General features: G+C 59.3%; 39 protein-coding genes. 19 read left to right on the forward strand and 20 right to left on the reverse strand.

Annotated elements, in window-relative coordinates:
• On the forward strand, window positions 1-1,402 hold a 1,402-nt coding region (locus VEG30_10145; GenBank protein HXZ80278.1), incomplete at its 5' end, for a class I tRNA ligase family protein.
• A 213-nt stretch (window positions 1,403-1,615) separates the two neighbouring features.
• On the forward strand, window positions 1,616-2,494 hold the full coding sequence (gene nadC / locus VEG30_10150; GenBank protein HXZ80279.1) for a carboxylating nicotinate-nucleotide diphosphorylase: 879 nt from the start codon (window positions 1,616-1,618) through the stop codon (window positions 2,492-2,494).
• Between the two features lie 37 nt (window positions 2,495-2,531).
• Here nadC and VEG30_10155 read toward each other — a convergent pair whose 3' ends face one another.
• Window positions 2,532-3,071, reverse strand: a complete 540-nt coding sequence (locus VEG30_10155) for a DUF1579 family protein (GenBank protein ID HXZ80280.1) — start codon at window positions 3,069-3,071, stop codon at window positions 2,532-2,534.
• Window positions 3,072-3,212: 141 nt separating this feature from the next.
• Here VEG30_10155 and VEG30_10160 point away from each other — a divergent pair, with 141 nt between their 5' ends.
• Together VEG30_10160 and VEG30_10165 are read left to right on the forward strand one after the other, a co-directional pair.
• Window positions 3,213-4,334, forward strand: coding sequence for a biotin--[acetyl-CoA-carboxylase] ligase (locus tag VEG30_10160; GenBank protein HXZ80281.1), 1,122 nt, complete (start codon window positions 3,213-3,215; stop codon window positions 4,332-4,334).
• Window positions 4,335-4,340: 6 nt separating this feature from the next.
• Window positions 4,341-5,159 carry a type III pantothenate kinase gene (locus tag VEG30_10165; GenBank protein HXZ80282.1) on the forward strand — a complete coding sequence of 273 codons (819 nt, stop codon included), beginning with the start codon at window positions 4,341-4,343 and terminating at the stop codon, window positions 5,157-5,159.
• Between the two features lie 44 nt (window positions 5,160-5,203).
• Here VEG30_10165 and VEG30_10170 read toward each other — a convergent pair whose 3' ends face one another.
• The 4 genes from VEG30_10170 to VEG30_10185 all read right to left on the reverse strand — a co-directional run bounded on the left by VEG30_10170 (window position 5,204) and on the right by VEG30_10185 (window position 9,289).
• Window positions 5,204-6,376 (reverse strand): class I SAM-dependent rRNA methyltransferase, encoded by a 1,173-nt coding sequence (locus tag VEG30_10170; protein HXZ80283.1) that lies wholly within the window; start codon window positions 6,374-6,376, stop codon window positions 5,204-5,206.
• A gap of 23 nt (window positions 6,377-6,399) precedes the next feature.
• The gene (locus VEG30_10175; protein HXZ80284.1) at window positions 6,400-7,404 is read right to left on the reverse strand and encodes a tetratricopeptide repeat protein; all 1,005 of its coding nucleotides are present in this window, start codon (window positions 7,402-7,404) and stop codon (window positions 6,400-6,402) included.
• Window positions 7,405-7,487: 83 nt separating this feature from the next.
• Window positions 7,488-8,495 (reverse strand): tetratricopeptide repeat protein, encoded by a 1,008-nt coding sequence (locus VEG30_10180; protein HXZ80285.1) that lies wholly within the window; start codon window positions 8,493-8,495, stop codon window positions 7,488-7,490.
• 17 nt (window positions 8,496-8,512) lie between these two features.
• Window positions 8,513-9,289 (reverse strand): C4-type zinc ribbon domain-containing protein, encoded by a 777-nt coding sequence (locus VEG30_10185; protein HXZ80286.1) that lies wholly within the window; start codon window positions 9,287-9,289, stop codon window positions 8,513-8,515.
• Window positions 9,290-9,608: 319 nt separating this feature from the next.
• On the opposite strand from VEG30_10185, the gene VEG30_10190 reads away from it, so the two are divergent.
• Window positions 9,609-11,894, forward strand: a complete 2,286-nt coding sequence (locus tag VEG30_10190; GenBank protein HXZ80287.1) for a S9 family peptidase — start codon at window positions 9,609-9,611, stop codon at window positions 11,892-11,894.
• Window positions 11,891-12,850, forward strand: a complete 960-nt coding sequence (locus VEG30_10195; GenBank protein HXZ80288.1) for an NAD(P)-dependent oxidoreductase — start codon at window positions 11,891-11,893, stop codon at window positions 12,848-12,850. Before VEG30_10190 ends, VEG30_10195 begins: the two co-directional genes overlap by 4 nt.
• Window positions 12,851-12,996: 146 nt before the next feature.
• Here the strand turns inward: VEG30_10195 and aceA are convergent, their stop codons facing one another.
• Window positions 12,997-14,409 (reverse strand): isocitrate lyase, encoded by a 1,413-nt coding sequence (gene aceA, locus VEG30_10200; protein ID HXZ80289.1) that lies wholly within the window; start codon window positions 14,407-14,409, stop codon window positions 12,997-12,999.
• A 261-nt stretch (window positions 14,410-14,670) separates the two neighbouring features.
• Between aceA and VEG30_10205 the strand changes: the two genes are divergently transcribed.
• The 3 genes from VEG30_10205 (at window position 14,671) to VEG30_10215 (ending at window position 18,595) form a co-directional block, all read left to right on the forward strand.
• Window positions 14,671-15,480: an IclR family transcriptional regulator gene (locus VEG30_10205; protein HXZ80290.1), complete on the forward strand. Its 810-nt coding sequence runs from the start codon at window positions 14,671-14,673 to the stop codon at window positions 15,478-15,480.
• Between the two features lie 170 nt (window positions 15,481-15,650).
• A complete protein-coding gene (locus VEG30_10210; protein HXZ80291.1) occupies window positions 15,651-16,367 on the forward strand; it encodes a lipid-binding SYLF domain-containing protein in 717 nt (238 codons plus the stop codon).
• Window positions 16,368-16,732: 365 nt separating this feature from the next.
• Entirely contained in the window at window positions 16,733-18,595 is a 1,863-nt protein-coding gene (locus tag VEG30_10215) for a sodium:solute symporter family protein (GenBank protein HXZ80292.1), read from the forward strand.
• 144 nt (window positions 18,596-18,739) lie between these two features.
• Here VEG30_10215 and VEG30_10220 read toward each other — a convergent pair whose 3' ends face one another.
• Window positions 18,740-19,267, reverse strand: coding sequence for a response regulator (locus VEG30_10220; protein ID HXZ80293.1), 528 nt, complete (start codon window positions 19,265-19,267; stop codon window positions 18,740-18,742).
• 440 nt (window positions 19,268-19,707) lie between these two features.
• Here VEG30_10220 and VEG30_10225 point away from each other — a divergent pair, with 440 nt between their 5' ends.
• On the forward strand, window positions 19,708-20,277 hold the full coding sequence (locus VEG30_10225) for a DUF6580 family putative transport protein (protein HXZ80294.1): 570 nt from the start codon (window positions 19,708-19,710) through the stop codon (window positions 20,275-20,277).
• Window positions 20,278-20,527: 250 nt separating this feature from the next.
• Here VEG30_10225 and VEG30_10230 read toward each other — a convergent pair whose 3' ends face one another.
• From VEG30_10230 to queC, 7 genes are all read right to left on the reverse strand, one after another.
• On the reverse strand, window positions 20,528-21,175 hold the full coding sequence (locus VEG30_10230) for a VTT domain-containing protein (GenBank protein ID HXZ80295.1): 648 nt from the start codon (window positions 21,173-21,175) through the stop codon (window positions 20,528-20,530).
• 134 nt (window positions 21,176-21,309) lie between these two features.
• The gene (locus tag VEG30_10235; protein ID HXZ80296.1) at window positions 21,310-21,864 is read right to left on the reverse strand and encodes a MogA/MoaB family molybdenum cofactor biosynthesis protein; all 555 of its coding nucleotides are present in this window, start codon (window positions 21,862-21,864) and stop codon (window positions 21,310-21,312) included.
• A complete protein-coding gene (locus VEG30_10240; protein ID HXZ80297.1) occupies window positions 21,824-22,570 on the reverse strand; it encodes a DUF4388 domain-containing protein in 747 nt (248 codons plus the stop codon). The genes VEG30_10235 and VEG30_10240 overlap by 41 nt, the downstream gene beginning before the upstream one ends.
• 12 nt (window positions 22,571-22,582) lie before the next feature.
• Window positions 22,583-23,059: a cyclic pyranopterin monophosphate synthase MoaC gene (gene moaC / locus VEG30_10245; protein HXZ80298.1), complete on the reverse strand. Its 477-nt coding sequence runs from the start codon at window positions 23,057-23,059 to the stop codon at window positions 22,583-22,585.
• Between the two features lie 9 nt (window positions 23,060-23,068).
• Window positions 23,069-24,337: a gephyrin-like molybdotransferase Glp gene (gene glp / locus VEG30_10250; GenBank protein ID HXZ80299.1), complete on the reverse strand. Its 1,269-nt coding sequence runs from the start codon at window positions 24,335-24,337 to the stop codon at window positions 23,069-23,071.
• A 161-nt stretch (window positions 24,338-24,498) separates the two neighbouring features.
• On the reverse strand, window positions 24,499-25,575 hold the full coding sequence (locus tag VEG30_10255; protein ID HXZ80300.1) for a tetratricopeptide repeat protein: 1,077 nt from the start codon (window positions 25,573-25,575) through the stop codon (window positions 24,499-24,501).
• Between the two features lie 66 nt (window positions 25,576-25,641).
• A complete protein-coding gene (gene queC / locus VEG30_10260) occupies window positions 25,642-26,376 on the reverse strand; it encodes a 7-cyano-7-deazaguanine synthase QueC (protein ID HXZ80301.1) in 735 nt (244 codons plus the stop codon).
• Between the two features lie 179 nt (window positions 26,377-26,555).
• On the opposite strand from queC, the gene VEG30_10265 reads away from it, so the two are divergent.
• Window positions 26,556-27,236 (forward strand): radical SAM protein, encoded by a 681-nt coding sequence (locus VEG30_10265; protein HXZ80302.1) that lies wholly within the window; start codon window positions 26,556-26,558, stop codon window positions 27,234-27,236.
• Between the two features lie 65 nt (window positions 27,237-27,301).
• Here the strand turns inward: VEG30_10265 and queD are convergent, their stop codons facing one another.
• The 4 genes from queD to VEG30_10285 all read right to left on the reverse strand — a co-directional run bounded on the left by queD (window position 27,302) and on the right by VEG30_10285 (window position 32,784).
• A complete protein-coding gene (gene queD, locus VEG30_10270) occupies window positions 27,302-27,679 on the reverse strand; it encodes a 6-carboxytetrahydropterin synthase QueD (protein HXZ80303.1) in 378 nt (125 codons plus the stop codon).
• A 177-nt stretch (window positions 27,680-27,856) separates the two neighbouring features.
• Window positions 27,857-29,383: a S53 family peptidase gene (locus VEG30_10275; GenBank protein HXZ80304.1), complete on the reverse strand. Its 1,527-nt coding sequence runs from the start codon at window positions 29,381-29,383 to the stop codon at window positions 27,857-27,859.
• 432 nt (window positions 29,384-29,815) lie between these two features.
• The gene (locus tag VEG30_10280; GenBank protein HXZ80305.1) at window positions 29,816-31,843 is read right to left on the reverse strand and encodes an ATP-dependent DNA helicase; all 2,028 of its coding nucleotides are present in this window, start codon (window positions 31,841-31,843) and stop codon (window positions 29,816-29,818) included.
• A gap of 452 nt (window positions 31,844-32,295) precedes the next feature.
• Window positions 32,296-32,784 (reverse strand): hypothetical protein, encoded by a 489-nt coding sequence (locus VEG30_10285; protein HXZ80306.1) that lies wholly within the window; start codon window positions 32,782-32,784, stop codon window positions 32,296-32,298.
• 72 nt (window positions 32,785-32,856) lie between these two features.
• Here VEG30_10285 and der point away from each other — a divergent pair, with 72 nt between their 5' ends.
• Both der and selD read left to right on the forward strand, forming a co-directional pair.
• Window positions 32,857-34,362 carry a ribosome biogenesis GTPase Der gene (gene der, locus VEG30_10290; GenBank protein HXZ80307.1) on the forward strand — a complete coding sequence of 502 codons (1,506 nt, stop codon included), beginning with the start codon at window positions 32,857-32,859 and terminating at the stop codon, window positions 34,360-34,362.
• A gap of 153 nt (window positions 34,363-34,515) precedes the next feature.
• Window positions 34,516-35,586, forward strand: coding sequence for a selenide, water dikinase SelD (gene selD / locus VEG30_10295; protein HXZ80308.1), 1,071 nt, complete (start codon window positions 34,516-34,518; stop codon window positions 35,584-35,586).
• Between the two features lie 104 nt (window positions 35,587-35,690).
• On the opposite strand, the gene VEG30_10300 is transcribed toward selD, so the two are convergent.
• Window positions 35,691-36,677 (reverse strand): diacylglycerol kinase family protein, encoded by a 987-nt coding sequence (locus tag VEG30_10300; GenBank protein HXZ80309.1) that lies wholly within the window; start codon window positions 36,675-36,677, stop codon window positions 35,691-35,693.
• 156 nt (window positions 36,678-36,833) lie between these two features.
• Here VEG30_10300 and VEG30_10305 point away from each other — a divergent pair, with 156 nt between their 5' ends.
• Window positions 36,834-37,205: an MmcQ/YjbR family DNA-binding protein gene (locus VEG30_10305; GenBank protein ID HXZ80310.1), complete on the forward strand. Its 372-nt coding sequence runs from the start codon at window positions 36,834-36,836 to the stop codon at window positions 37,203-37,205.
• A 24-nt stretch (window positions 37,206-37,229) separates the two neighbouring features.
• On the opposite strand, the gene VEG30_10310 is transcribed toward VEG30_10305, so the two are convergent.
• Window positions 37,230-37,730, reverse strand: a complete 501-nt coding sequence (locus VEG30_10310; protein ID HXZ80311.1) for a DUF3592 domain-containing protein — start codon at window positions 37,728-37,730, stop codon at window positions 37,230-37,232.
• A gap of 162 nt (window positions 37,731-37,892) precedes the next feature.
• Here VEG30_10310 and ligA point away from each other — a divergent pair, with 162 nt between their 5' ends.
• From ligA to VEG30_10335, 5 genes are all read left to right on the forward strand, one after another.
• Window positions 37,893-39,905, forward strand: a complete 2,013-nt coding sequence (ligA, locus tag VEG30_10315) for an NAD-dependent DNA ligase LigA (protein HXZ80312.1) — start codon at window positions 37,893-37,895, stop codon at window positions 39,903-39,905.
• A gap of 42 nt (window positions 39,906-39,947) precedes the next feature.
• Window positions 39,948-40,442, forward strand: coding sequence for a hypothetical protein (locus tag VEG30_10320; protein HXZ80313.1), 495 nt, complete (start codon window positions 39,948-39,950; stop codon window positions 40,440-40,442).
• A 186-nt stretch (window positions 40,443-40,628) separates the two neighbouring features.
• Complete coding sequence (gene cobO / locus VEG30_10325; GenBank protein HXZ80314.1) at window positions 40,629-41,165, forward strand: cob(I)yrinic acid a,c-diamide adenosyltransferase; 537 nt, start codon at window positions 40,629-40,631, stop codon at window positions 41,163-41,165.
• A 119-nt stretch (window positions 41,166-41,284) separates the two neighbouring features.
• Window positions 41,285-42,142 (forward strand): acetyl-CoA carboxylase, carboxyltransferase subunit beta, encoded by an 858-nt coding sequence (gene accD, locus VEG30_10330; GenBank protein ID HXZ80315.1) that lies wholly within the window; start codon window positions 41,285-41,287, stop codon window positions 42,140-42,142.
• A 74-nt stretch (window positions 42,143-42,216) separates the two neighbouring features.
• Window positions 42,217-43,578 carry a folylpolyglutamate synthase/dihydrofolate synthase family protein gene (locus tag VEG30_10335; GenBank protein ID HXZ80316.1) on the forward strand — a complete coding sequence of 454 codons (1,362 nt, stop codon included), beginning with the start codon at window positions 42,217-42,219 and terminating at the stop codon, window positions 43,576-43,578.
• Window positions 43,579-43,808: the final 230 nt, after the last annotated feature.

Here is a 43,808-nt window from a genome sequence, read left to right on the forward strand (position 1 = left end):
GTTTTCGTCGGCGCTGCTGCCCTTCACCACGCTGGGATGGCCGAAGGCGACGCGCGACCTGGAGGTCTTTTACCCGACGTCGTTGCTGATCACGGGATTCGACATTCTGTTCTTCTGGGTGGCGCGCATGATCATGATGGGGTGCCACTTCATGATGCCGCCGCATCGGCCGGTCGAGCTGCCGCGGGATGGAGAGGGGCTGAGCGAGGAAGATCTCGAGCTGCGTGAATCGGCGCCGTTCCGCGAGGTTTATATCCACGCGCTGGTGCGGGACGCCGAGCGGCAGAAGATGTCGAAGACCAAGGGGAACGTGCTCGATCCCATCCACGTGATCGAGAAATACGGAACGGACGCAACGCGCTTCACGCTGGCGGCGATGGCTTCGCCGGGAACGGATATTGCGTTCAACCCCGACCGCACCGAGGGCTATCGCGCATTTGCCAACAAGATCTGGAACGCGGCGCGGTTCATGTTCATGAACATGGACAAGCTGGGGATTGTGGGGTGGAGCACATCCGCGGCGGAGGGCGGGCTTGCGAGTTTCCCCGCCAACACGCTGGAAGATCGCTGGATTTTGTCACGGCTGAACCGCGTGGCGGGAGAGATGAACGACGCGCTGGCGGCGTACCGATTCCACGAGGCCGCGAACGGGATCTACAGCTTTTTCTGGGGCGAGTTCTGCGACTGGTATCTGGAACTGATCAAGCCGCGGCTGAACTCTGAAGATCAGGCGACGGCGTGCCAGGCATGCAGCAACTTTATTGTTGTGCTGGAGAGCGCGCTGCGGCTGCTGGCGCCGTTCATGCCGTTTATTACAGAGGAAATCTGGCATGCGCTGTATGGTGGCAAGCCGTCGGTGAAGTCGATTGCGCTGGCGGCGTATCCGGAGGCGGATGCGGCGCAGATGGATGAAGCCGCCGAGACGGAAATGGCGATCCTGCAGGACCTGATCGTGAGTGTGCGCAATCTGCGGGCCGAGCTTAAGATCGAGCAGAAGACAAAGATTCCCATCGAGGTGCATGCGGGCGCGGAGGTTCGCGCGCTGGTGGAGGCAAATACCGGAGCAGTCGAACGCCTTGCTGGCGTCGAAGGAATTCGCTTTGTCGATCATTCGCTGGCCAAACAGGCGGGGGCGCGGAGCACGGCGCGGTTTGACGTCAGGGTGGTGTACGAGAAGAAGATTGATGTTGCGGCTGAGCGGGATCGTCTGAGCAAGGAGTTGGAGAAGACAGAAAAGGAGCTGGCCAACGCGGAGCGGCAGCTTGCGAATGAGGCGTTCCTGGCGAAGGCTCCGGCGAAGGTGATCGAAGGGCTGAGGAGCAGGGCGGAGGAGTTGAGGGTGCTGAGGGAGAAAATAAGATCAGCTCTGCGTGAATTGGGTAAGGAGGGCTCTGCGGCATAACTGAATCCCACCCTTCGCTCAGGGTGGGGCACCCAGCTTGTTTCCCACCCTTCGCCAAAAACGGGCGAAAGGGTGGGCCACCCAAAGGGTTTTGTTGAAGAAGTAGCTGGCGAGCAACGCTCGCCCTGAACGGACGAGGACGTCCGTTCCCACGTGAGTAGTGGGAGTTGTCGCAACTGGACAGGCAGGATTCCCTGTGCTGCACGAATTTGTATGGATTGGACGAGCCGGCGCATCACGGCGATTCTGGAGAATGCGTTGCTGGAGGACAAGGCGACGCAGGATGCGACCACTGCCGTCTCCATCGAGCCGCAGCAGTTGGGGCTAGGGCGGATCATGGTCCGGCAGGATTGCGTGCTGGCGGGCCTGGGCGCGGTCTCGCGCATTCTTGATGTCTACGCCAATCTCGATCACAACGTAGTGGGGCATGCGGAGGTCATCAGCCATCCGGAGGTCTTCGACGGGGTGCGTCTGCACAAAGGGCAGGTAGTAGCTACCATTCGCCACAATGCGCGCGTGATTCTCTCCTGCGAGCGCGTGATTCTGAATCTGCTGCAGCGGTTGAGCGGCATCGCTAGCATGACGCGTCATTTTGTGGACGCGGTCAGCGGGACGAAAGCCAAGATCCTGGATACGCGCAAGACGGTAATGGGGCTGCGAGTGCTGGATAAGTATGCGGTGCGCTGCGGAGGCGGGCAGAATCACCGTCTGGATCTTTCGGATGGGATCCTGATCAAGAACAATCACATTGCGCTGGCGGGCGGCATTGTGCCGGCGCTGGAGCGGGCGCGACGTAATCGGCGAGGGGTCCAGGTGATCGAGATTGAGGTAAGGAATTTGTCGGAGCTGGAGCAGGCATTGCAGCACGGCGCCGAGGCTATCCTGCTCGACAACATGCCGCCGGAGGAGGTGCGGTTGGCGGTGGACCGGGTCTCGCATCATTCCCGGCGTTTGCCGCTGGAGTGCTCGGGTGGGATCACGCTGGAAAATGTTCGCGCCTACGCCGAGACCGGAATCGACTTCATTTCTGTGGGTGCTCTGACCCACTCTCCGCAGGCGGTGGACATGAATCTGCGGGTGCAGCCGGTGTAGCGGGGGGGAACCTCCGTCAAAGCGAAGGTTGAGCGGATTATTTTCGCTGGTAGTGGATCGGCCACAGGACTTTCCAGTTCTTTCCCCGATCCGACGACATTTCCCAGCTCCAGTCGAGTGAGTTGGGGGTAATGTTGGTCCAGACCATGCGCTGCAGAATTTTTTCGCCGTTCTTGCCGGTGGTCTGGCGGCTCAGGATCATCTTGCTGCCCTTCATTTCGCCAACAAAATCGAGGTAGCTGCCCTGATCGTCGACCCAGATCTGCTGCCACTTCTGTTGTTTGGGACTGAAAGTGGAGAAGCTCATTCCCCGCATTGGATTGGAACCGCCGCCTGTGAAATTCTCCAGGATTACACAGTCTCCAAGCACGCGAGTGATGGTGTTGGTGCCATTTTCGGCGCCCTTGCCGTCAGGGGAAGGCCAGGTGAGATTCCATTCTCCGATCCAGAAGTCGAATTGCCGCCACTCGGTGCCGGAACAGGGCGGCGCAGATGACGCCTGGGTTCCCGCCTGGAATGCGAGAGCAGGCACGCTCAACGCGAGAAGGATTATCGTGCCGAACAAGCTGGGTTTCATGAGGAAGCTCTCAGAATAGACGGAGTTTTATCACAATTGGGTGCGAGAGGGAGCAATAAGGGTGATGAATTGCCATATTGCGGAATCGGAGGGCAACGCGTGAGGTGGAAAGTGTAAGTTGCAAACTAACGCACTACCAGATTGCGCGAATGGGCGGGGAATGTCGATAATCGGCAAATCACCAAGTCAGCGACAAAGCGCCGCAGTTCCCGCAATCCATCTGCGAAACGAGGCATACCACAACTCGGGTCTGGGGAGAGCGATTCGCCACTCACCGACTGCCGCCTGGGAAAGATCATCACGGTATTGAGCGGCTACCCCACGCTTGTGATCAGCGGAACCAAGCTGGCGCAGGAGATCGGAACCAGCCGCTCGGAAGTGTGGCGGTTGATCCAGCAGCTGCGCATGCTGGGAGTGGAAATCGAGGGGCATCCGGCAGCCGGTTATCAATTGAAGAAGGTTCCCGATCTGCCACTGCCTGAGATTCTGGCGCCGATGGTGCGGGGTACGATTTTTGCTGATCATCTGCTGCATGTGTACCGGATCGGGTCGACTAATGTCGCGGCAATGCGCGCGGCGGGGGAAGGCGCACCCGAGGGAACTGCATTTGTGGCCGAACATCAGACGATGGGCCGGGGACGCAGCGGCCACTCGTGGGAATCGCCGCCATCGAGTGGAATTTATCTTTCCGCGATTCTGCGTCCAGCGCTGGCTCCGGCAGACGTCCTGGCGCTCTCCCTAGCTTTAGGTCTGGCGGTGGCAGCCGCAGTGGAGGAAGTGGCGAAGGTGAGAGCGGACCTGCGCTGGCCGAACGATCTACTGCTGGGCGGCAAGAAGTTTTGCGGCATCCTGATCGAGCTGAACGCCGAGGTCACCCGTGTGCAGTATGCCGTAGTTGGAATCGGGATCAACGTCAACCAGCAGCAGTTTCCATCAGAGTTGCAGGATATCGCGACGTCGTTGCGAATCGAGACTGGGCGAAGCTGGTCGCGGGTGGAGCTTACAGCGGCTTTGCTAAAATCGCTGCACCGGGAATACAGCAGGCTGATTCAGAGTGATCGAGGGGCGGTACGCGATTCGATTTTGCGGCGCTTCGAGCAACATTCCAGCTATGCACGCGGGAAGCGCGTGTATGTAGAGGAGAATGGCGGCTACGAAGGTGTAACCGCCGGACTCGACGATCGCGGTTTTCTACGCGTGGAGACGCCAGGTGGCACGCGCACGGTTTTGTCGGGTGGAGTACGCGCGATTCCCGGTAATTGATTTCTCATGCTTCTTGTCCTGGATGTCGGCAACACCAACACGGTGCTCGGAGTTTTTGACCAATCCGAGCAGGGCGGACGTTACGACCGCATTGTGGCGCACTGGCGCGTGGGCACGCTGAAAACGCAGACGGTCGACGAGTACGGGGTGCTGTTCCGCAATCTGTTCGCCACGGCGGGGCTGGATGTGGGACCGCTGCGCGGGATCGTGATCTCCTCGGTGGTTCCGCCACTCAACTCTACATTGCATGAGGTTTGCGAGAAGTACTTTCACGTGCAGCCGCTATTCGTAGAGCCGGGAGTGAAGACCGGCATGCCGCTGCTGATGGACAACCCGCAGGAGGTGGGCGCCGATCGCGTGGTCAACAGCGTGGCTGCGTACGAGAAGTTCGGCGGTCCGTGCGTGGCAGTGGATTTCGGCACGGCGACGACCTTCGACGCGGTCTCGGCAAAGGGAGAATACCTGGGCGGCATAATCGCTCCGGGGATTGGCATCTCGGCGGAGGCGCTATTCGAGCACACGGCGCGCTTGCCGCGGGTGGACATCCGGCGGCCCAACCGCATAATCGGCACCAACACGGTCAGCGCCATGCAGTCGGGGTTGTTCTATGGCTATCTCGGCCTGGTGGACGGAATCCTGGAGCGCGTGCTGGCGGAACTGGGACCGGAAACCAAGGTGGTGGCCACCGGGGGACTGGCTCCCCTGATCGGAGACCATTCGCGTTTCATCAAACATGTGGACGATCTGCTCACACTCGAGGGACTGCGAATCATATGGGAGCGGAATCCGGGGCCGGCAAAGAAGCGGGCGGCGCGGCAGGGATGATAAGGCGAGTCGAGCAGGATGATGACACCGTCCTCTGACCCGGGTTAGCTTGCAAATTGAAGGATCAGACACTTCAGATAGTTGGTTTCGGGAACCTGCAACAGGATCGGGTGATCCCGGGCCTGGTTGCGTTTTTCCAGGACGCGGGGAGAGCGGCGAGCGTCGGCTGCGGCTGAGCGCAGCATTTCCACGAAGTCGTACTCTCCCACGTGGTGAGAACAGGTGCAGGTGAGCAGAATTCCTCCCGGGCGCAGCATCTTCATGGCGCGAAGATTCAATTCCTTATAGCCGCGCAGAGCATTGGGCAGGTCACGTCGCGTCTTGGCGAACGCTGGCGGATCCAGAATGATGGTGTCGTATGGTGTGCGGGCGGCGGCGTAATCCTTGAGGAGGTCGAAGGCGTTGGCTTCGATCCACTCGATCTCCGGGCGATCATTTTTTGAGCGGTTCAACTGCTCGTTGCGTTCGGCGGCCTCCAGGGCGGGGCGGGAGCTGTCCACCGCAGTGACTCTGGCGCAGTGCGACGCAAGGTGGAGCGCAAATCCGCCCTGATGGGTGAACACGTCCAGGGCGTCGCCGAAAGCGTACTGCGCGGCGGCAGCGTAGTTCTCGCGCTGGTCGAGGAAGGCGCCGGTTTTCTGACCCTGCATGCCGTCGTAATGAAACTGGACACCGTTCATGCGGATGATGGTCGAGGTTTTGTCGCCGAGAAGCAGGCCGGTCTGTCGCGGAGGCAATTGTTCGAGCTCACGGATGCGATCGTCCACACGCTCGAGAATGGCAGCGGGTTTGAGTTCGTCGAGCAGAGTGGCGATCAGCGCTTCTTGTATCGTGTCACGATCTGTTGCCTGGGTGAGGAATTGCAGGGCGAGAATATCGTTGTAGCGGTCGGCAATGATTCCGGGCAGTTGATCGGCCTCGCCGTAGATCAGCCGGTAAGCATCGGAGTTCTCGACAAGCCGGCGGCGCAGGCGCACTGCCGCTTTGACGCGCTCCTTGACTAAAGTCGGGACATCCGGGTGCGGCCGGGATCCAGTCCAGATCATGCGTAAGGCAATCTGAGAGGAACTGCTGTAGAAGGCGGAGCCGATGACGTTGCCAGTCGGGTCCGCTACCTCGACAAGCGAGCCGGGAGGAAATTCAAGCCGGGAGGGCAGGTCGGAGCGGTACACCCAGACGTGACCCTGGCGCAGCCGGGAGGCCGCGCGCTGGCTCACGGTTACGATCGGAATTTCGGCCGCTACTGCGCTTGTGCCTGCAGCTTGGCCAATAGTTGCCGCACTGCGGGGGCGCGTGGACTGTCGGGGCTTTCTTTCAGGTATATTTCAAACTCCACTGCCGCTTCTTTCGGCTCACGCTGGGCCATGAGTATATTGCCGGCAATCAAGTGCACTTCGGAATAGCGTTCGTGAGGCATGAGGTGCACTCGTCGCGCGGTCGCCAAGGCCTCATCATAGTTTTTGCCCATATAAAGCGCACGCGCCAACAAAGCCAGGGCTTCCACGTTGCTGGGATCGACAGCGAGAGCTTTGTTAAGCTGGGCAGTAGCGTCGCTTGAGTTCTGGTCGTTGAGTGCGAGACGAGCCAGATTGATATATCCCGGCACGAAGCGTTCGTCGAGGCTGATGGATTTCTCAAAATTCGATTTGGCCTGGTCTTTCTGCGCCTGCTTCATCGCGACAACGCCGAGGTTGTTGTAAGCGCGGGCATACTGGGGATAAATCTCGATCGCCTTCTGAAATCGGATGGACGCAGTCTTCAGATCTTCCTTTGCAAAAGCATCGTTACCCTTATCCAGCTCGGACTTGGCGGCAGGCGGAGCGTTGAGATCAGACAGGGAGACGATAGGTTGCTGATGGGGAGCGGGCGCAGCCTCGGCGGCGGCTGCCGGTGTCTTGACCGCGACGTGCACATATTCGGTGTGTTCGCCCTCGCCGGTTTGAATGTTAAACAGGTCTGTGGTCACGGTGTCGATAGAATTGCCCGAGATGCGGATCTTGTAATTCCCCGAGCCGACATCGTGAAAGGTGGCGGTGCCGTCAAAAGCGGAGAAGGTCTCCGACATCGGTACGCCGCCGGCATTGAGGAGCTGGACCCGAAGATGCTCTTCGGAAACTTGCCTGTCAGTTTGAGAGGAAATGCGGATGACCAGGTCGGATCCAGCTTGCGATCCGGGCCGACCGCGCTGGCCGAACAGAGGAGCGGCTAAGAGCAGAAGTGAAAGCAGGAACAGGTGCCGTCGCATGGTGCCTCCAACGCAGTGGCTGCCTTGGTTCGAAGTTCCGTTTATCGCTTGCGGTACGCCCCGCGGGGCGGCTGCAAGATCGGCTATTGAGCCTGGGCCTGCATTTTCGCCAGAGCTTGCCTCACCTGGGAAGCGCGCGGGCTGTCTGGATACTCCTGCAGGTAAGTCTCATACTCGGCGATCGCTTCCGGTTCATGATGCTGAAGCACGAGCACGTCGGCCGCCACCAGGTGGACATCGGCATATCCCTGATGCGGGATGCTGTGGGCCTTGCGGGCGGTAGCGAGGGCTTGATCCAGATCCTGGTTCATGAGTTGCACACTAGCCAACAACGACAACGCTTCCAGATTGTTGGGAGCGATAGCCAGCGCTTTGTTGAGCAACACCGTGGCGTCGGGAAAATTCTTGTCGGCAACCGCCAGGCGCGCCAGATTGATATAGCCGGGAGCAAAATGGTCATTTACGCTGACCGATTTCTGAAAGGCGTCTTTCGCCTGGATAGGGTCGCCCATCTTCATCAGGGTAACGCCGAGGTTGTAATAAGCTTGCGAATATTGCGGGTAAATGGCGACAGCTTTTTGGAAGCGCTCAACCGCTTTGTTGAGATCCCCTTTAGTGAAGGCCTCCATCCCCTTATCCATTTCGTTCCTGGCTTTGGGAGGGACATTCAACTCGGCCGCAGAGATGGTCGGGCCGCCAGAAGTTGGACTGGCCTGCGCCCTTTGATCACCCCGCGGAGCTCTAAGATTCACATGGACCACTTCGCGATGCATGCCTTCGCCCGGCATGATCGCGAAGACATCTGAAGTCGTGGTCTCGATCGCGGTGCCGCTGACCCGCACGCGGTAGGAGCCGGGATTCATACCATGGAACAGCGCGAAGCCCTCGCCGCCGGTGCTGGCGGTATCAATGGGGACGCCATCGACAGAGGTCAACTCAACCTGCACTGCATTTTCGATGGAACGATCATTGGCAGTGACGACCTGAATGCGGACTTCCGCGGGCCGGCTCACATTGGGGGGCGCGCCACGTTGGGCCCAGGAGAAGACGGAGCAGGCGATGAGGGTAAGGGTAAACAGAGATGCGCGCATGATCCACCTCCCCGAAGCTAGTGAGCGGGAAGATTGTTGCTGACCGGCTTTTCTGCTACTGCACCCTGCTCACTCACCGCTTCCGGCTCGTGCGAGGGGTCATAAAAGAGGATGCGATTACAGGAATCACAAGTTAGCAAGTGTTGATTGCTCTGCACGTCGTTGTAGATCTGGGGCCGCAACATCACCTGGCATGCAGAGCAGCGATGATTGATGGCTTCGGCGATGGCACTACCGCGGAGTTTGAGAACGCGATCGTAGTGGCGCAGAGCATCGGAGTCGGTAGCCGAACGCAGGCTCTCCCGTTGCGCTTTAAAATCGGCCAGCAGCTTTTCGTCTTCTGCGGTGCGGGCGCGGGCTTCGGTTTTTTCCTTTTCGATGGCCGCGGTGTGGGTGCGCAACTCGCCTTCGGTCTGCTTGACGATGCGCTCTTTGTCTTCGGCATCGAGCATGATTTCCAGGATTTTGTCTTCGAAGTTGCGAATCTGCTGCTCGGAAAACTCGACTTCGTGGGTCAGAGCTTTATATTCCTGGTTGGTCTTCACGGCGAGCTGCTGCTCGCGATACTTGGAAATTTTCTGCTGGAGAGATTGAATTTCGCCTTCGTATTTGCGGCGGGCTTGCTCGTCGGCCTTGAGAACTCCTTTAGCAGCCTCCATGCGCTCGCGAGAGGATCGCAGTTTCTCTTCGATGGCCGCTACGCGCTTAGGCAACGAGGCAATCTCGGCGGTGAGGCGCGCGATTTCCCGGTCAACTTTTTGCAGTTCAATCAGATTCTGCAGGTCAGAATTCATGGAGGGCCAGGTGCGGAGATTGTAACACGCATGGTGAACGCTTCGGGTTGGGCAGCAGGAACATGCAACATGTAAGTGATTTGGGATCAATGTGATGCTTCGGGTCGTGTGGACTTCGGGCGGGCTGGGAGGAAGCAGGAGGCGGTGTCAGAGGCTGTCGAAGGCTGCAGACACGAGTGTCCGGGCCACACGCGTGTCCAAGCCACACCTTCTTGTTGATAACACGCGGACAGGAGTGTCCAGGTCACCGAGTGTCGCGCCATATGGCAGTGTAGACTCTTATGTTTCCCCTCACCCTTGCTGAAGTCTAGGAGCCTGAATGAAACCTCCGCTGGTTCTGCTAGGCCTGTTGTGCCTGATCTCATGCGCAGTCCCCGGCCAAGAAGCCTGGGCACAGAGTCCCGCGACCGAACTCACAATTGAAGCCATCTTCGCGGAAGGAGGGATCACGGGACGAACTCCGGAGACGCTGGAATGGAGTCCGGATGGCAAGAAGATCTCGTTCGTGCAAAGGGATGCTTCCGGCGAACATGGCGAATTGTGGTACGTGGACGCGGCGAATGGGCAGAAAGCAGTGCTGGTGGGAGAAACCAAACTTGCTTCGCTGGCGCCGCCGGCAACCAAAATCGCCGATGAGCGGCAGAAGGAGTGGGCCACGCGATATGCGGTGGCGGCCTATCACTGGGCGCCAGACTCCAAGCATCTGCTCTTCGACTCGCATGGGCAGCTCTGGTATTACGGCCTGGAGAGCGGCACGGGCGTGCAATTGACCTCTTCGCCCGATCCCAGTAGCGATCCCAAGTTTTCGCCTGATGGCCGCTATGTTTCTTATGTCCGCAAACATGACGTTTGGACACGCGCGCTGCCTGATGGTGGCGAGCGGCAGCTTACTCACTCGGATAGTGACGACACCCTGAATGGAGAAGTGGACTGGGTGTATGCGGAAGAACTGGACGTGCGCAGCAACTACTTCTGGTCGCCAGAGAGCAGGCAGATCGTATTTCTGCAGATGAATGAAAAGCCGGTCCCCACGTATCCGATCACGGACTGGCTCCCGCTGCATCCGCGCGTGGAGGAGCAGAAGTATCCCAAGGCGGGCGACCCCAATCCCGAAGTACGACTGGGAGTGGTGAATGGGAATGGCGGCAAGGTGCGCTGGATCGATTTCGGCGAGGAATATAAGAACCTCTATATACCAAGATTTGGGTGGGTGCGCGAAGGGGTGCTGTATTTCGAGGTGCTCAATCGGCTGCAGAACCGGATCGAGCTGTATTTTGCCGACGCGAGCAATGGGCACACGCGTCAGGTGCTCAGCGAGACCAGCCCGACATGGATCGAGGTGAACGACGACTTTCACGTGCTCAAGTCGGGGGACCGGTTTCTATGGAAGAGCTGGCGAGATGGGCATGAGCAACTGTATCTGTATGGGTTCGATCAGCAGAATCCGCTGGGGGGCGAGGCGAAGCAGGTAGCGCAGCTCACGCGTGGCGAGTTTGAAGTGTTCAAAGTGAATCACGTGGATGAGGCGGCAGGCTTGGTGTTTTTTACGGCCAATGCCGAGGATGCCAAGCAGCGGCAGCTGTATTCGGTCAAGCTGGATGGCAGCGATTTTCGGCGGATCACGCAGGAAAAGGGCACGCACCAGACGCTGTTCTCCGATGATGGCGGCCAATACATCGACCGCTTCACAGCGTTGATGACGCCGCCGCGGTTTGCATTGTGCCGTACGGCAGCGGGGCCAGAAGCCGCTGATTCCTGCCAGGGGTTCTGGGAATCGCGCAGCCTGGAGCAATATTCAGTGGTTACGCCTGAGTTTCTGGAATTCAAGGCGGCGGATGGAAAGACGAGGCTTTATGGCGAATTGCTATTGCCTCGGCAGAGCTCGGGGAAGGTTCCGCTGATTCTCAACCCTTACGGTGGGCCGGGGGTGCAGCGGGTAGATGACGATTGGGCCGGCGCCACGGCGCTCTTCGACCAGGTTATGGCGCAGGGAGGATTTGCCGTTTTATGCGTAGACAATCGCGGCATGTCAGCACGCGGCAGAGAGTTTGCCGCGGCATTGCGGTCGGAGTTCGGCAAAGTGGAATTGCAAGATCAACTGGCAGCTCTGGATCAAGTGTTGCAGCGATATCCACAACTCGATTCCAGCCGGGTAGGATTTTGGGGCTGGAGCTACGGTGGGTACATGACGCTGTACGCTATGACGCATTCTGACCGCTTCAAGGCAGGGGTGGCAGTAGCGCCGGTTACCGACTGGAAGTTGTACGATTCGATTTATACCGAGCGCTACATGGGTGTGCCGGGTGAGAACGAAGCAGGCTACAAGGCCAGCTCGCCGACAACCGGCGCCGCCAATCTCAAGGGACATCTGCTGCTGGTCCACGGGACCAGCGACGATAACGTGCATTTTCAAAACAGCGTGCAGATGATCCAGGCGTTTGTCAAAGCCGGCGTGGCGTACGATCTGCAGGTTTATCCCAACAAGACACATTCCATCGCGGGAGCAGAGGCGCGGGTGCATCTGTTTCACCGCATTCTGGCTCAGTTTGAGCGCGAGTTGATGTTGCCGACTCCGGCGACTGGCACGGGAGCGTCTCAGCCGTGAAGGTTGCGCTGGCGGGAGCGACGGGGGTGCTGGGGCGAGCGCTGGTCCCGCAACTGCTGGCGGCGGGACACGCGGTGCGATGTCTGGTGCGTGATGTTGAGAAGGCAGAACGGCTCTGGAAAGCGATGCCAGGATGGGAGGCAGGTTCGCGGCTGGAGACGGTTCGATGTGATCTGTTGGAGTCGGGAGTTGAGGCGCGGATGGTGTCGCTGCTGGAGGGCTGCGATGCGGTGATCCACGCGGCGACGGCGATACCTGAGGATGCAAAGGCCTCGGGGGCATGGGATCGGAATACGCAGATTCGCACACGTGGGACTGGGCGGCTGCAGCGAGCCGCGCTGGAAGCAGGAGTGAATTGTTTCCTGGCGCAGAGCGTGGTGATGGGGTATCGCGACGGAGGTGAGGCCTGGCTGGATGAATCGGCTCCGCTGGACAAAACTCCCGAACGCGCGCACGTCTGCCAGGCGGTAGCGATCGTGGAGTCGATGATGCGGCTGTTCCGGCATCAGCAGAGAGAGGTGCGATGGGTGGTGCTGCGGGAAGGATATTTCGTTGGTCCGGGCACGGGTCAGGAGCGGCAGATTGAGCAGTTGCGAGAGGGAAAAAAAATAATTGCCGGTGATGGGGCGAACTGGATTTCACCGGTGCACGTCGAGGATGCAGCGGCCGCATATGTGATGGCGCTGGAGCGCGCGCCGGCAGGTTCGACGTTCAATATCTGCGATGAGCCGATCCGGTATCGGGAGTACATCGAGCATTTAGCGGAGTTAGTGGGAGGACCGCGGCCGCGGGTGGATTTGAGCAAGCCAAGGCCGTCATCGTTTCGCTGTTCCAATCAAAAGGCCAGAGAGGTGCTGAGGTGGAAGCCGGTGCAGGGTGTATGGCCGGAGGTGGGGCGAGAGTGGAAACGACGGGGAGATTGCGAGGCGATGTTTGAATCATCGAGGGGCAAATGAGTCGAGGCCGCGCCTCGACCTGAACGGACGAGGACGTCCGTTCCCACGTGGTTCCTTCCACGTGGTTCGTTCCCGGGTGGTTCGTGAACTACCCCACCGTAGCCAAAAGCAGGCTAGAGTGGGGCAGCTCAGGGTTCGTCGGTTGTTCAGTCGGCGCCGGGAGGATCGATTTCGCTGCGAGGAGCATCGGGAGGCGCAATCAGCGGACATTCGCCCAGGATTGGGCGGCAGGCCGAGTCTTCGCCAATGGGGATGTGCAGCGGAGGCTTCTTGACCTCGGCAAACTGCGCCTCTTCGGTCGAGCCATGCAGGGCGGTAGTGGAAGAGGCGCCGGCGGTAATGGCATTCGCCACCATGTCGAAGTAGCCGGTGCCGACAAAGTGCTGGTGTTTCACAGCTGCGTATCCGTGGCTGTACTCGCGGCTGAATTCCTTTTCCTGCAGACGGGAGTAGGCAGTCATACCGGTCTGGCGGTAGGCGCGAGCCAGCTCGAACATGCTGAGGTTGAGCGCGTGGAATCCGGCGAGCGTCACAAACTGGAATTTGTATCCCATTTCGCCGAGTTCGCGCTGGAAACGGGCGATGGTGGCGTCGTCGAGCTTCTTCTTCCAGTTGAACGACGGCGAGCAGTTGTACGCCAGCAGCTTGCCGGGGAAACGGGCGTGAATCGCTTCGGCGAATTCCCGGGCTTCCTCAAGATCGGGCTCGGAGGTTTCGCACCAGACCAGGTCGGCGTAGGGCGCGTAAGCGAGACCGCGGGCGATGGCGCATTGCAGACCGTCGTCGTGCAGACGGAAAAAGCCCTCAACGGTGCGCTCACCGGTGATGAACTGGCGGTCGATGGGATCGATGTCGGTGGTGAGCAGGCGGGCGCTGTGGGCATCGGTGCGAGCCAAGATGAGCGTGGGGACTCCCATAACGTCGGCAGCAAGACGAGCGGCGACGAGCTTCTGAATCGCTTCCGAAGTCGGGACCAGCACCTTGCCTCCGAGGTGGCCGCACTTCTTCACCGAAGAGAGCTGGTCTTCGAAGTGAACGCAGGCGGCACCGGCCTCGATCATGGCCTTCATTAATTCGAAGGCGTTGAGGTTGCCACCAAAGCCGGCCTCGGCGTCGGCGATCAGAGGAGCAAACCAGTAGGTTCCGTTCTTGCCTTCGGCGTGATGGATCTGGTCGGCACGCTGGAAGGCGCTGTTGATGCGGCGTACGAGGGCGGGGACGCTGTCCGCGGGATACAGGCTCTGGTCGGGATACATCTGGCCGGAGAGGTTGGCGTCGGCTGCAACCTGCCAGCCGCTGACGTAGATGGCCTGTAGTCCGGCGCTAACCATCTGAATGGCCTGATTGCCGGTGAGCGCGCCAAGAGCGGCGATATACGGCTGGGAGTGGAGCAGCTCCCACAGGCGCTCGGCGCCCAGCCGGGCGAGGGTGTGTTCGATGTGCAGGGAGCCGCGCAGGCGCTGAACTTCGTCGGCCGTATAAGGGCGCTCGATTCCTTTCCAGCGCGAGTCGGTAGTCCATGGTTGAGTGAATTCGGGAGCGTGTCCGTTGGTGGGCATGGAAAAAAGATCTCCTCTCGTCGTCATTGTGCTGATCGGGTCGAGTAGAAGCCGGAACTCGTAACCACCGATAAGCTTCCCGGGGCCCATCAGGTCCGTAACGGTGTTCAATATGCTGAACATCCATTCAGCCTGATGAAAAGCGACGATAGAGCAGGGAAAATCGAGGGTCAAGGGGTGTGTTCAATACGTTGAACACTAATTCACTGTAGTGTACGCTGAAGTTTAAACTGTTGAGTTATTCAACAGTGGAGGAATGCCATGAAAAGCGGGGCGCGCAAGCAGGAGGAGAACCCGGCAACCGCCGTGGAGAGAACACTGGCGATCCTGGAAGCGGTGTCGCAGCGAGGCGGAGGCATGACGAATGCGGAGATCAGCCGCAAGCTGGGCATCCCTAAGAGCACAGCCAGTTACATGCTGCGAGCGCTGGAGAAGCACGGGTATCTGAGGCGCGAGGATACGGGGCCGTACAAGCTGGGCGTAAAGGTGCTAAGCCTGGGGCGGAGTGCGCTGTCGGAGTTGGATGTGCGAAGCGTGGCCATGCCGTTCATGCGGCAACTGGTGGAGCACAGCAACCTGACGGCGCACCTGGCGATTCTTGATGGGACGGAGGCGGTGTACGTGGCGAAGGTGGATTCGCCGGGGTTCATCAAGATGGATACCTGGGTGGGGAAACGGGCGGAGGTGCACACCACCAGCGTGGGCAAGGCGCTGGCGGCGTATGTGCCGGAGGAGAAGGTACACGAAATCGTGAAAGAGCGGGGCGGGTTGAAAAAGATTACCCAACACACGCTCACGACCATGTCCCGGTTTCTGCGCGATCTGGAGAAAGTGCGGGAGCGCGGCTACTCGATCGACAACGAAGAGAACAGCCTGGGAGTGCGCTGCCTGGCCGCGCCGGTGTTCAACGAGACTGGGCGTCTGGAGGCCAGTTTGGGAGTTAGCGGCACGGTGAACCAGATCCCGCTGGAGCACGTACCGCGGCTGGCGGAGATGGTGAAGGAAGCAGCGCGAAAGGTTTCGGTCCAGCTAGGCTGGCGCGCGAAGACAGAGGTGAGAAAAGAGAAGTAAGAAGTAAGAAGGAAGAAGGAAGAAGGAAGTACGAAGTTAGAAGTCAGAAGTGCGAAGGCAGAAGTCAGTGGGTCAGTGGGTCAGAAGCCTTAGGTAATCTGGCGTGGCAACCGTGGGCAGGAAAACATATGCAATAACCGATCAGCCTGAAACGCCCAGAAGAGGTTGCCATGCGCAGAACTGCTGTTGTTCTTGTCCTGACGTCATTAATTTGTCCGCTACTGAGTTTTGCAAAGCATCGGGAAGTAGACCGGCTGGAGGAGTCAGGCCGGGTGCTGACGGAGATTCTCGACATTCCGGATGGAATCCCTAAGGATCTTCTGAATCGGGCGGAATGCGTAGTGGTGCTACCGGGAGTGAAGAAATTCGCCATTGGGGTTGGCGGGAGCTTCGGACGGGGCGCGATGATCTGCCGGTCGGGACAGAACTTCACGGGCGGATGGGGCACGCCAGCGATGTATGCGCTGGAGGGGGCGAACATCGGGTTCCAGCTGGGTGGCGAGGAAACGGATTTCGTGCTGCTGGTGATGAATCCGCGGGGGGCGAACTCGCTTTTGAAGAGCAAGGTGAAATTGGGAGCGGATGCGGCCGCTGCAGCGGGTCCAAAGGGGCGCGACGCGACTGCGGCGACCGATATCGTAATGCGGGCTGAGATCCTGTCCTATTCGCGGGCGCGGGGACTATTTGCCGGGATTTCCTTGGAGGGTTCGACGCTGCGTCAGGACAATGGCGCGAATGAGAACCTGTATGGCCGGAAGCTGACGGCGAAGCAGATTATTAAGGAGCACGCGGTGGGGACGCCGGCTTCGGGACAGAAGCTGGTGTCGGTGCTGAATCGGAAGTCGCCGCGGAATTTGTCGGACCCGAAGTCATTAAGGGAAGAGTAGAGATTCGGGTGGATGCCCTTCGTTTCCTTGTGTGGTTCCAGGTAATTCAAAACCGCAGATCCCTCGCTCTCGTTCGCTCGCTCGTGATGACAATCGTGAAGGGGCACGGCTTCAGGCGCTTTTGGCGGCTGTCCGGCTGCGCCTCGATCTGAACGGACGAGGACGTCCGTTCCCACGTGGTTCGTCAGGGGGGCAGTTGTAGCTGCGGATTGACAGGTGACGTGGGAATCGGAAAGATATGGCCGCATCTGGGGAATAACCAGGGCGACGCCGGTTAAGAATTCGCACCATCACGGTCGAGTGGCTAATCAGGATCGGACGCCGGATCAGGATCAAGCACCGCCAACAGAAGGAAGTACCACGTCATGAATTTCACCCTGCTGGACTGGAGTGCGATTGCCGCCTACCTGGGAATCACGCTGCTGCTGGGGCTTTATTTCCGCGGCCGTTCGGGTAAGAGCGTGGACGAGTATTTCGTATCGGGGCGCGATGTGTCCTGGTGGCTGGCGGGCACGTCGATGGTGGCGACGACGTTTGCAGCGGACACGCCGCTGGTAGTCACCGGCCTGGTGTACCGGCAAGGGATCGGCGGGAACTGGCTGTGGTGGAGCATGCTGCTGTCGGGCATGATGACGGTTTTTCTGTTCGCACGCCTGTGGCGGCGCAGCGGAGTGATCACCGATGTGGAATTTGCGGAGATCCGCTACGCGGGAAAGCCGGCGGCATTTTTGCGCGGGTTCCGGGCGATCTACCTCGGGCTGCTGATGAATTGCCTGATCCTGGGCTGGGTAACGCGCGCCATGGTGAGCATTGTCAGCACCACGATGGGAGTCAGCGAGCGAAACGCGCTGGCAATTACCGTGCTGTTCATCGTTCCCTTTACCGGCTTGTACGTGTCGCTGGGCGGACTCTGGGGGGTGCTGTGGACTGACCTCTTCCAGTTCTGCCTGAAGATGGGGATCGTGATCGCGCTGGCGTTTTATGCGGTGAAGGCGATCGGCGGCATGGATGTGATGATCGCGAAGCTGAGTGCGATGTCGGCGGCGGCTGGGCCGCAAGCCGCCAATCCTCTGAAGATGCTGCCGGAGTTTTCGCGCGGGCTGACGGCGGAGCCGCTGTGGGCATATCCCGTGATCACGTTCCTGGTGAACATCGGTTTACAGTGGTGGGCCTTCTGGTATCCCGGGGCGGAGCCGGGCGGCGGGGGCTACATCGCGCAGAGAATCTTCAGCGCCAAGGATGAGCGCAACGGACTGCTCTCGGTGCTGTGGTTCAACGTGGCGCATTATGCGCTAAGGCCGTGGCCGTGGATCATCACGGCGCTGGGCGTGATTGTGCTTTACCCCAACCTGGCGCAGCCGGAGAGCGGGTTCATCCTGATGCTCAATCAGCACCTGCCACACGCCTGGCGGGGAGTGGCCATCGCGGGATTTCTGGCGGCTTTCATGTCCACGGTGGCGACGCAGTTGAACTGGGGCGCGTCGTACCTGGTGTCGGATTTCTACAGGCGGTTTCTGAAGAAGAATGCGAGTGAGGGGCATTATGTGAATGTGTCGCGGCTGGCCACGGTACTGCTGGTGATCGCGTCGGCGTGGGTGTCGCTGCAGCTGGCGTCGATCGGTTCGGGCTGGCAGATTGTGCTGCAGATCGGAGCCGGCACGGGCGCGGTGTACATCCTGCGGTGGTACTGGTGGCGGATCAACGCCTGGAGCGAGATTTCGGCGATGGCGACTTCGCTGGTAGTGACAGCGGTACTGAACTGGAGCGGGCTCTGGATGCGGCTGGTGGGGCGCGCGTCGCCGTTCTCGGGAGCAAGCTCGGTGCTGTTCGCTAAAACCGCGCTGACCACTACGGTTGTGGCTACTGTGGTCTGGGTGGCGGTGACGCTGCTGACGCGGCCGGAGCAGGAAGAGGTGCTGGATCGCTTCTACCGCAAGGTGCGGCCGGACGTACGCGGCTGGCAACCGGTGGCGGCGCGAATGCCGGACGTGATGCCCACGCGGGATCTGGGACGCAATCTCATAGCCTGGGTGCTGGGTTGCGGCATGATCTATTGCGCGCTGCTGGGCACGGGCAAGCTGCTGCTGAAGCAGACAAGCCTGGGGCTGATACTGGCGGTGGGAGCGGTGATCTGCGCAGTGCTGCTCTACCTGGATCAGACGGCACGCGGCTGGGGCGCGGAGCGGGAGGCTGGGATGGGCGCTGCAAAGATGGCGGCGAAGGTGTGAGGGGCAGGAGTCAGTAGTCAGCAGTCAGCGAGCGCTCTAAATTGTCGAGGCTAGGCCTCGACCTGAACGGACGGGGACGTCCGTTCCCACGTGGTTCTTGGTTATTTAAAGTGCAGATCCCGCGCGGGCTAAGTCCCGTTCGAGTCAGCTGGCTATGCCGTGGTAGGTCATAGCGCGCTGAGGCTTTCTGCGGCCCAGGTGCAGGTGGCGGGTCGCGCTCTCGACTACCACTCCAGCCAGAACTCCTGCCAGGGCAGAAGTCTTACGGATGAAGGGAGTGCGGCGCCGCTTGCGGTCGTGTCCGTGCCGAGACTGAAGGAGGGTGTTGAGCTTTTTGCTGATCTCCAGGCCAGACTCCATCTTGGTGAGGAAGAGATCGTAGGTTTTGGGGGTCCGCTCCGGCAGCCAAGGAAGGGCGGAAAGGACGACGACGGGGACCTCGGGATGAATGCGTTTCATTTCGCCGGCGAGGGTAGCGCCGTCCATATCAGGCATGTTGAAGTCAACCACGGCAAGGTCGACGTCGTCCCGGAACTGGAAGAGGCGGAGACCCTGGCGAGGGCTGGTGCAGGTGGTGACGTCAAACCCATAGACCTCAAGCAGGTGCTTGCGCACAACAAGGCCCTGGGCATCATCGTCGATGCAGAGGAGCTTCGGCTTTCTTTGGGCCACGGAGGAGTCTCCAGCAGATGCAAGCGGGATTCGCCGTTTTGGGACGGTTATTTTGGGTAGAGCAGTGGGATTGCCAAAGGGTAAGAGCTTGGAAATTGGGGATTTGTGGGCGTTCTGAATATTCCTGAATGTAGATTTTGCAGGTAAAGAGAAGAGTTTGCACTGGTTATTTACGTAATCCCTGGGGAGGTGTCAGCAGGGTTGCCGTCCCCGGCGGGCCCAAGCCTGTGCGTTCCTCAGGGGCTTAAAGCCCAATTTTTGCAGTTTACAGACGGCCTGAACGTCGTCGCCTTCAAAACCATTCGCGAGAAACGAGTTTTTCAACAGCCTGATGAAGCCGTGCCCGTTCAAAACCGATTTATGAGATGGCTACTGAGTACTCAGCAATAAGCGAAACCAATCGCGAGTGTCATCTGATTGCTTGCCCTTGACTCCGGCGGATGCCGCGCCGGAGAATCAATGTCGCCGATGAGGTGATCATGCTTGCCTTCCTGTTCGTTATTCTGGCTGTTGCCGTGCGCTTCATCCCTCACCCCTGGACACTGACGCCGGTGGGCGCGGCGTTGCTGTATTTCGGAGCCCGCGGTCCGCGCAAGCTGGCCTGGATTGCGGTGGTCCTGCTGGCCGCGTCGGACCTGCTGCTCAACAGGTTCGTGTGGGGATATCCCTTCAAGGCGGATCAGGTTATCAGCTGGCTTTGGTACGCCGGAATTCTCTGGCTGGGATTTCAGTTAAGCAAGAAGCTGGATCCGTTGCGCCTGCTCGGCGCAGCGCTGGCTACGGCGGTGTCGTTTTTTGTGGTCAGCAACTTCGCTGTTTGGGCGGCGTGGAACATGTATCCCAAGACGGTTTCCGGACTCATGGCCTGCTATGCTGCCGGGCTGCCGTTTTTCCGCCGCGAGTTGATTGGGGATGTGGTGTTCACCGGGGTGTTCTTCGGTATTGGCCATCTGCTCGAGAGCTGGAGCACAGACGCTTCCAAGGCTGGTAATCGCAGTGCCGCAGCGTGAGGAAGCATTCAGCACTCAGCATTCAGTAAGAACGCCACCCGCCCATCCACATTTGTCATCAAGCGAGCGGCGGGCGGGCGAGGGATCTGCAGTTCTCCCTGGCCCTAGACGAATCTGCACTAAGCGAAAGCAACGCTAAAAGCAGGTCCCTCGACTCCGCGCTCGCGGCTCGCAGAAAACGAGAGCCGGAAAGAGCAACGAGCGCGTCGCTCGGGATGACAATTGGATGTGTGCTGAATTGCTGCTTCCCTCAAACCTCTTCCGCCGGAACCGCCGAGCTCTGGCGATTCTTGCGGCGCTGCAGATATCTCCAGATCACCAAGCCAATCAAGACAGCAGCCGCCACTGCGCCTAAGACCAGCGGCAAGTTCTCGCGCACCAGCGAGCGCACGAAATGGATTGCGTATGGGCCGAACACGAGTACCAGGAAGGCGAGAATCGCGAAGCGAACCACGCGCCCGAAGAAGATGGCGAGCAGGAAATCTCGCAGGCGGACTTCGAAGGCTGCAGCCGCCAGCACAAACAGCTTGAAGGGAGCGGGTGGCGGCAGCATAGCCGGCAACATCAACGTCAGGAATTCGTGCTCTTCGAATTGCCGGTGAATGCGCTGGTAACGCTCGGGACGCATCTTACGGAGCAGCAGCGCCTCGCCGCCCGCGCGTCCAATGGCGTACATTACCAGGCTTCCGAGAGCGGATCCCGCCGAGGCCATCAAGATATAGAGCCAAAATTTATGAGGGTGATAGTGGACGTACCCGCCGACAACCGCGTCCAAGGGCATGCCCAGCAACGAGGCATCTACTGCCGCGATCGCAAAAACGCCCCAGGCGCCCAGCGGACTCAATACAGCCCAGATCCAGGCCGAGTATTTCGCGATCAGTAGCTTCAGCTTGTGCAAGGTTCGATTGTAAAGCGAAGGGCGGAAGTTCCCACTCTTCTTGGCGAGCGAAGATCGACTACCCCACCCTAAGCTCGTGGCTCACGAAAAAGCGGCGAGAGTGGGGCACCGTTAAGCTCGTAGCCTAACTAAAATCACTCGTGCGCTGTTTTTCCGTGCAACAACTCCAGGGCATGCGGCAACAGGTCCATGATTGCGGCCAGAGACTCAGTAGCTCCCGCCGGACTGCCGGGCAGATTTACGATCAGGCACCTGCCACGAATCCCGCAGACGGCGCGGCTGAGCGAGGCAAAAGGAGTCTTCTTCAATCCCTCGGCGCGCATGCGCTCGGAAAGACCTTCTACCAGGCGGTCACAAACCGCCCGCGTAGCTTCGGGAGTGACGTCCCGCTCCGCCAGTCCGGTGCCTCCGGTGGTCACCACCAGTTGTGCAAACTCGCTGCTCTCGATCAGGGCGGATTCGATCAGGCGGCGCTCATCGGGAATCACTTGCCGCGAGAGCACATGAAATCCGCGAACTTCCAGTGCCGCGGCAACTGCGGGTCCGGAGAGATCGGCGCGTTCGCCTCGAGCCGAGGAGTCGCTGATAGTGATGACAGCGGCGGTCATGGGCATGAGTGGAGAGACGAGTGCGGCATGAGTGACGGAATCAGACTTCGGCTTGCTGGGTCTGGTCGCGGTTGGCTTCATCCAGCAGGCGCAGGCCTTCCATCAGGAGACCCTGTGTCGAGCGAGTGGTGGATTGCTCACTACTCTGGCCGGCGAAATCGATTTCGAAGTTGCCGACAGTCCAGGTGAGGACTTTGAAGACGGCCTCGTCCCCCTTCAGAGGCCCGTAAGTCGCGTGGCTGATCTGGCCTTCGTTGAAGAACAGGCTGCACAGCTCGCCGCTGTTGGTTAATGCCAGGGCGCAGGTTTTGCGGCCCAGTTCGAGAGATTGCAGCAGATCGATCACGTTCATCTGCGCCAGGCTGCCGCGCAGTACGGTCTCGCCCGCCACCTCGCGCGCCATTTTTTCCAGGGCAATCTTGTCCACCACGCGCTTGATGCGCGCCACGGCTTCGCGCACGAAGAAGGGTTTTTCCAGAAAGTCTTCTACCGAGTCCTGCATGGTACGCAGTTTTTCGCTGATATCCGTCTTGCTCGCCACCAGGATCACTGGAATATGCGCGGTTGCCGGGCGGCTCTTGATCTTCTGCACCAGGTCGCGTCCATTCATGCCGGGCATCTGGTAATCGGCGATGATCAGGTCGGGAGGCTCATCGATAGCCTTGAGCAGCGCGTCCGCCGGATTTTGCACCGCCGTTACCGGGGCGAGCTCGGCGAGCTGGCTGCGCAGCATCCCCAGCACCATGGGATTGTCATCAACCAGCAGGATTTTGATGTTGCCCGCCATGCGTGATGCCTGTCAGCCAGATTTTTTCCGCTGGTAATTGCCGCTCTTGCCGCCTGACTTGCGTTCCAGCGCCAGGTCGCGGATCACGATGCCTTTGTCTAAGGCTTTGCACATGTCGTAAACGGTGAGAGCGGCAACGCTGGCTGCTACCAGAGCTTCCATCTCCACACCCGTAACCGAAGTCGTGCTGACTCGTGAGTTAATAGCAACGCCATTCTCACACAGGCGGGTATGCACATCAATGTGCGAGAGAGGCACGGGATGACACATCGGGATTAGCTCTGCAGTGCGCTTTGCCGCCATGATGCCCGCCAGCCGCGCCACTTCCAGCGGATCGCCTTTAGGATTGCGCGGCAAGGCCGCGACCACATCCGGCGACATGGCAACGAAGGCGCTGGCCTCCGCCTCGCGCCGCGACGCGGGCTTGGCCGAGACATCGACCATGGAAGGGCGGCCTGCAGAATCGTAGTGAGAGAGTTTCCTGGGCATCTTTGCAGTTCAGGAGCTAAGCATGACCGATACCAGCTCGCCCGCGGGAATAATCTCCCGGTCGGGCGGCACGACCAGAAAGCAATTGCCGCGGGCCGTAGTCACGATATCACCCGAGCCCTGCCAGCGTAGCTGTTCTACTTTGCAATCGCCAAATTCGCCGGTCAGCAGCGCAGGTAGAAAACGGGTCAGGCCGGTTCGAACTTTGACGTCGGCCTTGAGCCTGGCTTTCAAAAACCGGAGCCTGGCAGGAGGGGTGCCGGCGAGAGCATCGATCATGGGCCGCGCAAACAACTCGAAGGTCACCATGGTGGAAACCGGGTTTCCGGGCAGGCCGAAGAAGTAAGTTACAGGTTTGGCTTTTGCCGCTACTCGGCCGAATACGACGGGACGTCCCGGCTGAATCTCCGCGCCGGTGAAAATGAATTCCGCTCCCAGCTCACGCAAAACTTGCTCTACCAAATCGTACTTGCCCATTGAGACGCCGCCGGTGAGCAGCAGAAGGTCGGCCTGGAGTCCCTTCTCGACCTGCTCACGAAGGAGGCTGTGCTCATCGGCTGCAATGGGCAGCAGCAGCGGGATACCGCCCGAGCCCTCTACCTGCGCCGCCAGCGAGTAGCTGTTGGAGTTGTGAATCTGGTTGGCGTTGGGATTCGCGGCGACATCCACGATCTCGTCGCCTGTAGCAAGGATTGCGATTCGTGGCCTCGGGAAGACCCGAAGTTGCGACTTGCCCACCGAAGCTGCGACTGCGATGGCTGCGGGAGTCATCCGCGTACCGGGTTTAAGGAGCGAGTCTCCGCGCCGCGCTTCCGCCCCCACGGGAACGATGTTCTCCCCGCAAGCGACCGAACGCTCGATTTCCACCTGGGATCCGTTCCGCCGTGTATATTCCACCATCACTACGGCATCAGCTCCCTGGGGAGCAGGCGCGCCGGTCATAATTTCAGCCGCTTCGCCCTCCTGCAGGGTAAGGCTCGCCGAGTCGGTTGATGCTCCTGCGCGAATCTCTCCAATGACACGAAGCCGAGCCGGAACCTGCGCCAGGTCAGCGGATCGAACCGCGTAGCCATCGCGAGTTGCCCGGGGAAATGGCGGCTGATCGCGATCAGCGCGGACTTCTTCTGCCAGCACCCTGCCTCGAGCTTGTAACAAATCGCATAACTCGGTTGCAGCGGGATGCCCGACGAGGGCCGCGTGCTCTTCCACCTGGTGGCGGGCCGCGACAAAGGAGAGTGCGCCGAGGTCAGCAGCCACGGCTTTGGTCAGCTCGGGCATGGATTGATTGTATCGTCTGGAATTTGTAACCGGGGAATCGAAGAGCAACTACCCCACCCTAGCCAAAAGAGGGCTAGAGTGGGGCACCCTCAGGTTCGTTGCTTTCTGCACCGTCAGGTGCCAACCGGGGCATCGAGCCAAGTGCTAACGGCTAACTGCTGCTACTTGGTCTTCTTGGCTGCCTTGGGCTTGCCGAAGCTGGTTTCGACCTCGGAGCCCATGCTGGCCAGCATGTCTTTTGCAGGCTGCGCAAACTGGCCGTTGGGCTGAAGCTCCAAGTATTTGTTGAAGGCTTCCGCGGTTCCCGGGGGAGCTTCCATCTTGCTGCCCTTGAGGGTGGCTTTCCCCATCATATTCACGCCCTTCCAGTAGTAGGCGTCGGCGCGATTGGGATCAGCCTGAATTGATTTGTCAAACGCCTCAATGGCCTGATCCACCTTCCCGGTATTGGTATAGACCGCACCCATATTGAAGTAGTACTGGGCCGCTCCTGCGGGATTGGTCTGGGCTGCCTGCTGGTAGGCTTGAATTGAGCCATCAACATTGCCGGCTCGAAACAGCGCGTCGGCCTGGTTGTTGTAATAGTCGGCCTTGGGGCTAAGAGCGATTGCTTTCTGATAATCGTCGGCCGCCTTTTGATAGGTAGCCTTTCTGTCGGCGGGGTCCGTCGCCTTGGCAGCCTTCTTGCGCTCCGCTTCGGCGAGGTTCGACCACAGCAGATCGCGATTGGGATCCATCTGCGTGGCCTCGGTCAGGATCTGGACGGCCTGGTCAAATTGGCCCGCGTCCTCGGCGGCCCGAGCTGAGGCCAGCTTGTCATTCAGGCCTTTGACCTTGCTGGTTTCCTTCTGAACTTCTTCGATCTGCTTCTTCTGGGCCTCAGGCATGGCCTGCTGCTGGGCTGCGCGCTCCTTTGCGAGATCGAAATCGAAAGTGTTCTCTTCCCCATAGCGCACCGGAACGCCACTAAGCTGGGCCAGAGTCTGACCATTGTGGGTGACGGTTAACTGGTATGTGCCCGGCGACGCCCCGATGGTGAAGTATTGGCCCTTCTTGTCGGTTTTCAGTTCGAACTTGCGGCCAGTCTCCTTGCTGTAGAACTGCACCACTGCGCCGACCACAGGTTGGCCATTCTCGTCGACGACCTTGCCTTTCACAGTTGCCGTCTGACTCCAGGCTGCGGGCACCAGCAGCGCGCAAGCCAACATGAGAAGGACAGCGATGGTTAATTTCTTCATTTCAGCCTCCCGGCTTCACTTCCAGGATTTTAGGAATGCGCCAATGCCCCGAAGAGCGGCACGCGTTCACCTCTGTGCGGAGGCAGGAAGCTGGGCCGCAACATAGGGAATTGGATCCGGTGCTCCCGCGGCCTCAAAAGCACGCAGGCGGAGCACACAACTTTCACAGACGCCACAGGCGCGGTCTTCGCGACCGTAGCAGGACCACGTTAAATCGAAGGGAGCGCCCAATTCAAGGCCAAGCCTCACAATCTCGGCTTTTCGCATGGCGATCAAAGGGGTCAGGACCTCGATTCTTCCCTCTTTAGTGCCGGCGCGGATCGCCTGGTTGTAGGCGTCATAGTATGCCGGACGACAATCCGGGTAGCCAGAGCTATCCTGCTCCACAGCGCCAATCAGGATCTTCTCCGCACCCAGCACCTCCGCCCAGCTCACCGCTGCCGCCAGAAAATGCGCATTCCGGAATGGAACGTAGGTAACCGGAATGCTGGACCCAGGGGCGACTGGCGGCGTACCGGGGAAATGTTCGGCGGCTTCGGGAACTGCAATATTGGTATCGGTGAGGGCGGAGCCGCCGATCGCGGCGAATAGCGGGTTGCGTACGATCAGCCGGTCTTTGATACCCAGACGATCACAGATCGCCAGAAACGCGCGCCGCTCGCGCTCCTCCGTGCGCTGGCCGTAGCTGACGTGTAAAGCGGCAGCGTCGTAATCACGAGCCGCCAGCGACGCGCAGACACAGGAATCCATGCCGCCGCTCAGCAGCACAACAGCGCGAGGAGGGTTGGCGGAAGTGGTCAAGGCAGAACCCCGTGATTCTCAACTGCCCCACGCCCCGCCAAAAGCGGCGGAAGGCTGGGGTGCCCGATCAAATTGTAATCGGGGAAGTTGTAATCGGGTAATCGGGCTCGGGAAGGAGGTTGTAGGGTTTCAGATTTCCCGATTACCATTTACTTAGTTGGCCGTTTTGCACATTGCCGATGCTGATTACCGAAATCTACCGCTCCATCCAGGGCGAGTCATCGTTCGCCGGCATGCCTTGCACCTTCGTACGCCTCACCGGCTGCAACCTGCGATGCTCCTGGTGCGACAGCGAGTACACCTTCACCGGTGGCCAGCAGATGAGTGTGGAGGAGGTCGAACAGAGGGTTCTCAACCTCGCGCCTACTGGTCTGGTCGAAATCACTGGCGGCGAGCCTCTGCTGCAGGAGCGCGAGGTCGTCCCTCTGATCGAGCGGCTGGTTGGTCGCGGCTACACCATCTTGCTCGAGACCAGTGGCGAGCGCTCGCTGGAAAAAGTTCCGCCAGCGGTACACATCATTGCCGACGTGAAGTGCCCTGGCTCGGCTGAGGGTGGAAGCTTTCGCATGGAGAACCTTCGCTTCCTCGATGCCAACGACGAGATTAAATTTGTGCTCGCTGACCGCGCAGATTACGAATATGCGCGCGACTTCACCCGCCGGCATGGACTTGAGCAAAAGGTCGGGAGCGTCATCTTCTCTCCTGCATTTCGCAAGGACGCCAGCGGAGACCGCGACACCTCCCATTGCCTGCTCGATCCCCGCGAGCTTGCAGAATGGATCGTAGAAGACGGGCTTGAAGTCCGTCTGGGCCTGCAGATTCACAAGTTCATTTGGGATCCCGCTACGAAGGGTGTGTGAGCTCCAGAGAGCTCCGCGTGCTCTCCGATTACCTGATCATAATTTGGGGGATTACCCGACTCGAATCACTCGAAGTAGGTCGCGGTCGTGGTGTCCGTCTCCCAGACTCTCACTTCCTTGACGCGGACGCGGCCTTGGGTGGCTTCGCGCAGGCGGGCAGAAGCTTCGTCGTAGAAATACTTCGCCATGTTTTCGGCGGAGGGGTTCAGGGCCGTGAAGGGTGCGATGTCGTTGAGATATTGATGATCCAGCCGGTCGATGATCTCGCCCATGGCCGCCTTAAGGTCCTTGAAATCGTAGAGCAGGCCTATGTTGTCGAGCTGCTCACCGTGGAGTGTGATGCGAACCTTGTAGTTATGCCCGTGGGGATTTTCGCACTTGCCGCGATACCCGCGCAGCGCGTGGCCCGCGGCAAATGAGTCTTCTACGCTGACTTCGAACATGTTTCCTCTAGGTTAATTGTAATCGGCAACCTAGGAATCGCGTAATGTGAGCGCCATTCGGCCATTGCTATGGGCCAGCTTCTCTGAGGGTTAGCTAGGGATCAGGTTGGCGGGGGCAGTATAGAGGTTTCGAAGGAGGCGCATTTGGTTGATACGCCTCCTCGATTGCTAACTGAACTACTTCTGCATGTTCTTGATGAACCAGGAAACGTCGGGCGTTCCCCAGCCAGTCGTCAGGTCATATCCCGGAGCGGCGTTGAATCCGTCTTCTCCAAAGGCGCCTTCGGAGAAACGGTTATCCCCGACGGTTATGTCCTGGAAAGTATGCTTGAGCCGCCCGTGGTTCAGGTCATAGATCTTCGGGGTAATGAAGCCCACGGGACCACCGTTTGCCTGGTTCAATAGTGCAATGATTCCAGCCCAAGCCGGTGCTGCCGCGCTCGTCCCCCCGAATACGGCCCATCCCGGCGGGGATACATACCCTCGGTAGGCCATCACGCCGCCGTAAACCGCCGAGTTGAACGCTACGTCAGGATTCGATCGTCCCGAACCCGGGACTACGTTGCCCAGCACGGTTGGAAATGTAGAAGGAAGGCTCGCTTGGTAGACCGGTCTTCCGTACTGCGAGCTTACGCCTCCACCGGTGTTTGTTCCAAAACCGAGGACGTTGAATTCGTTCCACGCCGCCTCTCCGCCATAGCCTACCGGAATGCAACTGGAAGGAACCCCAGGCCTCACTGCTGTCGTGCATCCGTTCGGACCACCGTTGATTAGCACCAGACCCGTATTGCAGTTGGTGTTGGCAGGACAAGTAAAGGTCTTGCCCGAGCCCGGGGGACCTCCAAACTGGCCTCCATAGGGTTGTCCCTGCGTTCCGCCGGCGGCAAGATTCAGAGGGCTCGATGCTGGCCACGACGGAGTCAATTCGATGGTGCCGACCACAGGGGCCGCCTCGTTTGCTCCCCAGTCTCCGCTTGAGGCGATAATGGTCCAATTGTTGCTCGTAGCTGTCGTGTAGGCTTGATCGGCGCCAGCCTTGATGGTGGGGTCAACCAGTGTGCAGGGGAAGTTAAGACACCCGACTAGGTCGTCAGGCTCCCCAAAGCTTTGCGACATTATGCTCCCTACCAGGCCAGGCTGCCCGACCACAGCGAGTTCCGCTGTATTGAAGCTGGTATCGAAGCAGTCGTTAGCCACTACGAGCACGATCTTTGCTCCCGGTGCCATCGCGTGAGACATGGTCACGTCGAGAGTGGTTTCATTCGCCCATCCGGTGGCGCCACATAGACCTGCGTTAGGCGCAGTAGTGAGGTCCGCGATGGTTTTCACCGGACAGTTGTCGGACCCTGAGCCAGTCCAGGTTGGCCCACAGCGTATGTCAACCGTCGTAGCTGGGAGCCCAAATGTGGTGTCGAACAGGTCCAGGTCGGCCTGAATTGTCGGGCTGCCAAATGCATCGACGATCACGATTGTTGAACCTGTGCCGTCGAGGCCCTTCTTTCCCGTTGCTGGCGGAAAATCGTACGCCGTTTTCAGGAAATTGGGCGGGTAACACAATATTGTCCCGAGAGAGCCGCTAAAGCAGAACGGCACTCCGCCCACTGTATTGGGATCAAACGAGGAGTCGAGGGGATGTACCCGCACATCTGGATTGACGTGGCTTACCGGTGAGCCAGCCAGCGCTCGTCCTGTCAGCGCGATCATCACAACGACGCTACATAGCACAATTAGCAGTTTGGGGTTGCGCCGAGAGCTTTTCGACAGCCTTGTAACCAACAACTTCTGCATCGCTTGTTTCTTCCTTTCGTTAGTTTTCAATGCTTTGCGCGAGACCTATGGTGCTGACGGGCCCAAATGTGCGCTTAGGGACGACCGGTGGCTTTGGAGATACCAGCGACCTTGGATTTTGGGGACAGTTTGGTGACGGGACGCTACCAGCGGCGGTATCTAGTGTCAAGAGAAAAGCCCGTACTGGCTGTGGATTTTGAAGGATCAGGGCCCGACCGGCCCTTTGCAGGCAGCAGCCCGCACTCTCACGAGCGCCAAGCGGCAAAGGGAGCATTGACCGATACGCAGGCAGTCCCTGTTAGCACTCCGGCATCGCTTGAAGGAAAAGTTTTGATGTTTCCGGATCGCTCACGAGAAGAACGTTTCCACCTCGCTCAACTGCGTAGTCCGTCGATATGGCGGGAGGGAACTGAGGAACACACGGCCGTACTGTTTTTTCAGGATGCGATTGTCGAGCAGCGCCAGCACGCCGCGGTCATGCAATGAGCGAATCAAGCGGCCGAAACCTTGCTTCAGCGTGATCACGGCGGCGGGGACCTGATATTCGAAGAAGGCATTCCCGCCTTCTTCATCAATGGCCTTGATACGCGCGGCCACTACCGGATCGTTCGGCACGGCGAATGGCAGGCGATCGATGATCACGCAACTTAGCTGCTCGCCCTGCACGTCCACGCCTTGCCAGAATGAGGCCGTCGCGAACAGCACTGCGTTCGGCGTAATGCGGAATTCTTCCAGCAGAGCCATTTTCGGCGCAGTACCCTGCAGCAGCATGGGATATTCGAGTTCCCCCAGGAGGCGGTCGTGAATCTCGCGCATCTGCGCGTAGCTGGTGAAGAGCACAAAAGCGCGGCCCTCGGTGATCTCCAGCAGCTTGCGGATGCGTTCGGCCGCCTTGCGCGGAAAATCGGGCATGCGCGGATCGGGCAGGTCGGGCGGAATATAAAGGATGGCCTGATTTTCGTAGTCGAAATGGGAAGGAATCACCAGTTCGCGGGCGTGCTCGATACCCAGCCGGCTGCGAATGTAGTCATAACCGTTGCCTACGGCCAGCGTAGCGGAGGTGAGGACAGCGGTTTCGAGCTGCTCGAAGACCGTCTGTTGCAGGATCTGAGAGACGTCGATGGGGGTGGCAGTCAGAAAGACGTGCTGCACGCCGGAACGAGCTGGGGATACCGATCTTACCGTCTCGGCAGGCTCGAGCACGTCCTTGGTTCTCTCCCGGCGGCGGGTCATGCCTCCGCGGCGTTCGATCCAGAAAACGGTGTTACGATCCTGCGATTCCAGGATGAAGGAGAGCTGAACTCGCAGTTCCCCAGCGCGGCGAATGAGGTTGAAGATGTCCTCGGGCTTGGGATTGAGGGCTTCGAGTTCGGCTGCCAGGCGGCTGAGCGCGGCCATCAGACCAAGGAACTCGTCGCCGTTCTCTTCCAGAAATTCGCGGCGGTTATCGAAGGCGAAGCGGCCATCCCCCGCCGGAAGCAGGCTGAAAAAGAATTGCGATCTTTCCCGCAGGCTGCGGATGGCCGTCTGCAATAGCGCCGAGAGCAGCTTTTCGCGCTGCAGGATGGCTTCGGTGTCACGAAGGAGCTCTTCGATCCGCAATGTGCTGACGCTGATGCCGAAATAGCTTGACGCCACCTCTTCCAGTTCGTGCGCTTCGTCAAAGATGACTGCCCCGCATTCGGGAAGAATGCCGGCATCGGGCGCGCCGTCGGATGCCCGCTTGATCGCCAGATCGGCAAAGAAAAGATGATGGTTGACGATGATAATGTCGCTCTCCATCGCGCGGCGGTGCATTTCGGTAATGAAGCAGCGGTCAAAATGCTGGCACTTCTGGCCGGTGCAGGTCTCAGCGCGGGCATCGAGCTTGTCCCAGAGCAGGCTGGATTCGGGAAGTGCGGCCAGCTCGGCGCGATCGCCGTTCTCAGTGGTTTTCTCCCACTCCACTATCGCGCGAAAGTGATCAATTTCCTCCAGGCCGTGCAGGATCGGCTGTTCTGCAAGTTCGTAGACCTTTTTTCGGCAGAGATAGTTGTTGCGGCCCTTCATGTAACAGACGTGCAGTTCGCCCAGGACTTTCTGCAGAAATGGGATGTCCTTGTAGTAAAGCTGCTCCTGCAGGTTCTTGGTGCCGGTGGAGATGATCACGCGCTTGCCGGAGCTGAGTACCGGGACCAGGTACGCAAGAGTCTTCCCGGTGCCGGTTCCGGCTTCCACGATCAGGTGGCGCTTTTCGGCCAGGGCTTGCTCGACCGCCTGCGCCATCTGCAATTGGCCGCGGCGAAATTCATAAGCTGGATGACTTTTCGAGAGCAAGCCGCCTGGAGCGAAGAAGCCGTGGAGGGTAAAAGTGGCGGGTTGGGACGGAGCGGACAAGGCTAGTCTTTTATAACAGCGGGTGGGAGAACGAGCCACCGGCAGGCTCTTTTCTTTTGCTTTGGGACTTGTCTCACAGGAGGTCAACCTCCAAGTTGTCAACTTCCGTGAAATGCGAATCCCGCGACACAACCTTAAGTCCATGTTGCCGCGCAATAGCCGCAATCCAGATGTCGTTGTCCGGAATCGGGCGCCCCTTCCGGCGCAGACCAGACTTTATCTCACCAAACTGAACTGCGGTTCCAGCGTCACAAGGCAGGAGCATGAGTGTGGTGGAAAAACGCTTCAGCCGCTCGGTGTTCTCCTTCACTCGAGAAGAAGCAAGAGCCCCATACCAAAGCTCTCCCAGGACCGGTACGCACAAGAAAAGCTCAGAACAATTGTCCAGATAACCGGTAGCACACGGGTCGCCGGCGAACAACGCGATTACGACATTTGTATCGACTAAGGCTTTACCACTCACGTGGATCAATCTGTTCAGTGCCCGATTCTATCGCTTCCGCCATCTTGCGCAGATCATAAGCAGAAATTAGTCCAACGAATTGGAGCCACATCTTAGGATCGGTAGAACCTTTTTTCTGTGTTCCCTCTTGTGCGTACTCCTTCAGGTACCAATCAACCAGTGGGTGGTATATCTCAGGTATATCCCGCTTCTCCGGATACACCTTTCCCGAGCGTTGCGGATGCACCGGATCGCCAGGACGGAAAAGGCGGCGTCTTCCGCGGCCGCTGATGTGCAGCATTCGAATCTGCGCTGGATCTGGGGGATTGGAGGCAACTGCGTGGCTCACAATATGCTGACGCACCCCAGGCCGCCTGTCGTGAAACTCCTTCATGGCACGCTCATAAATCTCATCTAAGCCGAAGTCTTCCGCGCCGGGATTTTCTTTGTGAAGCAATGCCGTGGCAATCCATGCCTCATCCGCGACCCGTATACTCATAATTACCTCCAATAAGTACAAAATAAGATACAAATTTGGAGTTGTCAAGTACAACTCTCTACAATACGAATAATGTCCCCAACCATCGCCATTGTGGGCCGGCCTAATGTCGGCAAGTCCACGCTGTTTAATCGCCTGATTGGGTCGAGGCGGGCGATTGTCGGTGACGAGCCCGGCATCACCCGCGACCGTCTCTATGGCGTAGCGCACTGGCTGGGCCGCGATTTGCGCATCGTCGATACCGGCGGCATCGTTCCTGAAGACAAGGAAGTCATCCCGGCCGAGATTTTCCGCCAGGCGAAAGTGGCGCTGGCGGAAGCCGACGCCATCGTTATGGTGGTGGACGGCCGCAGCGAGCTGGCTGCACCCGACATGGAACTGTCCCGCTTGCTGCTGAAAACCGGCAAGCCGCTGTTCCTCGCGGTCAATAAAATTGACACGCTGGAATTGGAGCCGATGGCGGAGAGCTATCGCACGCTTGGGATCCGCGAGGTCTTCCCGGTTTCCGCGGAGCACAGCAACGGGGTGGCCGAGCTGCTGGACGAAGTGATTCGAGTTTTGCCGCCACCAGACGACCACGAGCTGCCTGCAACAGTCGAGACCAGCGCTTCCGAAGCGGGCCAGCAGGTCGAAGCCGAATATGAGCCGGACGCGGCTGAGCTCGATCTGCGCGAGACTCCTTCCTTTGAAGTTAAGGTCGCAATCATTGGCCGCCCGAATGTCGGCAAATCTACACTCTTGAATCGATTGACAGGGAGCGCGCGGGCGATCGTCTCGCCCATTCCAGGCACTACGCGGGACGCTGTGGACGAGTTGGTCCGAAATGAAGACCGGCTTTATCGGTTTATTGATACCGCCGGAATCCGCCGCAAGGGCCGCACCGAGCAGATGGCCGAAAAGCTCTCGGTAGTGATGGCCCGCAAGCACATGGAGGCGGCTGACGTCACCCTGCTGGTGATCGATGGCCTCGAGGGTGTTACCGCGCTCGATGCCAATATCGCGGGATACGCGCACGAAAGCGGCCGCTCAGTGATCGTAGTGGTCAATAAGTGGGACCTGGTGGTGGAGCGCGCGCGGCAACTGAAACAGAAGGAAGAGAAGTCAGCCACTTCGGCACGTCGCGCTGCCAATACTCCGCGCCGGGCGGCAGCGCAGGACTTGCGCATCGTTGCGGATCAGGCGGCATACGAGAGGCACGTGCGCGAGCAGTTGAAATTTCTCGGCTACGCGCCGGTAGTGTTTGTCTCCGCAGCAACTGGCCGGCACACTGAAAAGTTACTGCCGCTGATCGACGAGGTGGCGCGCGAACGGCGGAAACGCATCGCCACCGGCGAGATGAACCGCTTTCTCAAGAACGTCGATTTCGAGCGCGCACCCGTGCCGTTCAGCAAAAGAGTCCGCATCCTCTACATGACGCAGGCAGCCGTGGCGCCGCCAACGTTCGTGCTGTTCACCGACCGCGACGTGAAGCTGCATTTTTCTTACGAGCGCTATCTGGAGAACCAGATCCGGCGGGCATTCGGATTCGTGGGGACACCGATCCGGATCAAGGTGAGGCCGAGGCGAGGGAAACTGTAAGCCGGAAAACGGTAAGCGGTGAGTTTTCAAAACTAGCGTTCAGAAGTCAGAAGTCAGTAGTCAACAATAGCCTGCAGATCAGGCAACTCATTGCGGTGCCTTATTGCTGCCTGCAACTTACCGCTTACAACTTATCCAATTACAATTTGCTTTATGGTTGATGCCACGAGCGCAAAGGTCCGCCTGACGGAGACGGTGAAAGCGGCGGGTTGAGCGTCCAAGCTGAGTCCAGCGGTGCTGGACGCGGTGCTTGGGAAATTAGCCCGGCAGCATGACCCGAATGTACTGGTCGGCTTCGACAAAGCCGACGACGCCGGCGTGTATCAGGTCACACCCGAACTGGCGTTGGTGGAAACAGTGGATTTCTTCACGCCCATCGTGGATGACCCGTTTACCTTCGGCCAGATCGCAGCCGTCAATTCGTTGAGCGACGTGTACGCCATGGGCGGCAAGCCGCTAAATTCGCTGGCGCTGGTGTGTTTTCCGGAAAAGGGAGATCTGCCAATCCTGGAGCAGATTCTCGCCGGCGGCCTCTCCAAGATGATGGAGGCGGGCTGCACCGTGATCGGCGGCCATAGCATTCGCGATCCCGAAATCAAATTTGGATATGCGGTCACAGGGGCGATCCACCCGCAGCGAGTGCTGAAGAACTCGGACGCTCAACCTGGGGACAAACTCATCCTCACCAAGGCGCTGGGGACAGGCGTGATCTCCACAGCGATCAAGAATGGTAAAGCGGAAGAATCATGGATTCAGGCCGCGACCGGTTTCATGACGACGCTAAATCGAATTGCAGCGGAAGTAGTGACCACCGGCAAAGGCGGGGGGCCTTTCAGCGTGCACGCTATGACAGACGTCACCGGGTTCGGTCTGATGGGGCATGCGCGGGAGATGGCTCTCGGATCCGACGTCAGCATGGGTTTGTCTGCCGGCGAGATTCCGCTGATCGAAGGTGCGCTCGGATGCGTTCGGGGCGGCTTTATTCCCGGCGGTCTGAAAGCCAACCGCGAGTTCGCGGAATGCATGGTCGGATACGAGGAAGGGGTCAGCGAGGAGCTACGGATCTTGCTGTTTGACCCGCAGACTGCTGGGGGATTGTTGATCTCGGTGGATTCCGGCGATGCGGATGATTTGCTGCATGCGCTGCGGCATGCGGGTGTGACGGCCTCGCCGATTGGCGAGGTCCTGCCTTTGACGAAACCACTGATCACGGTAACGCCCTGAGAGCAGTCAGCAGCTCGAAATCCACCGATGCTTCGCTTCGCTCAGCATGACCCTTCCTGATCTGGACGCTCACCACCACGGCGTTTCTACTGGCGGCTGACTGCTCAGGGCTGGCCTCGTGCATAGCGACACGCGGGAGGCACCAGCAGGGTGACGGTTTCCGGTGCCACCGCGAGCGACGCCGGCAGCCGGCCCAGCGGCTCGCCATCCGCCTCGACGCGAACCAAGGAAGATTCGTTCGCGCGCGGATCTCCAGCAGCCAGCGGGCGGCAGCAGATCGAACTGGCGTGGGCCAGCTCGATTCCGCGAATCGGAAGATGCCAGTCCAGCAGCCGTCCGGCGATGAAGCGCAGGTAACGTGTGCGGCTGGAGGTTTTGAACAGAATCAACTGGAAGTCGGAGCGGTCCAGGCCGGCAGCCGGAGCGAGGCGCCGGACCACGCCTCCAAAGTTCCCGATTCGCACGGCCAGCAATTGTGTGACAGTTTCCCGCCGCGATGTGCCCATGGCTGGGTCGAAAAATTCCACTTCAAACCTGGGGAAGTGCTGCACAGCCCATTGGTGAAGGGCGGAGGCATAATATGCGGCCATACCGATCTGCTGCTTCATTCCCCAAGCCAAGCGATAAAAAAGCTCCGCATCCACGCCCAGCCCGGCAACGGAGAGGAAGTAGCGCGAATGCTGCGAATCGCGGTTCTGGTATTCGAGCTTTCCCAGCGCGACACGCTGTGGACTGGACTGCAACAACAGGCGCGCGGCGTGGACCGGCCGCCGGGGCAGGGCCAGGTCGTGCGCCAGCACGTTTGCTGTGCCCAGAGGAATGAGTCCCAGCGCCACCGGAAGGTCCAGCCCGACCAGTCCCTGCACAACGTCCTGGATGGTGCCGTCGCCTCCGCAGGCAATCACCGTATCCCAGCCCGCTAGGGCAGCCTCTCGAGCCTGCGCCGCAGCCGACTCGGAACCGCCGGTAATAGCCAGCCGGGTCTCTACCTCTGACGAGGTGAGTACCCGTGCCACAGCTTCAACATCGGCTAAACGCCGTTTGCGGCGGGTACCCGATTCTGGGTTGTAGAGGAGAAGCGCGCGACGCATTCGCTAGCAAGGATAACCGAGAGCCTGCGGATCATGCTCGCCGATGAAATGAAAATCGATTTCCCTGAGCTAATATTTGCGGGGGATGGATGAGGACTCAGGAAATCTATTATCCAGGGTTCACCCCCCGGCGGCTTACAATCGGAGTCTGATTCGATGACGCCAGCAGATTTTCGCCGCATCGCCCTAAGCCTTGAGGGCGCCGAAGAGGGTTCCCACATGGGGGCTGCCGATTTTCGGGTTGGCGGGCGGATATTTGCTACGCTCGCACATCAAGCCAGGGGGTACGGTAACCTGATGCTCACCCCGGAGGTGCAAGCCGAGTTTGTCTCTGAGTTGCCGAAGGTGTTTGTCCCGGTGGCAGGCGGGTGGGGCAGGATGGGAGCAACTCACGTTCGATTGTCGGAAGCAAATGAAGACTTGCTGGCGGGTGCTCTAAGAGCCGCCTGGAAGATTCGACTGGAGAAAAACGCAAACACAAAGAGCAAGAAGTCTGCTAAGAGCCGCAACAGGAGTAAGAAAATGTAGCGATTCAGCCGGCGTTGCAGAGATTCATGGTTGTGGATTCTGGCGGCGAGCGTAAGTGAGCAGAGCGATGCCAGCCAGAATGGCTACGCCGGCGATTTCCAGGACTGTCAGCAGCGCCGGATTCGATTCGCTGATCGGCCGAGCGCTCAGCAGGATGCGGCCATGCTCGTTGGGATCGTAGCGAACCTGAACCTTTGTGCCCGGACGCAGGCGGTTGGCGCGCGCCTCCATGCTGACGCGGTCACCTGATTTGTAGCCCAGCTCGGCGCTGGAAACATAAACCCGCCCATCGAGCGAGTAGCGCACCAGCCAGCGTACGACGTAAACCGTCTGGTGCCAGAACAGCAACTTCTCAGTGGTTTGATAGATGTTGGCCCCGATGACCTGTCCATCCACGGTCGGCAAGTTGTGAACGAACTCCCAGTTGCGATAGGTATTCAGTCCAGCGACGACTGAGAGCACCAGCGCGAGCAGCAGCAGGCTGTAACCGAGGAATTCGATGTTCTCACGGGCGCGGGGGGTCATAGCTAAGAATTCATGATATTCCCTCACTTAGAGAGGGTTTGGGATGTAATTCAAATACATAGATGCTTCGCCCGCAGGCGGGCTCAGGGATGACCCACCTTCCTGCGAACGAAGCCCCTGCGCCACATAAGGCCCGAGTCCCGGGTGGTTATAATTCTATTAATGCCCACCAAGGTTGACCCGCAGCAGCAGGTTGAGGCCCTGCGCGAGCAAATTCGACATCACGAGTATCGCTATTACGTTCTTGACGATCCCGAGATCAGCGACGCCGAGTTCGATCTGCTCATGCGGGAACTTAAGTCGCTGGAGGCCAAGTACCCCGAACTGCAGGCGCCCGACTCTCCCACCCAGCGTGTCGGCGGCAAGCCACGCGAAGGCTTCGTCAAAGTGGAACATTCCTCACCCATGCTCTCGCTCGACAATGCCTACAACCCGGAAGAGTTACGCGACTGGGAGAGAAGGGTGCATGAACTGAGCGGGCAAAGCACGGTCGAGTATGTCTGCGAACTGAAGTTGGATGGCCTCTCCATGGCCCTGGACTACTCCGGGGGAAGGTACCAGCGAGCGGTCACCCGCGGCGACGGCAGCGTGGGGGAAGAGGTCACGCCCAACGTGCGCACGATCCGTTCGGTGCCGCTTGTGGCTGACCTTGGCAACTCCGGACTGCCAGAAGCGTTCGAGGTTCGCGGTGAAGTGGTCATGCCGCTCAAGGCTTTCGAGCGAATGAATGAGGAGCGCGAGCGGCAGAATCTCGCCAAGTTCGCCAATCCGCGCAATGCCGGGGCGGGAGCCGTACGGGTTCTCGATCCTTCCATCACCGCCAGCCGACAGCTGGATTTCTTCGCCTACTCGCTGCTGGTCGCTGGCAAGGTTTACCTCCCCAAACAATCGGACGCATTGGAAGCGCTGTCGAAGGCGGGCTTCAAGGTGAACCCGCGGTGGCGAACGGTGAAGAACCTGGAAGAGGTTCAGCGCTACATCGAAGAATGGGAAGGCAGGCGGGAGAGCCTGCCCTATGAGATCGACGGCATCGTGATCAAGGTGAACCAGGTTCCGCTGCAGCAGCGGCTGGGATTCACCGGGAAGGCGCCGCGCTGGGCAATCGCCTACAAATACGCGGCCCGGTCCGGCGTAACACAGGTTGAGGATATTAAGGTGTACGTAGGGCGGACCGGAAAGCTCACGCCGGTTGCTCACTTGAAGCCGGTGCCTATCGGGGGCACGACCGTCAGCCGGGCGACACTGCACAATCAGGACGAAATCGAGCGCCTGGGGGTGAAGATCGGCGACTGGGTGATGGTGGAGCGCGGCGGCGACGTCATCCCCAAAGTCGTAAAGGTGATCGAGGACAAGCCGAGGGGTCAGCAGGAATTTGACATGCCTGACCGCTGTCCGGTGTGCGATAGCCACGTCGTGCGCGAGGAGGGAGAAGTCGACTCCCGGTGCGTGAACGCCAACTGCCCGGCAAAACTGCACGAGACGATCCGCCATTTCGCCTCGCGCGGGGTGATGAATATCGAAGGCATGGGCGATGCGCTGGTCAATCAGCTCGCCGAGCGCGGGCTGGTGAAAAATGTGGCGGATATCTACCGCCTGACCCTGGACCAGCTCATAGGCCTGGAGCGCATGGGCAAGAAGTCGGCGCAGAATGTGCTGGATGAGATTGAGGCTTCGAAGAAGCTGCCGCTGGAGCGCGTAATCTACGGGCTGGGGATCCGTTTCGTCGGGGAGCGCACTGCGCAGTTTCTGACCGAGCACTTCGGCTCTTTGGATGAACTGATGAATGCAAGCCTGGAAGAGCTGGAAGAGGTGAACGAAGTGGGACCGCGCATCGCGGTAAGCATCCGTGAGTTTTTCGATGAACCCAAGAATCGCGAGCTAGTGGAGCGATTGCGGGAGGCCGGGCTTCAGTTTCAGGGCAAGAGGAAGGAGCGCGGGACTTCGCTGGCGGGCAAGACCTTTGTACTAACCGGCACGCTGGCAAATTACAGTCGTGACCAGGCGAAGAAAATGATAGAAGATGCGGGCGGGCGGGTGTTGGGATCGGTGAGCCGCAAGACCGACTACGTGGTGGCGGGAGAAGAAGCCGGATCTAAGCTCGACAAGGCGCGGGAGTTCGGGGTCCGTGTCATCGATGAGCAAGGGATGCTCGAACTTGTGCGCTCGGGTTCTTGATCGGCCGGACCCGGTGAGAGAATTCAAACGGAGGAAGGAAGCGTGCTGCTGATTTCTATTCTGCTGGCGCTGTTGCCACTGGTGGGAATTGCCTGGTTTCTGATCACAACCCCAGGGCTGACGGTCGACAACCTTTTTACCACGCTCATCCTGTTGGGCATCTCCAGTATTTTCGGAATCAACGTACTCATTGAACTCTACAAGCGCGGCCTGCTGCCGTTCCTGAAACCAAAGCTGGAGGCCGCAGGAGTGGCAGGATATGCAACCAGCGCCAAGGGCCTGGGAGCGGTAGCACTGGCATCCGCCAATGGCGTGCTGCGGGAGAAATGCTTCATCCAGAGCGTGGATTTTTACGAAGCCTCGGTGGGGCAGCACGACAAATCCGTAGTCATGCTTCGCCCCGATGGTGCCAAGGCGGACAAGATGGTGGTTTTTCTCGGCGACGTTCGCAATGCCCTGCAACCAGGGACGAAAGCCGTGATCACGTACCGCGCCGAACAGGAAGGACATGCGCTGCTGAGCCGGGATTACGCGTAAGAGAGCAATCAGCAGTCAGGAATCAGCACTTAGCCACAACACTTAGCAGGAGTCCTTTTCCGCGGCTAGCCCTCATGCCGTGAATGCCCGCGATCCGAGACCCCCGGATGTTAAACTCAATGCTTGCCCAGTCGCCGACCAGCCAGCCCTATGATTACCGGCCGACGATAGCCTCATGATCGCCCAATGAGTGATGTTCGACGTGGTCTCATCATCGTCAATACCGGTCCGGGCAAGGGCAAGACCACGGCTGCCATGGGCACCGCACTGCGCGCCGTGGGCAATGGCATGCGCGTGCTGATGCTGCAGTTTCTGAAGGGCTCGTGGCACTATGGCGAGCTCGATGCGGTGAAGGCCTTCGGGGACCGCTTCGTGATGAAGCAGATGGGCCGAGGCTTTGTGAAAGTAGGCGGGACGGAAACCGATCCCGAGGATATCCGGCTGGTGGAAGAAGCCTGGACGGAAGCCGAAAAGGCGATCCTGAGCGGCGAATGGGACCTGGTGGTGCTGGACGAAATCAACTACGCCATCAGCTACAGGATGCTCGACCCGGCACGAGTGGTGGAGGTCCTGAAGCGCAAGCCGGAGATGGTGCACGTAATCTTGACCGGCCGCAATGCGCATCCGACAATTGTCGAGCTTGCCGACACGGTGACCGAGATGCGCGAGGTCAAGCACGCCTATCAGAAGGGCATCATGGCGCAGCGTGGGATCGAGTACTAGGATCGGGTGATCGGGCAAGTTGCAATCGGATAATCTGACGATGGGTGATTGAAGATCGGGTGATCGGGGGAAGCAGGATCGAACTGATTGCTAAGTGCTAGTTGCTAATTACTGCTGTTATGGCTTGGTTCAGACGAGAATCCGGCGCGATTGATACTTCGGGCGAGAAGAAGGTGAAGACCGAGGGTCTATGGGTGAAGTGTGACAACTGCCGGAAAATTATCTGGAAGAAAGATCTCGACGCCAACCTGAACGTCTGCCCCTATTGCGACAAGCACTTCCGCATCGACGCGCGCACCCGGCTATCGCAGCTGCTCGATGATGGGGTGTATCACATCGAAGATGACAATCTGATCAGCACCGATCCTCTGAAGTTTTCTGACCTGAAGCCCTACGCGGGACGCCTCCGGCAGGCGCGGAAAGATACCGGCTTTACCGACGCGACCATTAACGCTCGCGGCACGCTGCAAAGCCGCCCAGTGATCGTCAGCGCCATGGAGTATTCCTTCATCGGCGGAAGCATGGGCACGGTGGTGGGTGAGGTGATCACGCGTGCGGTTGAGAAGGCCACCAATGAGCGAATCCCATTAATCGTGGTTTCAGCTTCCGGTGGTGCGCGGATGATGGAGGGCGTCGTCAGCCTGATGCAGTTGGCGAAGATCTCCGCCGCCCTGGCACGCATGGACGACGCTACGGTGCCTTACATCTCGGTGCTCACCGACCCGACCACCGGCGGCGTTACCGCTTCCTACGCCATGCTGGGAGACCTGAATATCGCCGAGCCGGGTGCGCTCATCGGATTTGCCGGGCCACGAGTAATCGAGCAAACGATCCGTCAGAAGCTACCCGAAGGCTTTCAGCGCAGCGAATTTCTTCTGGAACACGGCATGCTTGACGCCGTGGTGCACCGCAAGGATCTGAAGTCCTATATTGCACGCGCGCTCGACTGGATGTCGCCCAACGGCCGGACTAGGTAATGCGAGGCTCAAGATCGCCAGCCCGGCGCGCGACTTGTGGCCGGGTTCCTCGAAACTGCTAAGCTGAAAATCACATGGCACCCAGCTACCAATCGGCAGTGGAGCAGTTGTACGAACTGGGACACGAACTGGCGAGCACGCCGTCCCACAAGTTCGATCTGGCCCATATGCGCGTGCTGCTGCGGGCATTAGGCGATCCACAGCGCAATTTCCGTTCGGTGCTGATCGCCGGAACCAATGGCAAAGGTTCAACCGCAGCTACCCTGGCGTCTATTCTTCAGGCCGCAGGTCATCGCACGGGACTGTACACTTCTCCGCACCTGATGCGGGTAAACGAGCGCATCCGCGTCGATGGGAAGGAAATCACCGAACCCGATTTTGCCTTGAGCCATGACCGCACCGAGCATCTGGCAAACTGGCTGGTCTCCCGCGGGGAACTTCCATGGCATCCCAGCTTTTTCGAGATGCTGACCGCGATGACCTTCGAGCATTTCGCGCGTAGCGGAATCGAGATCGGCGTGCTTGAGGTCGGCATGGGCGGAAGGCTCGATGCCACCAACGTGGTGGAACCGCTAGTTTCGCTAATCACCGATATATCTTTAGACCATCAGAAATTTCTCGGTAACACGATTGCTGAAATTGCCGCCGAGAAGGCCGGGATAATTCACGAGGGTGGACTGGTCGTGACTTTGCCACAGCATCCGCAAGCCAACGACGTGATTGGCCGAGTTGTGCTGGAACGCAATGCCACGGCAGTCAACGCTGCCTGCTACGTGCCACCTGTGACGCCCGGGGTAGCGGGAACGGTGTGGGATCCGCGCCGCCAGGCGGAGCACTGGGCGAGGAGCCGATATCCCCTCCAGGTGATGGGGAAAGAAATAACGGTGGATTCGCCGCTCGTGGGGCGGCATCAGTTGCGTAACCTGGCGCTGGCGATTGCCGCGGCCGAGGAGCTGAACCGACTTGGAATCTCGATCAGTCCCGATGCAATTGAGCGAGGAATTCGCGAGACCCGCTGGCCGGGAAGATTCCAGGTCATTCCACCCAGCTCGGGCTTGCCGGAGATGGTTTTCGATGTAGCTCACAATCCCGCCGGAGCATGGGCATTGCGCGCCGCACTTTCGGAGCGCTTCGAGGGTCGGCGGATCACTTTGCTCTTCGGTGTGCTGCGCGATAAGGCAGTTGGCGAAATTGCCGAAATCCTTTTTCCGCTGGCCGAGCAGGTGATCGCGACGGGGGTAGACAATCCGCGGTCAGCCAGCCCAGAGGAGATATGGGACGCCGCAGCAAAGACCGGGGCGGAAGTTGCTACTGAACCAGAGTTCGGCAAAGCTATGGAATTAGCCGCCAAAACCGCCACGACCAGCGGATTGCTAGTGGCGACGGGATCGATTTACCTGGTTGGAGCAGCCTTGCAGTGGCTAAAGAGCCGCTGAGCGGAAAAAGAAGTTGCGGCAATAAATTTCCCGTCAGCTGATACGCAGGTTTCGGCACAATTTCATTATTGAGAATCTTCAAATGCGGCATCCAGTGCGGATTCTGCTGGGTTTTGCACATTGAGAGTGGGTTCCCGGATAGGGAATATGCGGTTGGGAGGTAGCTCATATAAGCAAAACATGCGCCAAGAGCGGCTTTTGCCCAGAATGAAATTCTGGGTTTGCCCCAG

Source organism: Terriglobales bacterium, assembly GCA_035624455.1.
Taxonomy (GTDB): domain Bacteria; phylum Acidobacteriota; class Terriglobia; order Terriglobales; family Acidobacteriaceae; genus DASPRM01.

Coding starts and splice junctions, on each gene's coding strand:
- VEG30_10155 (HXZ80280.1), bottom strand. CDS start 3,071: ATGAAACCCAGCTTGTTCGGCACGATAATCCTTCTCGCGTTGAGCGTG.
- ligA (HXZ80312.1), top strand. CDS start 37,893: ATGCCCACCAAGGTTGACCCGCAGCAGCAGGTTGAGGCCCTGCGCGAG.
- glp (HXZ80299.1), bottom strand. CDS start 24,337: ATGCCCGAGCTGACCAAAGCCGTGGCTGCTGACCTCGGCGCACTCTCC.
- VEG30_10305 (HXZ80310.1), top strand. CDS start 36,834: ATGACGCCAGCAGATTTTCGCCGCATCGCCCTAAGCCTTGAGGGCGCC.
- VEG30_10275 (HXZ80304.1), bottom strand. CDS start 29,383: ATGATCGCGCTGACAGGACGAGCGCTGGCTGGCTCACCGGTAAGCCAC.
- VEG30_10205 (HXZ80290.1), top strand. CDS start 14,671: ATGAAAAGCGGGGCGCGCAAGCAGGAGGAGAACCCGGCAACCGCCGTG.
- aceA (HXZ80289.1), bottom strand. CDS start 14,409: ATGCCCACCAACGGACACGCTCCCGAATTCACTCAACCATGGACTACC.
- VEG30_10210 (HXZ80291.1), top strand. CDS start 15,651: ATGCGCAGAACTGCTGTTGTTCTTGTCCTGACGTCATTAATTTGTCCG.
- VEG30_10300 (HXZ80309.1), bottom strand. CDS start 36,677: ATGCGTCGCGCGCTTCTCCTCTACAACCCAGAATCGGGTACCCGCCGC.
- moaC (HXZ80298.1), bottom strand. CDS start 23,059: ATGCCCAGGAAACTCTCTCACTACGATTCTGCAGGCCGCCCTTCCATG.
- VEG30_10185 (HXZ80286.1), bottom strand. CDS start 9,289: ATGAATTCTGACCTGCAGAATCTGATTGAACTGCAAAAAGTTGACCGG.
- VEG30_10235 (HXZ80296.1), bottom strand. CDS start 21,864: ATGAAGCCAACCGCGACCAGACCCAGCAAGCCGAAGTCTGATTCCGTC.
- VEG30_10190 (HXZ80287.1), top strand. CDS start 9,609: ATGAAACCTCCGCTGGTTCTGCTAGGCCTGTTGTGCCTGATCTCATGC.
- VEG30_10175 (HXZ80284.1), bottom strand. CDS start 7,404: ATGCGACGGCACCTGTTCCTGCTTTCACTTCTGCTCTTAGCCGCTCCT.
- VEG30_10310 (HXZ80311.1), bottom strand. CDS start 37,730: ATGACCCCCCGCGCCCGTGAGAACATCGAATTCCTCGGTTACAGCCTG.
- accD (HXZ80315.1), top strand. CDS start 41,285: ATGGCTTGGTTCAGACGAGAATCCGGCGCGATTGATACTTCGGGCGAG.
- VEG30_10335 (HXZ80316.1), top strand. CDS start 42,217: ATGGCACCCAGCTACCAATCGGCAGTGGAGCAGTTGTACGAACTGGGA.
- VEG30_10165 (HXZ80282.1), top strand. CDS start 4,341: ATGCTTCTTGTCCTGGATGTCGGCAACACCAACACGGTGCTCGGAGTT.
- VEG30_10285 (HXZ80306.1), bottom strand. CDS start 32,784: ATGAGTATACGGGTCGCGGATGAGGCATGGATTGCCACGGCATTGCTT.
- VEG30_10215 (HXZ80292.1), top strand. CDS start 16,733: ATGAATTTCACCCTGCTGGACTGGAGTGCGATTGCCGCCTACCTGGGA.
- VEG30_10240 (HXZ80297.1), bottom strand. CDS start 22,570: ATGGCGGGCAACATCAAAATCCTGCTGGTTGATGACAATCCCATGGTG.
- VEG30_10265 (HXZ80302.1), top strand. CDS start 26,556: ATGCTGATTACCGAAATCTACCGCTCCATCCAGGGCGAGTCATCGTTC.
- VEG30_10255 (HXZ80300.1), bottom strand. CDS start 25,575: ATGAAGAAATTAACCATCGCTGTCCTTCTCATGTTGGCTTGCGCGCTG.
- cobO (HXZ80314.1), top strand. CDS start 40,629: ATGAGTGATGTTCGACGTGGTCTCATCATCGTCAATACCGGTCCGGGC.
- VEG30_10180 (HXZ80285.1), bottom strand. CDS start 8,495: ATGCGCGCATCTCTGTTTACCCTTACCCTCATCGCCTGCTCCGTCTTC.
- queD (HXZ80303.1), bottom strand. CDS start 27,679: ATGTTCGAAGTCAGCGTAGAAGACTCATTTGCCGCGGGCCACGCGCTG.
- nadC (HXZ80279.1), top strand. CDS start 1,616: ATGGATTGGACGAGCCGGCGCATCACGGCGATTCTGGAGAATGCGTTG.
- VEG30_10225 (HXZ80294.1), top strand. CDS start 19,708: ATGCCGCGCCGGAGAATCAATGTCGCCGATGAGGTGATCATGCTTGCC.
- der (HXZ80307.1), top strand. CDS start 32,857: ATGTCCCCAACCATCGCCATTGTGGGCCGGCCTAATGTCGGCAAGTCC.